57 protein-coding genes (1 of these 57 only partly in view) are annotated in these 56,463 nt (G+C 57.2%); 22 read left to right on the top strand and 35 right to left on the bottom strand.

The genetic code is table 11. The features are described 5' to 3' along the window. From QZ517_RS02990 to QZ517_RS03000, 3 genes are all read left to right on the top strand, one after another. Window positions 1-2,757, top strand: a 2,757-nt coding sequence (locus QZ517_RS02990; RefSeq protein ID WP_294221860.1) for a molybdopterin oxidoreductase family protein, incomplete at its 5' end; no start/stop codon positions are given. Between the two features lie 70 nt (window positions 2,758-2,827). Further along, the gene (locus QZ517_RS02995; protein ID WP_294221862.1) at window positions 2,828-3,589 is read left to right on the top strand and encodes a 4Fe-4S dicluster domain-containing protein; all 762 of its coding nucleotides are present in this window, start codon (window positions 2,828-2,830) and stop codon (window positions 3,587-3,589) included. After that, complete coding sequence (locus tag QZ517_RS03000) at window positions 3,589-4,461, top strand: DmsC/YnfH family molybdoenzyme membrane anchor subunit (protein WP_294221864.1); 873 nt, start codon at window positions 3,589-3,591, stop codon at window positions 4,459-4,461. Before QZ517_RS02995 ends, QZ517_RS03000 begins: the two co-directional genes overlap by 1 nt. Here QZ517_RS03000 and QZ517_RS03005 read toward each other — a convergent pair whose 3' ends face one another. The 12 genes from QZ517_RS03005 to QZ517_RS03060 form a co-directional block, all read right to left on the bottom strand. After that, the gene (locus QZ517_RS03005; RefSeq protein ID WP_294221867.1) at window positions 4,462-5,112 is read right to left on the bottom strand and encodes a DUF1523 family protein; all 651 of its coding nucleotides are present in this window, start codon (window positions 5,110-5,112) and stop codon (window positions 4,462-4,464) included. Between the two features lie 12 nt (window positions 5,113-5,124). Beyond that, window positions 5,125-5,391, bottom strand: coding sequence for a hypothetical protein (locus QZ517_RS03010; protein WP_294221870.1), 267 nt, complete (start codon window positions 5,389-5,391; stop codon window positions 5,125-5,127). 11 nt (window positions 5,392-5,402) lie between these two features. Then, window positions 5,403-6,758 carry a DUF6638 family protein gene (locus QZ517_RS03015; RefSeq protein ID WP_294221873.1) on the bottom strand — a complete coding sequence of 452 codons (1,356 nt, stop codon included), beginning with the start codon at window positions 6,756-6,758 and terminating at the stop codon, window positions 5,403-5,405. Next, a complete protein-coding gene (locus tag QZ517_RS03020) occupies window positions 6,746-7,108 on the bottom strand; it encodes a hypothetical protein (protein WP_294221876.1) in 363 nt (120 codons plus the stop codon). The genes QZ517_RS03015 and QZ517_RS03020 overlap by 13 nt, the downstream gene beginning before the upstream one ends. Window positions 7,109-7,183: 75 nt before the next feature. Next, a complete protein-coding gene (locus QZ517_RS03025; protein ID WP_294221879.1) occupies window positions 7,184-7,441 on the bottom strand; it encodes a hypothetical protein in 258 nt (85 codons plus the stop codon). 2 nt (window positions 7,442-7,443) lie between these two features. Beyond that, window positions 7,444-7,824: a hypothetical protein gene (locus tag QZ517_RS03030; protein WP_294221881.1), complete on the bottom strand. Its 381-nt coding sequence runs from the start codon at window positions 7,822-7,824 to the stop codon at window positions 7,444-7,446. Then, complete coding sequence (locus QZ517_RS03035) at window positions 7,824-9,761, bottom strand: ATP-binding protein (RefSeq protein ID WP_294221884.1); 1,938 nt, start codon at window positions 9,759-9,761, stop codon at window positions 7,824-7,826. Before QZ517_RS03035 ends, QZ517_RS03030 begins: the two co-directional genes overlap by 1 nt. 19 nt (window positions 9,762-9,780) lie before the next feature. Next, window positions 9,781-10,650: a DUF5655 domain-containing protein gene (locus QZ517_RS03040; RefSeq protein WP_294221886.1), complete on the bottom strand. Its 870-nt coding sequence runs from the start codon at window positions 10,648-10,650 to the stop codon at window positions 9,781-9,783. 53 nt (window positions 10,651-10,703) lie between these two features. After that, window positions 10,704-11,825 (bottom strand): hypothetical protein, encoded by a 1,122-nt coding sequence (locus QZ517_RS03045; RefSeq protein WP_294221889.1) that lies wholly within the window; start codon window positions 11,823-11,825, stop codon window positions 10,704-10,706. A gap of 171 nt (window positions 11,826-11,996) precedes the next feature. Then, window positions 11,997-12,308 carry a hypothetical protein gene (locus QZ517_RS03050; protein WP_294221892.1) on the bottom strand — a complete coding sequence of 104 codons (312 nt, stop codon included), beginning with the start codon at window positions 12,306-12,308 and terminating at the stop codon, window positions 11,997-11,999. A 15-nt stretch (window positions 12,309-12,323) separates the two neighbouring features. Then, window positions 12,324-13,400, bottom strand: a complete 1,077-nt coding sequence (locus QZ517_RS03055) for a hypothetical protein (protein WP_294221894.1) — start codon at window positions 13,398-13,400, stop codon at window positions 12,324-12,326. Between the two features lie 197 nt (window positions 13,401-13,597). Continuing rightward, window positions 13,598-14,806 (bottom strand): M24 family metallopeptidase, encoded by a 1,209-nt coding sequence (locus tag QZ517_RS03060; protein ID WP_294221897.1) that lies wholly within the window; start codon window positions 14,804-14,806, stop codon window positions 13,598-13,600. A 210-nt stretch (window positions 14,807-15,016) separates the two neighbouring features. Between QZ517_RS03060 and QZ517_RS03065 the strand changes: the two genes are divergently transcribed. Further along, window positions 15,017-15,988 (top strand): P1 family peptidase, encoded by a 972-nt coding sequence (locus tag QZ517_RS03065; protein ID WP_294221900.1) that lies wholly within the window; start codon window positions 15,017-15,019, stop codon window positions 15,986-15,988. On the opposite strand, the gene QZ517_RS03070 is transcribed toward QZ517_RS03065, so the two are convergent. The 8 genes from QZ517_RS03070 to QZ517_RS03105 all read right to left on the bottom strand — a co-directional run bounded on the left by QZ517_RS03070 (window position 15,985) and on the right by QZ517_RS03105 (window position 24,495). After that, on the bottom strand, window positions 15,985-16,764 hold the full coding sequence (locus QZ517_RS03070) for an alpha/beta hydrolase (RefSeq protein WP_294221903.1): 780 nt from the start codon (window positions 16,762-16,764) through the stop codon (window positions 15,985-15,987). The two genes, QZ517_RS03065 and QZ517_RS03070, sit on opposite strands and share 4 nt — an antisense overlap. A gap of 133 nt (window positions 16,765-16,897) precedes the next feature. After that, window positions 16,898-18,100, bottom strand: a complete 1,203-nt coding sequence (locus QZ517_RS03075) for an MFS transporter (RefSeq protein WP_294221904.1) — start codon at window positions 18,098-18,100, stop codon at window positions 16,898-16,900. 140 nt (window positions 18,101-18,240) lie between these two features. Beyond that, window positions 18,241-18,714: an Hsp20 family protein gene (locus QZ517_RS03080; RefSeq protein WP_294221905.1), complete on the bottom strand. Its 474-nt coding sequence runs from the start codon at window positions 18,712-18,714 to the stop codon at window positions 18,241-18,243. A 133-nt stretch (window positions 18,715-18,847) separates the two neighbouring features. Continuing rightward, complete coding sequence (locus QZ517_RS03085) at window positions 18,848-19,666, bottom strand: trypsin-like peptidase domain-containing protein (RefSeq protein WP_294221908.1); 819 nt, start codon at window positions 19,664-19,666, stop codon at window positions 18,848-18,850. 20 nt (window positions 19,667-19,686) lie between these two features. After that, window positions 19,687-20,478, bottom strand: coding sequence for a trypsin-like serine protease (locus QZ517_RS03090; protein WP_294221910.1), 792 nt, complete (start codon window positions 20,476-20,478; stop codon window positions 19,687-19,689). Window positions 20,479-20,580: 102 nt separating this feature from the next. After that, window positions 20,581-21,903, bottom strand: coding sequence for a glycolate oxidase subunit GlcF (glcF, locus tag QZ517_RS03095; protein ID WP_294221913.1), 1,323 nt, complete (start codon window positions 21,901-21,903; stop codon window positions 20,581-20,583). A gap of 4 nt (window positions 21,904-21,907) precedes the next feature. Beyond that, complete coding sequence (locus QZ517_RS03100; RefSeq protein ID WP_294222047.1) at window positions 21,908-23,044, bottom strand: FAD-binding protein; 1,137 nt, start codon at window positions 23,042-23,044, stop codon at window positions 21,908-21,910. 11 nt (window positions 23,045-23,055) lie between these two features. Beyond that, the gene (locus QZ517_RS03105; protein ID WP_294221915.1) at window positions 23,056-24,495 is read right to left on the bottom strand and encodes an FAD-linked oxidase C-terminal domain-containing protein; all 1,440 of its coding nucleotides are present in this window, start codon (window positions 24,493-24,495) and stop codon (window positions 23,056-23,058) included. Between the two features lie 84 nt (window positions 24,496-24,579). Between QZ517_RS03105 and QZ517_RS03110 the strand changes: the two genes are divergently transcribed. Then, the gene (locus QZ517_RS03110; protein WP_294221920.1) at window positions 24,580-25,278 is read left to right on the top strand and encodes a DUF599 domain-containing protein; all 699 of its coding nucleotides are present in this window, start codon (window positions 24,580-24,582) and stop codon (window positions 25,276-25,278) included. 108 nt (window positions 25,279-25,386) lie between these two features. Here QZ517_RS03110 and rlmH read toward each other — a convergent pair whose 3' ends face one another. Both rlmH and rsfS read right to left on the bottom strand, forming a co-directional pair. Continuing rightward, the gene (gene rlmH / locus QZ517_RS03115) at window positions 25,387-25,863 is read right to left on the bottom strand and encodes a 23S rRNA (pseudouridine(1915)-N(3))-methyltransferase RlmH (RefSeq protein ID WP_294221923.1); all 477 of its coding nucleotides are present in this window, start codon (window positions 25,861-25,863) and stop codon (window positions 25,387-25,389) included. A 45-nt stretch (window positions 25,864-25,908) separates the two neighbouring features. Next, on the bottom strand, window positions 25,909-26,292 hold the full coding sequence (gene rsfS / locus QZ517_RS03120; RefSeq protein WP_294222050.1) for a ribosome silencing factor: 384 nt from the start codon (window positions 26,290-26,292) through the stop codon (window positions 25,909-25,911). Window positions 26,293-26,499: 207 nt separating this feature from the next. Between rsfS and QZ517_RS03125 the strand changes: the two genes are divergently transcribed. Further along, a complete protein-coding gene (locus QZ517_RS03125; protein WP_294221925.1) occupies window positions 26,500-26,874 on the top strand; it encodes a hypothetical protein in 375 nt (124 codons plus the stop codon). Here QZ517_RS03125 and QZ517_RS03130 read toward each other — a convergent pair. Then, window positions 26,861-28,303: a mechanosensitive ion channel domain-containing protein gene (locus QZ517_RS03130; RefSeq protein ID WP_294221928.1), complete on the bottom strand. Its 1,443-nt coding sequence runs from the start codon at window positions 28,301-28,303 to the stop codon at window positions 26,861-26,863. The genes QZ517_RS03125 and QZ517_RS03130 overlap by 14 nt on opposite strands. Before the next feature lie 261 nt (window positions 28,304-28,564). Here QZ517_RS03130 and leuC point away from each other — a divergent pair, with 261 nt between their 5' ends. From leuC to QZ517_RS03150, 4 genes are all read left to right on the top strand, one after another. After that, a complete protein-coding gene (leuC, locus tag QZ517_RS03135; protein ID WP_294221931.1) occupies window positions 28,565-29,971 on the top strand; it encodes a 3-isopropylmalate dehydratase large subunit in 1,407 nt (468 codons plus the stop codon). Continuing rightward, a complete protein-coding gene (gene leuD, locus QZ517_RS03140) occupies window positions 29,971-30,576 on the top strand; it encodes a 3-isopropylmalate dehydratase small subunit (RefSeq protein ID WP_294221934.1) in 606 nt (201 codons plus the stop codon). The genes leuC and leuD overlap by 1 nt, the downstream gene beginning before the upstream one ends. Before the next feature lie 76 nt (window positions 30,577-30,652). Next, complete coding sequence (locus QZ517_RS03145) at window positions 30,653-30,970, top strand: hypothetical protein (RefSeq protein ID WP_294221937.1); 318 nt, start codon at window positions 30,653-30,655, stop codon at window positions 30,968-30,970. Then, on the top strand, window positions 30,967-31,536 hold the full coding sequence (locus QZ517_RS03150) for a GNAT family N-acetyltransferase (protein WP_294221940.1): 570 nt from the start codon (window positions 30,967-30,969) through the stop codon (window positions 31,534-31,536). The genes QZ517_RS03145 and QZ517_RS03150 overlap by 4 nt, the downstream gene beginning before the upstream one ends. Window positions 31,537-31,572: 36 nt before the next feature. On the opposite strand, the gene QZ517_RS03155 is transcribed toward QZ517_RS03150, so the two are convergent. After that, entirely contained in the window at window positions 31,573-32,787 is a 1,215-nt protein-coding gene (locus QZ517_RS03155) for a hypothetical protein (protein WP_294221942.1), read from the bottom strand. Between the two features lie 430 nt (window positions 32,788-33,217). On the opposite strand from QZ517_RS03155, the gene QZ517_RS03160 reads away from it, so the two are divergent. Beyond that, window positions 33,218-34,063 (top strand): hypothetical protein, encoded by an 846-nt coding sequence (locus QZ517_RS03160; RefSeq protein WP_294221946.1) that lies wholly within the window; start codon window positions 33,218-33,220, stop codon window positions 34,061-34,063. Between the two features lie 47 nt (window positions 34,064-34,110). Then, window positions 34,111-35,076 (top strand): endonuclease/exonuclease/phosphatase family protein, encoded by a 966-nt coding sequence (locus tag QZ517_RS03165; RefSeq protein ID WP_294221949.1) that lies wholly within the window; start codon window positions 34,111-34,113, stop codon window positions 35,074-35,076. Here the strand turns inward: QZ517_RS03165 and QZ517_RS03170 are convergent. Further along, entirely contained in the window at window positions 35,046-35,942 is an 897-nt protein-coding gene (locus QZ517_RS03170; protein ID WP_294221952.1) for a sugar nucleotide-binding protein, read from the bottom strand. The two genes, QZ517_RS03165 and QZ517_RS03170, sit on opposite strands and share 31 nt — an antisense overlap. Window positions 35,943-36,039: 97 nt before the next feature. Between QZ517_RS03170 and QZ517_RS03175 the strand changes: the two genes are divergently transcribed. From QZ517_RS03175 to QZ517_RS03190, 4 genes are all read left to right on the top strand, one after another. After that, window positions 36,040-36,936: a LysR family transcriptional regulator gene (locus tag QZ517_RS03175; RefSeq protein ID WP_294221959.1), complete on the top strand. Its 897-nt coding sequence runs from the start codon at window positions 36,040-36,042 to the stop codon at window positions 36,934-36,936. A 58-nt stretch (window positions 36,937-36,994) separates the two neighbouring features. Next, window positions 36,995-38,098: a 3-isopropylmalate dehydrogenase gene (gene leuB / locus QZ517_RS03180; protein WP_294221963.1), complete on the top strand. Its 1,104-nt coding sequence runs from the start codon at window positions 36,995-36,997 to the stop codon at window positions 38,096-38,098. Window positions 38,099-38,223: 125 nt separating this feature from the next. After that, window positions 38,224-38,862 (top strand): PEBP family protein, encoded by a 639-nt coding sequence (locus QZ517_RS03185; protein WP_294221966.1) that lies wholly within the window; start codon window positions 38,224-38,226, stop codon window positions 38,860-38,862. Between the two features lie 121 nt (window positions 38,863-38,983). Further along, window positions 38,984-39,877, top strand: coding sequence for a DUF2167 domain-containing protein (locus QZ517_RS03190; protein ID WP_294221969.1), 894 nt, complete (start codon window positions 38,984-38,986; stop codon window positions 39,875-39,877). A 22-nt stretch (window positions 39,878-39,899) separates the two neighbouring features. On the opposite strand, the gene QZ517_RS03195 is transcribed toward QZ517_RS03190, so the two are convergent. The 5 genes from QZ517_RS03195 to QZ517_RS03215 form a co-directional block, all read right to left on the bottom strand. Continuing rightward, on the bottom strand, window positions 39,900-40,562 hold the full coding sequence (locus tag QZ517_RS03195) for an ABC-type transport auxiliary lipoprotein family protein (RefSeq protein ID WP_294221972.1): 663 nt from the start codon (window positions 40,560-40,562) through the stop codon (window positions 39,900-39,902). Continuing rightward, window positions 40,559-42,673 carry an MlaD family protein gene (locus tag QZ517_RS03200; RefSeq protein ID WP_294221974.1) on the bottom strand — a complete coding sequence of 705 codons (2,115 nt, stop codon included), beginning with the start codon at window positions 42,671-42,673 and terminating at the stop codon, window positions 40,559-40,561. Before QZ517_RS03200 ends, QZ517_RS03195 begins: the two co-directional genes overlap by 4 nt. Window positions 42,674-42,676: 3 nt before the next feature. Continuing rightward, entirely contained in the window at window positions 42,677-43,480 is an 804-nt protein-coding gene (locus QZ517_RS03205) for an ATP-binding cassette domain-containing protein (RefSeq protein WP_294221977.1), read from the bottom strand. A gap of 2 nt (window positions 43,481-43,482) precedes the next feature. Then, complete coding sequence (locus QZ517_RS03210) at window positions 43,483-44,613, bottom strand: MlaE family lipid ABC transporter permease subunit (RefSeq protein ID WP_294221980.1); 1,131 nt, start codon at window positions 44,611-44,613, stop codon at window positions 43,483-43,485. 86 nt (window positions 44,614-44,699) lie between these two features. Then, a complete protein-coding gene (locus tag QZ517_RS03215) occupies window positions 44,700-45,488 on the bottom strand; it encodes a PaaX family transcriptional regulator C-terminal domain-containing protein (protein WP_294221983.1) in 789 nt (262 codons plus the stop codon). A gap of 135 nt (window positions 45,489-45,623) precedes the next feature. On the opposite strand from QZ517_RS03215, the gene QZ517_RS03220 reads away from it, so the two are divergent. The 6 genes from QZ517_RS03220 (at window position 45,624) to QZ517_RS03245 (ending at window position 53,421) form a co-directional block, all read left to right on the top strand. Next, window positions 45,624-47,243, top strand: a complete 1,620-nt coding sequence (locus QZ517_RS03220) for a carboxyl transferase domain-containing protein (RefSeq protein ID WP_294221986.1) — start codon at window positions 45,624-45,626, stop codon at window positions 47,241-47,243. A gap of 2 nt (window positions 47,244-47,245) precedes the next feature. Then, window positions 47,246-49,201 carry an acetyl-CoA carboxylase biotin carboxylase subunit gene (locus QZ517_RS03225; RefSeq protein WP_294221989.1) on the top strand — a complete coding sequence of 652 codons (1,956 nt, stop codon included), beginning with the start codon at window positions 47,246-47,248 and terminating at the stop codon, window positions 49,199-49,201. Then, on the top strand, window positions 49,198-49,998 hold the full coding sequence (locus QZ517_RS03230) for a TIGR03084 family metal-binding protein (protein ID WP_294221992.1): 801 nt from the start codon (window positions 49,198-49,200) through the stop codon (window positions 49,996-49,998). The genes QZ517_RS03225 and QZ517_RS03230 overlap by 4 nt, the downstream gene beginning before the upstream one ends. Before the next feature lies 1 nt (window position 49,999). After that, window positions 50,000-50,866: a 3-keto-5-aminohexanoate cleavage protein gene (locus tag QZ517_RS03235; RefSeq protein ID WP_294221995.1), complete on the top strand. Its 867-nt coding sequence runs from the start codon at window positions 50,000-50,002 to the stop codon at window positions 50,864-50,866. Window positions 50,867-50,896: 30 nt separating this feature from the next. Further along, the gene (locus tag QZ517_RS03240) at window positions 50,897-51,646 is read left to right on the top strand and encodes a sulfite exporter TauE/SafE family protein (RefSeq protein WP_294221998.1); all 750 of its coding nucleotides are present in this window, start codon (window positions 50,897-50,899) and stop codon (window positions 51,644-51,646) included. Between the two features lie 119 nt (window positions 51,647-51,765). Continuing rightward, window positions 51,766-53,421: a U32 family peptidase gene (locus tag QZ517_RS03245; RefSeq protein WP_294222000.1), complete on the top strand. Its 1,656-nt coding sequence runs from the start codon at window positions 51,766-51,768 to the stop codon at window positions 53,419-53,421. A 32-nt stretch (window positions 53,422-53,453) separates the two neighbouring features. Here QZ517_RS03245 and QZ517_RS03250 read toward each other — a convergent pair whose 3' ends face one another. The 5 genes in view from QZ517_RS03250 to QZ517_RS03270 are tightly spaced (each overlapping or abutting the next) and all read right to left on the bottom strand, a layout consistent with a single transcriptional unit that may run on beyond the window. Continuing rightward, window positions 53,454-53,930, bottom strand: a complete 477-nt coding sequence (locus QZ517_RS03250) for a class I SAM-dependent methyltransferase (protein WP_294222005.1) — start codon at window positions 53,928-53,930, stop codon at window positions 53,454-53,456. Next, complete coding sequence (locus tag QZ517_RS03255; RefSeq protein WP_294222008.1) at window positions 53,927-54,682, bottom strand: polysaccharide deacetylase family protein; 756 nt, start codon at window positions 54,680-54,682, stop codon at window positions 53,927-53,929. The genes QZ517_RS03250 and QZ517_RS03255 overlap by 4 nt, the downstream gene beginning before the upstream one ends. Next, complete coding sequence (locus QZ517_RS03260) at window positions 54,679-55,821, bottom strand: glycosyltransferase (RefSeq protein ID WP_294222010.1); 1,143 nt, start codon at window positions 55,819-55,821, stop codon at window positions 54,679-54,681. The genes QZ517_RS03255 and QZ517_RS03260 overlap by 4 nt, the downstream gene beginning before the upstream one ends. Next, window positions 55,818-56,405 (bottom strand): histidine phosphatase family protein, encoded by a 588-nt coding sequence (locus QZ517_RS03265; protein WP_294222013.1) that lies wholly within the window; start codon window positions 56,403-56,405, stop codon window positions 55,818-55,820. Before QZ517_RS03265 ends, QZ517_RS03260 begins: the two co-directional genes overlap by 4 nt. After that, on the bottom strand, window positions 56,402-56,463 hold the end of the coding sequence (locus tag QZ517_RS03270) for a glycosyltransferase family 4 protein (protein ID WP_294222015.1). It continues 1,018 nt past the right edge of the window; the window shows 62 of its 1,080 coding nt (coding positions 1,019-1,080); its start codon lies off the right edge, out of view — the gene reads right to left on this strand; the stop codon is at window positions 56,402-56,404. The genes QZ517_RS03265 and QZ517_RS03270 overlap by 4 nt, the downstream gene beginning before the upstream one ends.

The raw sequence follows: 56,463 nt of genomic DNA on the forward strand, positions 1-56,463 counted from the left end.
CGCAAGACCACCTGCTACATGTGCGCCTGCCGCTGCGGCATCAACGTGCACATGAAAGACGGCAAAGTGGCGTACATCGAGGGCAATCGCGACCACCCGGTCAACAAAGGGGTGCTCTGTGCCAAAGGCTCCGCTGGCATCATGCAGGTCAACGCGCCGTCACGACTCAAAAAACCGCTCAAACGGGTCGGCCCGCGTGGCTCGGGGGAATATGAGGAAATCAGCTGGGAAGAGGCAATCAGCACCGCCGTGGGCTGGCTCACCGAGTTGCACGAAACCGCGCCACACAAATTGGCCTTCTTCACCGGCCGCGACCAATCCCAAAGTTTCACCAGCTTCTGGGCGCAACACTTCGGCACGCCAAACTATGCCGCGCACGGTGGCTTCTGCTCGGTCAACATGGCCGCCGCAGGCATCTACACCATGGGCGGCGCTTTTTGGGAATTTGGCCAACCGGATTGGGATCACACCAAACTCTTCATGATCTTTGGTGTGGCTGAAGATCACGACAGCAACCCGATCAAAGCGGGCATTGGAAAAATCAAAGCCAATGGGGCAAAAGTCATCGGCGTGAACCCCGTCCGCTCAGGCTACAACGCTGTGGCCGATGAATGGGTTGGCATCACGCCGGGCACCGATGGGCTCTTCATCCTCGCGCTGATCCACGAGTTGATGAAGGCAGGCAAGATCGACCTGCACTACCTCGCGCAGTACACCAATGCCGCCGTGTTGGTGGACGCCAAAACCGGCCTCCTGCTGCGCGACGACGATGGCAAACAGCTGGTGATTGACCGCAAGACCGGTAAGCCCGCGCCGTTTGACCAAAAAGGCGTGCGCCCAGATCTCTCCGCCACCCACCGCCAGGCTGGCACAACCCACCGCACCGTGATGCACCTGATGGCCGAGAAATATCTCGATCCACAATACGCGCCGGAAAACGTCGCAGAGAAAACCGGCATCTCCGCGCAGAAAATCAAAACCATCGCCGCAGAGCTCGCCCGCGTCGCCTTTGACGAAGCCTTTGAGCTGGATCAGGAATGGACCGATTTCCGCGGCGAAACCCACAAAACCATGACAGGCCGCCCGGTCAGCTTCCACGCAATGCGTGGCATCTCCGCCCACTCCAACGGCTTCCAGACCTGCCGCGCCCTACATGTGCTGCAAATCCTGCTGGGCACGGTCGAAGTCCCCGGCGGCTTCCGGTTTAAGCCGCCCTACCCCAAGCCGGTTGAGGCACATCCAACGCCACACGGCGTCGGTCGCCCCGGCAAACCGCTTGCCGGTCCGCACCTCGGTTTCCCCCGAGGCCCCGAAGACCTGCAAATTGCCGAAGATGGCACCGCCTGTCGCATCGACAAAGCTTTCACATGGGAAAATCCCATGTCCGTGCACGGCCTGATGCATATGGTGATCTCCAACGCTCACGCCCAAGATCCGTACCCCATCGACACGCTGTTCATGTACATGGCCAACATGTCCTGGAACTCCAGCATGAACACCTCCGGTGTGATCAAGATGCTGACCGACCGCAATGACGAAGGCGGCTACCGCATCCCGCGCATCATCTACTCCGATGCCTACAGCTCAGAAATGGTGGCCTACGCCGACCTTATTCTGCCGGACACCACCTATCTGGAGCGCCACGACTGTATCTCTCTGCTGGATCGTCCAATCTGCGAAGCTGACGGTGCCGCGGATGCCATCCGCTGGCCCGTGGTGGAGCCAGATCGCGACGTGCGCGGCTTTCAATCGGTGCTGATTGAGCTTGGCGCCCGCATTGGCCTGCCCGGTTTTCTTAACGAGGACGGCACGCCAAAATGGAAAGATTACGCTGACTACATCGTGAACCACGAACGCCGCCCCGGCGTCGGCCCCCTGGCAGGGTTCCGCGGGGAAGATGGCGACCAATTTGGACGTGGCACGGTGAACCCGGAACAATTGGACAAATACATCGAGAACGGCGGCTTCGCGATTGAACACGTGCCAGACGCCGCGCGCTACATGAAGCCTTGGAACCAAGATTACCAAGACTGGGCGGTGAAAATCGGCCTGTTTGATGCGCCGCAGCCTTTCTTGTTCCAACTCTATGTAGAACCCATGCGCAAATTCCAGCGCGCCGCCGAAGGTCACGGAGATATCCAACCGCCGGATCATTTGCGCGACCGCCTCAAGCAGGTCATGGACCCGCTGCCCATCTGGTATGCGCCGCTGGAAGACAGCAGTGTCGATCCGGATGAGTTTGACGTGCACGCCCTCACCCAACGGCCGATGGCGATGTATCACAGCTGGGGCACCCAAAATGCCTGGCTGCGTCAGCTGCACGGTGAGAACCCGCTTTATCTCCCAACCAAGCTTTGGGAAAAACACGGCTTCACCGAAGGCGACTGGGCGCGTGTGACGTCAGTTCATGGCGAGATCACTGTGCCAGTGGCCCATCAGGCCGCGCTCAACGAGAACACCGTCTGGACCTGGAACGCCATTGGCAAACGCAAAGGCGCTTGGGCTTTGTCCGAAGACGCGCCGGAGAGCAACAAAGGCTTCCTGCTCAATCACCTGATCCATGAGCTGCTACCGCCCAAAGGCGACGGCCTTCGTTGGGCCAATTCAGACCCGATCACGGGGCAAGCCGCATGGTTTGATCTGCGCGTGAAGATCGAGAAGGCCGAGGCCCAAAGCGAAAGCCAACCAGCCCTTGATCCCATCAAGTCACCGGTCCCTCAGGGTCCGGATCATCTGGAATGGAAGGTGGGTAAATGAGACACCAAAACCTCAAAATACGCACCTCCGCGATACAGTCGCAATACAGACGCAATACCGACGGGGCAAAATGACCGATTTACCCACCAAAACCGACCGCACCCTCGGCCTTGTGATTGATCTGGACACCTGCGTCGGCTGCCACGCCTGTGTGATCTCCTGCAAAGGCTGGAACACCGAAAACTACGGTGCGCCTCTGTCAGATCAACGTCCCTATGGCACCGAGCCCATGGGCACGTTTTTGAACCGCGTACACAGCTATGAGGTCCAGCCAGAGCAAGGTAATGCGCAAACCGTGCACTTTCCAAAGTCTTGTTTGCATTGCGAAAATGCCCCCTGCGTCACAGTTTGCCCCACTGGTGCAAGTTACAAGCGTGTTGAAGACGGGATTGTGCTGGTCAACGAAGACCACTGCATCGGCTGCGGCCTCTGCGCCTGGGCCTGCCCTTATGGTGCCCGCGAGTTGGACCAGGCCGAAGGCGTGATGAAGAAATGCACCCTCTGTGTGGACCGTATCTACAACGAAAACCTGCCCAAAGAGGACCAGATCCCCTCCTGCGTCCGCACCTGCCCCGCCGGCGCCAGACACTTTGGCGACCTGTCTGATCCAAATTCAGATGTCAGCCAACTTGTTGAATCCAGAGGCGGATTTGACCTCATGCCAGAAATGGGCACACTTCCTGTGAACAAATACCTCCCACCGCGTCTCAAAGATTCTTGGGATGATCAGAGCCTTCTGGCCCCGCTTCTGGAACCCGTCGCTGAGGAACCAAAAGGCTTCCTTGGCTGGCTCGATAACGCCCTCGACAAACTGCCCGGAGGGACCGCCTGATGCATCCAGCCCCATCTGTCATCGTCTTCTCGACCCTCTCAGGCCTCGGTTTCGGTCTGCTGTTCTGGCTTGGCATAGATGCCAATCCCCCAACCGGTCTTGCAGCTTTCATATTCTTTGCAATCGCTTTCGCGCTTGCAGTGGGTGGATTGCTTTCGTCCACCTTTCACCTAGGCCACCCCGAACGCGCCTGGCGCGCCCTCAGTCAATGGCGCAGCAGTTGGCTGTCCCGCGAAGGCGTCAGTGCCATCCTCGCCCTGCTCTGCATGGGCATCTACGCAATTGATCTTATCTTCCTGCAGATACACGCAACCGCCTTGGGCTTGATCGGCGCTGCTTTGTCGCTGTTCACGGTCTTCACAACTTCGATGATCTATGCCCAACTCGACACCGTGCCACGCTGGAAAACCCCTTTGACACCAGCACTTTACCTGAGCTTTTCTTTGGCTGGTGGTGCGCTACTTTCAGGTCGTGTAAACTTTGCAATCCTACTGTTGGTGATCGCCGCCATTTGCCAGTTTATCTGGTGGCAGCGCGGCGACGTGGCCCTGTCTGACAGCGGCACCGATCTCGGCACTGCCACTGGCTTGGGCGAGCGCGGCACCGTGCGCTCCATGGCGCATCCCCACACCGCACCGAACTATCTGGTGAAAGAGTTCATCTTCGTCATTGGCCGAAAACACGCACAAAAACTGCGCCGGATTGCCTTTGGCCTCACCTTTGTGCTGCCCATCATCTGCCTTCTGCTGCCGTTCAGCCACGTCTTGGCAATCATCGCAGTGTTCAGCCACATTGCAGGGGTTGCAACCTCGCGCTGGCTGTTCTTTGCAGAGGCCGAGCACGTCGTCGGCCTCTACTATGGTGCGCGCTGATTACCGCGCCTTCCCGCGCCAGGTGTCCAGCCAGGCGCGGAACCGCCCCCGCTTTTCTGCCAGATTGTCCCCGGCGGCTTCAAAGCTGTCGCCCATGTCCTCAAGCACCGGATCAATCCGTGCCTGACGGAACCGGCGCCAACGCACGTAAACCGCCCAAACAATTGCGAAAAACACCGTCAGGATCAGGATGTTCAACCACGGAATGAAACTTGCATCCGGGCTATCCACAGCTTTCACACCCACGGCATTTGGGTAAATCGACAGGAACTCGTTGCGCCAGCCATAGTGCTTCACCGCCACCCATTTCGGCGCATCCGAACTTGATTTCAAGTCACCTGCTTCAGCCTGAAGGTTGGCAGTATCAAACTTGAAATACGGCGGCCAACCTGCGCTGGTATCCTCGTTGCGATAGACCATCACGCGATCATTGGGCATCTTCGTCTCGATAAAGAACACGTCACGATTGACAGTTGTCTCGGCATTGCCCGCGTCGGATTTGGCCCAGAAAATCGAGTTCTCACCAAAATCGATCCGCTTTTCATAGGTATCTGTAACCCGCACCACATCATGCTGCGGCAGCGTGTAGTGAAAGAACGCCGCCACAAAAAGCCAGAACAGCGTCCAGAAACCCCATTTCACATAGACCATTCTTCGGTCCCCCTAGTGGAAATTCATAAAGTAGATCAAGGCGATCACGATGGTCACAGGGATGATATAGACACCCCAAATCAATTTGCGACGCAAAGAGCCGTCATAGTCCTGCAAACCATGTTCAATAAAGGCATCTCGATCGCCGGTCATGCCTTCGCGATCCCATTCTGCTTCCAGCTTGTCGCGGCGTTTGGAGCGCGAATACAGCGACAGACAAACATAGACAATGGTGAGCACCACAAAGCCCACAACCGACAATCTCGCCAATGCAAACATAGCCTACCTCCTCACCGTCCCGATTTGACTGCGCCCCATGGCCCAACCCGCGATATCATATCCTCAGATACCTTGCGCGTCACACGCGGCATCTCCAGCGGCGCGTCAAAGCCAAACAACGCCTCACGCGCGCCCGCTTTGTCGACCTGATACTCCCGCTCCAAGAAATCCGCCACAAAGCTCTTTTTGGTCTCCGACCAGCCTTGATAGAGATGATAGAACACCTCCTTGTGGCAAATAAACAGCTGCCGGATGTCCTTTGGCGCCAGTTCCGACAACAACATGTTCACCAGATCGCGCTGGTCCGTGTCTGTAGCCCGCAACGTGTAAAAATAAGCCGGATGATCGCTGGTGATCTTCGGCCACTTGCCGTCGCTCTCGGCCCAATCCACCATTTTGCGCAACTCATGGTATTCAGGCGGCAGCTGCTCCGCATGGTTTCGTGCCAAACGACGAATGTCACTGCGTGTAGCGCCTGTTAGATCGACACCCGCCTCTTGCGCGGCATCCACAACGATAAAATCCATTTTCTGGCGCAATATTGCTGTACCGTCCACGCCGCGCGCTTTCACAATTGGCTCTACCAGGTCGTTGTAGTCCAGAAACTTCGCAATCTGGTTTCGGTCCTTAAAATCAAACATGTATTTGATCGGCAACTTGCCCAGCTCGGCTTTGTCCCCCGCCGTGATCACGGCTGGATGTGACAGGCCACGGAACAGGTACACCCCACCAAAATGCGCCGTCCAATAATCCTGCTGATCGAACTCCATGTGCTTGAGCGTCACCGGATTGCGCGTCACATCGCCGGTGCGTTTGGCCAGGGTGATCATGTCGGCAATCAGCACATCATCAAACCAGCCGTCTTCTTCCTGCTTGAACCGATCCGCCAGTTGGCCGAGCTTTGCCGCATCGCGCAACGTGCCCTCAGTGGTGTCCGCCTCAATCGTGACCTTGCGAATGTCCATCAGCTTGCTTGGCTGGCTCACCGAAAACACCGAGTTCACCATTTCGCCCGCCACCGCATCCCGCGCAGTCAGGGCAAAGAGCTGTGGCTCGTTTTCCTCAATGAAATGCCGCAGAATATCGCGACTGGTGGAGAACTTGATGTTCAAAAGCGGTGCGGATTTCTGATCTGTGGTCAGCAGGATGAACTGCCGGTTGCAGCCCCCGTGGTTGAGGTAGAGATGATCGTTCAGCTCATCGCCGATCTCAGGGCTGTAGCCCGAAATATCGATGTGAAAATCGGTGAGAGTGGTGGTCTTACCGGTCAAATGTTTGAGCGCACGATTGTAGCGCTCCACCAGCACCGGCGAGGCCACCTCAATCAGATTGCCAAACATCAAGCCGCGTTGGATCAATCTATGCATTTTTCATCCTCGTCTAACCGTTTTTGTCTTCCCAATGCCAAAGCCAAGATTAGCGCTGGAACAAAGAAAACCGATATCATCTTCATCTGAAAAAGCGCGTACTTCCAAAATTGATGGACATCTGCGTAACCATCAAAGGTGTCAGTCAACGACGCAAAGCACAACGCAAGCACGATTCCGACTGCAAGAACAAGGACAGCTCCAACGCCAAGTTGCTTAAGCGCAGCGGGAAGAAATGACGTGTTCGATTTCATTGTCCGTCTAGAAGCTTCTTGCGCGTTACCACACATCGCGAACGCCAACGCAACACCTAAGAACAAAGGTAAAAACAAGGCGATCAGTCCGATCATAGGACACCTTCATTCAGCAATCTCATCCTCAACGCGGCCTTAAGCCGGGCCGCGCCCCGCTGCACCGACAGGTTCTCAAGCATCATCTTTACGCCGCCCCATAACCCGGCGACAAAACTGTACCGCGTCGCCCGTGATGGTCTTCACAACCGGAAAACTCAGCTTCAGCCACATCGCGCAAAACATTAAGACAACAACGATTGGCTCCGGTGTATGCCCCATGACCTTGTCCGCAAACACCAGCAATAGGCAGAGCAAGATGAGGCTTAAGACGGCGTCCAGAAAAAGCGTTCTGAGCCGAGTGCCAATCCCTTTGGAATACTGAGACGACATCCTCACCGCTCCCCCGCCGCAATATCCTGCCCCCGCCGCGCTTCCACGCCCTGCGCATGACCAAACCACACCAACCCCAAAATCGGCACCCAGACAATTGTTGTCATCGCGGCCAATCTCAGGTGCATTTGAAGCGGCGGTCCGGTGCGCCCGTCACTGCCAAACGCCAAGGCATGGGCGCCGCGCAAGTGAACAAGCAGCACCGACAGACAGCAGGCAACAGCAAACAGAACCAAAGCTGACAGCAAAATGCCCATAGCAACTTTGCCATGCGATCGTGTCTCCCGATCGACCAGCACACGCGGCAACAGCATCGCCAGAATAGCCAGAACCGCCAGCGGCGCACCCGTATTCCAAAACCCAACGCTGTCGATCACAAACACTAGGCTTTGCCCTCCAAATAGCGTCGCTTCGCCGCCTCGGACCGCTGCATGTCACGCACCATATTGGAGATCGCGACCTCATCGGATTTGTCGGCATAGCGGAACTCGCTGTCCGCATAGCGGTTGATTTCCTGCACCACCATGTCCGTGGTGATCGGCACCCGCAGCTCGCCAATCATTGCGGCCTTTGTGTCGTAGTCTTTCTGCAAGAACAGTTCCGGCTGCTCCATCCATTCATCTGGAAGTTCAAAATCCATCGCCCGCACCTTTACGGCGTCCGTGATGTTCTTGATCGCCCGTCCCGTGAAACGCGGATCGGCCTCTTGGATGGCCTTCAAATAGGTGCCCATCTTGGCAATGTTGTCCAGCTCGCCAACCTGTCCATGCACCTTATCAAAGACGTTAAGCAACCCCGGCTCATGGGGCCGCGAGTGGCTCTCAAAACTCGCCGCCACAGCTTTCTGAATGGCCTGCGCCTCAAACAGCGTGTGATCTCCCAACGCAATGTCGTGGTTCTTGCCCATCAACAGCGCAAGGATGTCGATGTAATCCTCTTGCGTTTGCGGCCCGTCCACCAGGAAACGGGCACCGGCCCGCTGGCGCAGCGCATCGTCTACGTTTTCCGGGTAATTGGAAAACATACCAAAGGTACAGTTCCCACGCACCACGGTATTGGCGCCCGCAAAGGCCTCCATAAAGACAGCCGTGACCTCTTGTTGGCCCGCCGAACTTTGTCGATCGCCACGTTTGCCGGCTATCTGATCGATGTCGTCAATCGTGCCAAAGCCAATCACTTGCGGATCAAGCACGTTTTGCACAAACGCCTTGGCGTTCTGCCCCGACTTGCCCTGATAGCTGTCGATATTATCGATGCCAAAGTTCTGATAGCGGAAGGCATAGCCCGCCACCTGACAATAGTCGTTGATCAGACCCGCCATCATCTGAATAAGCGTGGTTTTCCCGGTGCCCGGCGCGCCGTCGCCCATGAAGGTAAAGATAAACCCGCCCAGCTCCGCAAACGGATTGAGCCGCCGGTTAAAGTCATAAGCCATCAGCATCTTGGCCAGCTTCATCGCCTGATATTTGGCGATGTGGTTGCCCACAACTTCGTTGGGTTTTTTGAATTGCATGGTCAGCGTGCTGCCTTTGGCCGCCCGCGCAGGTGTAAACCCGTTGATGGTCAGCTCATCCGCTTCCACCTTCCAACTTGCGCCCACAAAGGCCCCCAGGTGCGGCGCGTTCTGTGCCCGCAACGTGACCTTCTCCATCAACTGCTCGGCAAAAGCACAGACACAGGCAACCAGCCGGTCCTCATCCGAAACCAGCGCAGCAATGTCCTGATCCAGCTCCCACAACGCGCCATGCAAAGCCAGCGACGCATTGTCGGTCAAAATCTCTTCTACTTCACCAACCTCAACCTGCGTCTCACCCAACAAGGGCGCCAATAGAAACGACGTCGCATTGGCAAAGACATAAGCAACTGCCAAAGCCTCCGCCGCCAAAAGCTCGGAAAACGTTGTTTTCTTATCTGCGCCCAGCGCGCCCGCCAAATTATCCCGCTTCAAATCCGCCAAACCGGACGCTTCGGCGAAGTTCTCTCCGACCGCCAAAGCAATCGCCAAGGCCCGCCGCATCCCGTGCAACACATTGGCCTGCACCGGCGACACCAGCGGGTCTTCCCCGCCCGCGCCTTCAATGCGCTCCACCAGATGCACACCTTCGGGCCGCGCGGTCGAGCGTGTCACCAACCCCGGCGTGGTGCTGCGAAACCGTCGCCGCGTGCCAATTCCACTGGAACGTTCTGGTGCCGCCACAGGGTCTTTCCCCTTGGCAATCCGCGGCGTGTGATCAAAGCCATCCAGCATTCCCACAGCCGCGTCATAATGCTTGCGAATATCCTCTTCGCGCAGCTCCATCTGATCACTTGTCAAGCTCATCTTAAAGTCCTCGCCAACACTATGAATTTCTCCGCTCAAAGGCGGCGCGATAGAGAATTTCCAACGCGTCGGTTTGTTCAATCAAATCACTGGGCTGAAGGGACAAACGATAAACTTGCCATTTTGAGTTATACTCAAGGGTATCAAAACCAGCCTCATCAACGAGTTCGTCAAACTCGTCGCTTCTCGGAAGCTTTATCTCCAAATTGAAACGCTGCTTCTTGGGTCTAAAGGTCACAAAATTGAAAGCCTGATTGTTTTTAACTAAGCCGATGTAGTGCTTGTTGAAATTCAACTGAAGCGAAGGCTCGAGCTTCTGAAGTTCCGACAGAACCTTATCGGCCAGCTTGACAATTTGGGGGGCCGACTTCTTTTCCCAATATTGGCGATCCGTAGGTGCCGAAAGTGCGTCCTCGTCGTCGTCAATCGGGCCCCTGGAAACAGCGACCAACACTTTCGTAAACAATAGCGAAATCTCGCCATCTATTTCAAAAGCAGACACTTGGATGGCTATTAATGGAATGGTTCCATTGAAAAGCGAGATCACGTTCAAAAACCGGCTGGTAACCTCTTCTGCGACGATCACGGCACAATGTTCAAATTGTGGATATCGTTTCCGCTCAATATCCCAGTACTCCACGGTTCTAATGATATGAGATTCATCTGTGGAACCGAGCTGGAGCTCTACCTCGTAACGTTGAGACCGTTCTCTATCTTCAAGCAGCAAGTCCAACCGACCTGCCCGCGGCTGTCGCCTTTCGCGATCTCGCACGGTCACTTCGCCTAGGCCCAATATGGCCGGATCATTAGCAATGATTTCTTGGAGCCATTGTTCTGAAAACTCAGGGTGATTTCTTAAATTCAATTTTTTTAAAGGTCGATATTTCATTTTTGTTTCCACACTAAAACACTGTTACCGTTGGCTTGGCTTGAAAGACCAAATCAATACCTCAGCACCCGCCCCTGCGGGCTCACCACATATTTCGTCACGCTGCCAAACCCCGGTGGGTTCAATTCCTCAAGCGCCTGAAACGGCCGTTGCGGCAGGATGATTGCGCGCTCCATGCTGGTCGCGCCGGTGTCGACACCTCGGCCAGAAAACGGATCCAGTGCAAACACCTCACGTTCCACCGTACCAAACCAGCCAGAGCGTTCATCCTGCACACGCTCGCTCACCAAATCCTCGGTGGTCCAGGCCAGTGTCCAATCCTCGCCGTCCGGCGCCCGTGCGGCCTCCAGAACTTCGCGGATGGGCCCGGTCTGCTTTGTGTAAGCGCTCGAATACATCGGACCGACATGAATGCGCCGCAAACGCTTGGGGTGCAGGTCGTCAAAACTCTCATCAAAGCCTTTGGCGATCGTCACCAGTTTCAGGCCCCCAACCGCCTGCCCCATCAGATGCGCTTGCACCTCCGGCCAGCGCCGCTCATCTTTGGGCAGCGCCCGTCGCCCGGTGTCCTCAAGATCCATGAGGTAGATCGTCGGCAAGTTCACTTGGCTGTCATACACCGCCCAATGCAGCAGATATTTGCGCCGCCGCTCCGACAGATTGCCCTGCCAGCGCACCTCTGGATGGTTCTGCGCCCAGAACAGCTCTCCCTTCAGCAACTCCTCATAATAAAGCCGCTGGCTCAGCGCGAATTGCAACTTGGTCGGGATCTCCTGATCGCCAATAATACCGCGCAGCATGTCATCCTTGAGCTGCTCTGCACTTGGCATATTGCGCAAATGGCTTTCGGCCTGCTGCGCATCATTGGCCATGACCAACAACTCGTTGAACACCGGAAAGCCACTCTCCACCGCGTCCATAGAAAGACTGCCAAAGAACTGCCCAGTTTGGCGGCCCACCAGCAGGTATTTCATGCTCAGCGCTTTGAACGTATAGCCAATCGACGCCAGATAGCGCGTGAGGATTTCCACCTCATTTTGTCCAATTGCACCTTCAGCCGCCCGCGCCGCCGCCACCTGCGTCAGATGCTCGGTGATGCGTTCAAATTTTTGGAAATACCGCCGCGACGCGCGAGTCTCCATCAGAGCGGTGTGGTCTTTGGTTGTGTCGTTCATTTTCCTCCTCCGGGACACGCAATGTCACGGGTCGCGCCCGACTCCGCCCCCCAGGGTGGGCGTGATTTTGCAAAGTCAGCCACGCTTCCACCCCGCAGGAATTGGGTCAATGGCTGCGCCAGCTCGACAGCCGCCCTCGTGCTCGGGCGCGCTCCAACGGTTTTAAGAATCTCAGCTTTCACCAGAACTCTTCCCTCGCTTCAAAATCCACCGCCTCACAAGACTGCTCACAAAAATTATCGCAACCGCAGCTCCGGCAAAAACGCCCCAACCGAGCATGTCATGCTCATACTCCGGGAAGCTTTGTGTTGGCTCGGCCAACCGCCACACCAGAAATCCGGCAAGAAACAGTACGGTGGCACTCGCTGTCCAGAGTTTGTCCGCGCGGCCCAAAAACAACGCCGCAATAGCATCCGCAACACACAGCGCAGATTTGCCTGCTGCGCGGGCAAAATTTCCTAGGTAGCTCTGCGACCGCTTCATCAACTCAAAGAGGCATCACGCCCCATAAAGGTTCTTATCGTGCTTCTCGACAATCTTCTGGAACCGGCGCGCAAAGCGTTCATCCGCCTTGGCCTTCGCCTCAAGCACATCGCGGGCAAACACCATGTGTTCCTCATGAGCTTCCATCATGTCAGCCATCTTTTGATTGGTCGCCGTGCCAATCGCCGCCATTGACGCCTGCGCTTCTTTGTCTGTCTCCACACCAATTTCGTTGATGCGGTGGGCCACATCCTGCTGCTGCGCGGTCTTCAAAGATTTGGTCAGCGCATCATAGAGCACCACGCGCTGCTTGGTGTCTGTTTGCAGCTTGTTGATCAGCACCATCTGCGTCGCCGCCTGATTTTGCAGCGAGTCGACCCAGGTCTTGCCCTTCTCGATATAGCGCTCAAGCGTCTGGCTCTGGGCAAGTTTCACCTGCTCCTGCTGCACCAGCTCGTTATAGGATTTGTTCAAATCCGCCAGCTCGGTTTCCAGCTTGGTGCGCGCCGCCGCGTCCTGCTCCACAGCAATCTTGTTCTCGACTTCGATGATCTTGGGATCCATGCCCATGATCTCAGCGCGCAGACTCTCCAGCTCGCCAACTGTGAACTCACGCTCATCTAGCGTCTCTGTCAGGTTTTGCTCGACTTTGACCTTTTGCTCTTCGAGCACGGACAATTGGCTTTCCAAAAGTTTGGTGATCACATCTGATTTGGCAATCAGGTCCTGCAGTTTGTCGTCAATATTGGCAGTTTTGATCCGCTCGGCCCGCATGGAGTCAGACTTGCCGCGACTAAACACACCTACAAAGCTCTCCCAGCCGGTCTTGTCCCGCATCTGGTCAAAGTCTTTGGAGAAGGCGGATGTCACGTCATCCAGCCCCATAATCAGCTCAGCTATGTTGGAGTTCATCACGTCTGTATGCGCGTGCACATCGTCCAGCGTTGCGTTCTCGATATCGATTGCAATGTCGTCGCCGGTTTTCATCTTCGCCCGTGCCGCATCAATGCGCCCGGTCAGCTCGGCAATCTTATTTTGTGCTTCGGCCACCTGCGCTTGAGACTCACGCACTTGGGTTTCAAAATTTGCCATAAAACACTCCCTCTTTCCAATACCTTGAGCCTGATATGGGGAATGTTACTTCCATTTACATCGGACTCGGATTCAATTTGGGCAGAGTGTTGCAAATGTGCATGGCAAAAGAAAGGGGTCGTAGACACGCACCCGCAATTCGCGAGGTTTTGGCCGCTTATTCACGCGGCCAAAACCAAGTGTGGTCTTACGCCGGCTTAGCCAACGACGTTAAACTCCGGTCCATAAGGGTAGCCGGTGATGTTCTCATTGCCATCCTCGTTGATCACCAGGATGTCATGCTCGCGATATCCGCCGGCCCCTGGTTGCCCGTCCGCGATGGTCAACATAGGCTCCATGGAAATCACCATGCCCGGTTCCAGCACCGTAGGAATGTCTTCGCGCAGCTCCAGCCCGGCTTCACGGCCATAATAGTGGCTTAGCACACCAAAGCTGTGGCCGTATCCAAAGGTGCGATATTGCAGCAGATCGCGCTCTGCAAAGAAGTCATTGATCTGCTCCGTCACCTCCGCACAGCTCGCGCCAGGTTTCAGCAGCGAAATCCCCAACTCATGCGCGCCAACGTTGGCTTCCCAAATCTTCAGGCTTGCGTCATCCACTTCACCCACAAACAAGGTGCGCTCCAATGCCGTGTAGTAGCCGGAGATCATCGGGAACGTGTTCAGCGACAGGATATCTCCACGCTGCAACTTGCGGGATGTCACCGGGTTATGCGCCCCATCGGTGTTGATGCCGGATTGGAACCAGACCCATGTGTCGCGATATTCGGCGTCCGGAAACCGCTTCGCAATCTCCAACTCCATCGCATCGCGGCCCGCCATAGCCACATCAATCTCACGCACACCTTCTTTGATGGCATCGCGGATCGCATAACCGCCCACATCCGCCACTGCCGCGCCCGCGCGGATCATCTCGATCTCCGCCGTACTCTTGTGCATACGCTGATGCATCGTGGCTTCATACAGGTCCACCACGCTGGAGGGCGACAGGAAGCTCTGCAACTTGCCTTGCTGCATCAAAGTCAAGTGATCGCTCTCAATACCAATCACCGCGCTGCCACCAGTGATCGACTTAATTGCCCGCCAGTAATTGTCGCGCTGCCAATCTGTGTAGGTGATGTTGTCACCGTAACACCGGCGCCACGGCTGCCCGGCGTCGATGCCCGCCGAAATGGTCACACATTCGGTTGGTGTCACCACAACAGCATAGGGTCGACCAAAGGAGCAGTAGGTGAAACCCGAGTAGTAGGACACATTGTGCATCGACGTGAACACAGCGGCATCCACGCCACGCTCTGACATAATTTTGCGCAATCCCGTAACACGGTTGGCATACTCTGCCTCCGCAAATTGCAAAGGGGCTTTCTCGCCATTGTGGAAACGGTAAAACTCTGGACGTGATGTCATGTTGACCTCCGATAAAAGAGGTCCCGGCGTTCAGGACTGGAAAGATAAGTGCGCATTCCCAGCAGGAATGTGGCGACGCCATCGCCAGTGCTGTGGCCATTCTGTCAAAACTTCCGACGTAGCGACACACGGAATCCGACACAGATGTCTCAACCGCGACCTTGCGCGCAAAAATTGCACGCCTACTGTGGCCTCAATAGGAGGCACTCAATGCAAACCGGACCCAAAAACCTGATCACCGACGTAGCTGGCTTGCGGGTCGGAAACGCGCAAAATGACCATGTCAAATCCGGCACCACCGTGCTGATCAGCGATGCGCCGTTCACCTGCGGTGTGTCCGTTATGGGAGGTGCCCCCGGCACCCGTGAAACCGATCTTTTGGCGCCCGACAAAACCGTGCAACAAGTGGACGCCCTCACCTTGTCCGGTGGCTCTGCTTTTGGATTGGACGCCCCGTCTGGCGTCGCAGATGCCCTCCGCACCCGGGGCCGGGGATTTCCCGTCGGGGATCAAACAGTCCCAATAGTGCCCGGCGCAATCTTGTTTGACCTCCTAAATGGGGGAGACAAAAACTGGGATGAAAACCCCTACAAAGCCCTTGGCGCAATGGCGCTGTCTGAGGCCGGAGAGGATTTTGAACTAGGCTCCGTTGGCGCAGGCACCGGTGGAACCCTCGCAACCCACAAAGGGGGACTAGGCTCCGCCTCCATGCTCCTGCCATCTGGCCACACCGTTGGCGCACTGGTCGCTGTAAACGCGCTTGGCGATGCTTCACCGGATGGAGAACACTTCTGGGCCGCCCCTTGGGAAGTTGGCACCGAATTTGGCGGCAAAGGGTTCCTGCCGTCGGCTCCCAGCAACTTACCAAACACCAAGCTTTCGAGCCACAACACCACCATTGCCATTGTCGCCACAGACGCCAACCTGACCCAAGCGCAATGCACACGTTTGGCCACCGCCGCCCACGACGGCATGGCCCGCGCACTTGTGCCGTCGCACACGCCAATGGATGGCGATCTCATCTTTGGCGTCAGCACTGGCGCCATGCCACTCAAGGAGGACATCGCCGACACCCTCTGGCTGGGCCACGCCGCCGCAACCTGCCTTGCCCGTGCGATCGCACGCGGCGTCTGGCACGCCGCACCAAAAGAAGGTGACACTCACCCCTGTTTTCGATCTTAGGAAAACAACATCCGCGCCATGTCACTGTCCGGATCAGAGAAGGCATCAATCACATCAAAGTGGTGCTTTCCACCTGCCACGACCATGTCGCAATCCCAGGCTTCTGACAGCCAGCGCGCCTGATCCAAGAATACGGGTCGTTCTTTGGCTCCAACCAAAACGGTCACATCCACACCCTCACGCGGCGTCTGCAATACCGGACTTTCGGCTGCACATTCCGCTTCATCAAGTTTGAGGTCGTTGTTCATCGACGTGTTCATCATCGGGCGCAAATCTGCTACTGGCGAGATTGGCACCACACGTGAGATCCGCGCCGCCACATCCTCAGGCAACACCCCGTCACACGCCATACGCGCCACGAGGTGCCCGCCAGCGGAATGGCCAGCCAACATAATCGGGCCCGCCACATGTTCAGCGGCCTTAGTGACTGCCGCTGCAACCTGCTCCGTGATTTCTGAAATCCGCACCGAAGGCGCGAGATCATACGACGGTAAAGCAACGGCCCAACCCCGCGAAACCGCTGCCCGTGCAAAATGGCTCCAGTAAGACTTGTCAAAGAGTAGCCAATAGCCACCGTGCACAAACACCAGCAACCCTTTGACCGCCCCTTCAGGTCGGATCAGGTCAAGTTTGAGACGATCTCCTTCGCCATATGGGACATCTTCCTCCATTGCAGACGTGGCCCGGTAGGCCGCTGCATCTCGCTCCCAGCGTGACGGAAACTCTTCCGCCCCCTCAATATAGGCGCCGTTTGAATATGCGTCGTCCCAATCCATGTGATTCCTCCCCAGATACTCTCCGCACTCTGAGCGAAACTATTTCAAACCTCAAACATCTTTTACCCATGAGATCTCCGCCATAAAGGCATCCCCAGTCAAAAAGGCATGCGAAGTGTTCATCGCTTCAAGCTTAAGCCCTGAACCGCACCATAAGTAGATAAACAGCCACGCCCAGTGCCGCCAAACTTCCAGTCCACACCAACGCAGTCTGATATCCTAGCCAATCCGCCAATAACCCCATCGCGCCTGCGCCCAGCGCCGAGCCGCCAGCAGCAATCACCGCCCACAAGCTCATCACCCGGCCGCGCATATCATCCTCCAGATCAAGCTGAATGGCTGTTTGCGTGGAAATCGCTGTGACCGTCGTAACAAAGGACATGCCTGCCGCCAAAACCAATGCCAGTTCCCATGTTGATGCCAGCCCAAGGGTCGCAACCAACATCAACCCAAAAACAATCGCCAAACGCGTGGTCAACGGCAGACGCCCCGGCACTTGCGGCGGCAAAACCGCTTGTGAGAGCCCGCCTAGGATCGCCCCAAATCCCGTCACACTCATCAAAACCCCAAGCCCTTCCGCGCCGCGGCCAAAAACGCCGTCGGCCAAGGGCGGCAAAACCTCCAGCGCCCCACGTGCCACCAACGCAAGTACACCCGCAATGAGCATCGCCTCCCGCACTGTTTCAGAACGCCAAACATATTGGACGCCAGCCCCCAATGCGCGGAAAAACGGCTCTTGCGCACTGCCGGACTCACGCCGAGGGCGCAGCGACAGTCGCGTGACCGCAAAGAGGTAAGGTGCAAACAGCACGGTCTGCACAAACAAGGTTTCAGCCACACCTATTGTCGCGATCAAAACCCCACCCAACGCCGGTCCAACCATGCGGGCGATGTTAAAATTGATTGCCACAATTGTGACCACCGAGCCCACTTGATGACGCCGCACAAGCCGTGGTGTCAGCGCCATACGCACCGGATGATTGGCGGCAATCACCATACCGATCGAAAGCGTGATCAGGGCAATAACCAACGGTGTTGCCCAACCCAACGCGACCATCGCCCAAAGTACAGCACTCAGCATCGCGTTAATGCTTTGCAGAACCAGCAAGGTCTGCTTCACACGCCACCGGTCCACCCAAACGCCAAACAACGGCGACAACACAATTGAAGGTGCAAACAACAAAAACGCCACCGCGCCCACAAAGCTGGCGGAGCCCGTCATGTCCCAAGCCAACCAGCCGATCGTGACGCGCTGCATCCAGATCCCCAACAAGCCAAAGGCAGAGCCAAAGACATAGGTGCGGAAATTAGCCGACTTCAAAGCGCCCAGATTCACGCGCCTCTCCCGATGTTGGAAAACTTGCCGGCACCATGCCCTTCACAGGTTAAGAACACAACCAAACAAAAACGCGCGCTCCGTGTGGAACGCGCGCCTGACAACAAGGGAAGAATTGTTAGGTCAGTTTTGGTTGGAGGTTAGTTGACAGCTTTGGCGTCAACCACTTCCTGCTTCACCGCTTTGGATGAACCGCTGGAAATCTCAATCCGACGCGGTTTCAGCGCTTCGGGGATTTCGCGTTCCAATTCAATGTGCAGCATACCGTCTTCGTGGCTCGCGCCGGTCACGCGTACATGGTCCGCCAAATGAAAGCGGCGCTCAAACGCACGCGTGGCGATGCCACGGTGCAAATACGTTTTATCCGCAGTCTCGTCGCCTTTTTTGGCGGTCACAACCAAAGCGTTCTGCTTGACTTCGATGTTCAGGTCATCAGCCGAGAAACCGGCAACGGCCAACGAGATGCGATAGGCATCATCAGCGGTTTTTTCGATGTTGTATGGTGGGTAGCTTGGCTGGGCGACATCGTTGGACAAAACGCGGTCCATCATGTTTGCCAATTGGTCAAAACCTACGGTCGACCGGTAAAGCGGAGCGAGATCAAAAGTGCGCATGGGTTATCCTCCATTGAGCGACAACGATATGTGGTGCCTTCCATTTGGACAGGCGATGAATGTGTGAGACCCGATCATCGGCGCCTCACGCATACTGACCTATGTTGGCAAAATAGAGTTTCAACCCCGCGAGTTAAGGACGCACAAATTTTGCGCCACCGCCGCTGCGGGTGCCAACTTGTATGCGGGTCACCCCCGTCGCCGTCTTAACTGCTGGCCGATCTCCCACGCGCATGCGCCTTTTCAATTCGGCGACAACGTCTGGCAACTCCATACCAAAAGACACACTCTCGCCCTGACCATTCTTTCCAATCGCCGAAACCACCGACAGGATCCGCACCCTATTGCCATACCGCACAAACACTGGCGCGCCGGACGAGCCAAAGGTGACGTTGCAGTCAAAGGTCAACACGCCCCAGCCACGTTGCAAAATTGAACAATCGCGCTGCCAGGACAGGTGCTCACTGCGCCCACGCCCGTAGCTCAAAACAGACACTTTCTCCCCTTCCTGAGGATCAACGTGAATGGCAAACGGATCCGCTTCACCAGTGGAAATCGGCGAGTCCAAACGCAGCAGGGCCACATCGTGAGGGATCATTTTACCACTGATTTTACCGTCCGCGTTATCTTGGTAATCGACGGCCACCACCACGCGATTGACCTGCCTTTCGGCCAAAGCATCACCAGAGACATATCCGGCCCGAAATGTGATTTGTTCCGGCGGAATTGGCGTGCCATTTTTGTCAAAAACACAATGCGCCGCGGTCAGCACCTGGTCCGGCGCAATCAAAGCCGCTGAACAAAATCCAGCGCCGCGCATATCCAATCGCCCCAAGGCCTCCCAGCCCAAAAGATCACCGCGGCTTGTCAGCGGCTGAAGCCGTTCGCCCGCAGTCACCGGCAATGCAGACAAACACACGATCAACGCGCTCAAGATCATTGAAACCCGCATACTCATCACTCCTAAATCACCTACGGACGCACAAATTTGGCACCTGTGCTGTTGCGCTTCTGTAAAGACATCAATCCGCCTGCCGTCGCCGACGACTTGCCGTGCTCTGCAAATAACTCAGGCAATGTGTGGTCCAGCGCCGCGCCCAGGGCCACCTTGGTGCCTTTCACTTCTGCCTTTGCTGCAACCACAGAGGCGATCCGCACTTTGCCGTCTTCAAAAACAAACACCGGTGCGCCGCTGCTGCCAAAATCGATATTGCAGGACAGGACGTAAACGCCGCGCTGACGCCCCATCACCTGACATACCTCTTGAAAGGAAGGCGCTTCTTCACGGCCAACAGCATAAGACACAACGCCAATTTGGGATCCTTTTCTCAGCCCAGTCGCAGTTTCAAACGGCGCAACTGTGGTATTTCGAATGGGATGATGCAGCTCCAAAAGCGCCAGGTCATTTTGCACATTTTCAATTTTGGCTTCAGAACTGTAGGCGTATTTTGGGTGCACCACGGCGCGACGCACGGTCCGATAAGCTTCCGCACGGCCGTTTCGCCACCCAGCACGGAATTCAATCTGCCGCACATCATAGGCCGCACCACTGGACTTCTCATAAAGACAATGCGCCGCGGTCAGCACCAAATCCGGCGCAACCAATGCGCCTGTGCAAAAGCCCCGACCGTCAATCTCAAGCCGCCCGACGCCCCCCCAATCACGGCTGTCCTCCCCCGTATCCAATCGCTGAAGTGTGGTGTCTTGTGCGGCGACCAATCCACCCCAAAAAATCACGCTTAGAATTGTCAGTAGCCGAACCACGTTGGGCCTCCACGCTCAGGTTTCCTCTGATCTACTGCCCCCCTGCGGCGGAAATAGGGCGCGACCTTGTCACGCCTCTGATTAAAAGAACAAGCGGGAAGGTTAACGCAAATTGGGAATCTCGGGAACCTGCTTACCTGGCTCCGTAAGCGCACGTGGCTGAGGCCCGCCGGTTGCCCAATCCAGCAGCTCCACAGTGTGCACGATTGGCACCTCGGTGGCACTGCCGATCTGCATCATGCAACCGATATTGCCTGCCGCAATTATGTCTGGTTTTTTGGCTTCAAGAGTACGCACTTTGCGTGTCTTGAGTTGCCCAGAAATCTCCGGCTGCATCAGGTTGTACGTGCCCGCAGACCCGCAACACAGATGACTGTCCGCAGGCTCCACAACCGTGAAACCGGCCCTTTTCAACAAGTCCTTCGGATATGTCTTAATCTGTTGTCCATGCTGCAAGGAACACGCGGCATGATAGGCTACGACAGCGTCCTGATCCGCACCGCTTGGCAGATCAAGCTTCATCAACACTTCAGACACATCCATCGCAATGCCACTTACCCGCGCCGCATCTTTTGCCAAGGCCTCATTGCGGAACATATGCCCGTAATCCTTCACCGTAGTGCCGCACCCCGACGTGTTGATCACAATGGCATCCAATCCGTCGCCATCTATCTCCGCACACCAAGCTTTGATGTTTTTGGCAGCCGTTGCATGGCTCTCTCTGGTCTTGCCCATGTGATGCGTCAGTGCCCCACAACAGCCAGCGCCCTCGGCCACCACAACTTCGCACCCCAAGCGCGTGAGCAAACGGATAGTCGCGTCATTGATATCTGTGTTGAGAGCCTTTTGCGCACAGCCTGTCATAAGGGCCACGCGCATTTTCTGCTTTGCTTGAGGTGCAAAACTCTGTGGTTCGTCATTGCGGCTCACTGGTGGGATCGACTTAGGCGCCATGTCCAGCATCGCCCGCAACCGCGCATCCGGCATCAAAAAGCGAAACGGCCTGCCCAGCTTGGCCCCTATCAATGCCCAACGAAACCGCATCGGATAGGGCAAGATTTGCGCCAAAACCCAGCGCAGCATGCGATCTGTAAAGGGCCGCTTGTAGTTGTCTTCAATGTACTCCCGGGCATGGTCCACCAGATGCATGTAGTGCACACCACTAGGGCACGTGGTCATACAGGCCAGACAACTCAGACAGCGATCAATATGTTTGACGGTCTTTTCATCCGGCACACGCTCGTTTTCCAGCATGTCTTTGATCTGATAAATCCGCCCGCGTGGGCTGTCGAGCTCATCCCCCAGTATTTGATATGTTGGGCAGGTGGCTGTGCAAAACCCGCAATGCACGCAGGCGCGCAAAATTTCGTTGGCCTGTTGAATGCCGGGGGCTTTGAGCTGGTCTTTGGTGAATGTTGTTTGCATTTTCCTAGTCCATCAACCCAGAGTTCAAGATCCCGCGGGGATCAAATTGTGACCGCAATCCCTTCGACAAAGCGGCCAATGGTAATGGCTCAGGCTGAAAAACCGGGATGGTGGCCCGGGTTTTCTTTGAACCACGGATCAACGTCGCATGCCCTGTAAACGAGACCGACCGCACGTCCGTGCCTTGTGGTACTTGCACCCAAACAAGCCCACCGCCCCAATCATAAAGTACAAGCATATCAGGGTGTTCCGCTCGCAATTGCGCGACCAAGCCTGGCCCGTCGCTTGGCTTCACGGACACCCTCCAAACACTCCCAGTTTGCCCCTGCATCAAGGCCACATCCCGCACCCAAGCCCAGCCTGCCGCGACTTTCGCCGGATCACGCTCGACAAGCACCGCGCCACCAAATTTTGCCAACAGGTCTGTCAACTTGGCAGCCCGATAAGCCACAGATGCCTCCAACCCTTCGATCCGGATCATCGTGACTGGATGACCATCCACACCAGCCGGCGCATGTGCTGCACCGCTCACATCATAGGGAGACCCTAGTGCCGCGCTCATCGCCGCCACGGCATCCACATCCGAAAGCCCATTCACAAGCACGCAGCCCACCGCTTCAGGCATCGCCTGTACCTTCAGGCTGACCTCAGTCAAAACGCCGAGGGTGCCCCAGCTCCCCGCCATCAGCTTCACCAAATCGTAGCCGGTGACGTTCTTCATCACACGCCCGCCATTCTTCAAAACACGCCCCATGCCATCGACAAATCGCACCCCCAGCAGACTGTCCCGACAGGCGCCCACCTGAATCCGGCGTGGTCCACTGACATTGGCAGCCACTACGCCACCAATTGTCGATGCCCCTTTGGTGCCCAACATTCCACGATAGTCCATCGGCTCGAATGCCAACCGCTGCCCATGTGCCGCCAAGGTCGCTTCAACTTCCGCCAACGGCGTACCGGCCCCAGCAACCAGAGTCAGCGCCCCCGGCTCATAAAGTGACACGCCCGACAAGCCAGTGGTTGATAGAACCGCGCCCTGTATCGGCGCGCCAATCGCTCGCGTGCCGCCGCCTTGAATGTGTAGAGGTCCATCGGCGCTCGCGACCAGCTTTGCCAATTCGGCTTCGTTGGAAGGTTTCATCATCTTCTGCCTCACTCTGCCACCGTGCGCCGTGCTTCACTTGCCGCCAAAGGAAACACCTTTGCCGGGTTGAGCAACCATTTGGGATCAAACACATCTTTCACAGCCATCTGAATGTCGAGATCCTCTGGCAGGTATTGATCCACCATCAAATCGCGCTTCTCGATACCCACACCGTGCTCCCCGGTCAGACAGCCGCCAACCTCGACACAAAGCCGCAGAATATCCGCCCCAAAGGCCTCACACTTTTCCAGATCACCGGGTTTATTCGCGTCAAACAGGATCAACGGATGCATATTCCCGTCGCCGGCATGGAACACATTGCCGACATCCAAGCCATAGTCTTTGCTCAACTCGCCAATCCGACGCAGCACATACGGCAACTGGCTCACCGGAATAGTGCCGTCCAAACACATATAGTCATTGATCTGCCCCATCGCGCCAAAGGCAGATTTGCGACCCAACCAAATCCGCGCGCTTTCATCGGCGCTGGTACTTTCACGCAATTCCACCGGATTATGCGTCCGCGCAATCGCCAAAATACGCTCCAGTTGCGCGTCGATTTCTTCGTCTGAGCCTTCGACTTCGACAATCAACAAAGCCTCACAATCGGGATAGCCCGCTCCCGCAAAAGCCTCTGTGGCGCGAATGCAGGGTCGATCCATAAACTCAATGGCCACCGGCAGAATGCCCGATTTGATAATGTCAGATACGCATTGCCCAGCGACCTCATTGCTATCAAACCCCATCAGCACTGGCCGTGCACCTTCCGGTTTGTGCAAAATACGCAATGTGGCTTCAGTCACGACGCCCAGCTGCCCCTCACTGCCACAAATCACACCAAGCAAGTCCAACCCGCCAGCGTCCAGATATGCGCCTCCAATCTCAACAACTTCGCCATCCATGGTGACCATCGTCACACCCATCAGATTGTTGGTAGTCACCCCGTATTTCAAGCAATGCGCGCCGCCCGAGTTCATGGCGATGTTGCCGGCAATTGCACAGGCCAATTGGCTGGAAGGGTCCGGCGCATAGAAGAATCCATTCTCCTCCACGGCACCGGACACGCTGAGATTGGTGCGACCGGTCTGCACACGGATGAAGCGGTTTTCATAATCCGTTTCAAGCACTTCGGTCATGCGGGCCACCCCAAGGATCACCGAATCTGCTGTGGGCATTGAGCCGCCTGCCAAAGACGTCCCTGCGCCGCGCGGGACCACCGGAACGTTCTCCGCATGGCACACTTTTAGAACCGCCGCGACCTCTTCCGTTGAGGCCGGAAGAACCGCAGCGAGCGGCGGGCATCGGTAAGCCGTCAGCGCGTCACACTCATAAGCCCGCACTTCGACCTCATCTGAGATCACCGCATCAGCGGGCAGAACCGCCTTCAAGCGCGCAACAATATGCGCCTTTTTGGCAAGCACCTCAGGGTTTGGGGTTGGCATGTCCATGGCTGGCCTCCATTGTAATTGGTAAACTAATATAACCAATAATGCAGACTGGCAAGAGAGACCAACTCACGTTAGGGTGCCTCCATGACTCCAAACATGCTTCTTGCCCAGTTTTCCACCCTCGATTTTGTCGCTGTTGTTGCCATCATCTCGGCCTGGATATTGGCCACGCATCTAATTGAAAATCCTCCGAAAAACAGACCTTCTGTGTCGCGTCTGATGGCGTTTTATCGGCAGGAATGGATGGTGCATTATGTGCACCGAGAAACGCGGGTTTTTGATGCACAGATCATGGGGAATTTGCGCCAAAGCACGGCGTTTTTTGCCTCATCCTCGATGATTGCCATTGGCGGTTTGGTGGCATTGATCGGGAATACGGACCAAATTGCCGGAGTCACCAAAGACCTGACCCAGAATTCGGAACCAGCCTCTGTGCTGGAGCTCAAATTGGTTCTGGTGCTCTTGTTTATTGGCAACGCATTTCTGAAATTTGTGTGGTCTCACAGGCTCTTCGGCTATTGCTCGGTGCTAATGGCCGCCGTGCCCAATGACGCCACCGACCCCACCGCACTGTCACGGGCGAAGAAAGCCGGGACCATCAACATCACCGCCTCGCGCAGCTTTAACCGGGGGATTCGGGCGATCTATTTTGGCCTGGCGGCCGCCGCCTGGATATTGGGGCCTGTGATGTTGATTCTGGGGGTTTTGGTAACCGTCATTGTCCTCGGACGGCGGGAGTTTGCCTCCCAATCACGCGCCGCTTTGCTGCAGGAACCGCGCTGAATTAACCCCCCAAAATCCACGTCGGTATCGCATCAGTATCACGGTTGTTTTGCGGAGGTGCACTTTCGCAAACCTCCCGCACGTTAACTTTTAAAGATTAAGAGAAATTTAGACGCGGTGGTAAGGTGCACCGGCCAAAATGCTGGCCGCGCGATAGAGTTGCTCGCTGAGCATCACCCGCGCCAGCATGTGTGGCCAAACCATTTTACCAAAACTCAGCTTGGCATCGGCCCGCGCCCGCAAGCTTGGGTCAATGCCGTCCGCCCCACCAATCACAAACGCCAGATCGCCACGCCCATCGTCGCGCCAGCCGCCCAGCATAGTGGCAAAGTCAGGACTGCTCATCAGTTTGCCACGCTCATCAAGCGCACAGATCACAGCACCTTTGGGAATGACACCATCCAGCAATCCCGCCTCAGCCGCCATGCCGCCGCCTTTGCGATCCTCAACCTCATGCACCGCAACCGGACCAAGGCCCAAGGCCCGTCCGGTGCGATCAAATCGTGTCAGGTAGTCGTCAAGAAGGTCACGTTCGGGACCAGACCGCAGCCGCCCAACGGCGCAGATGTGCACCTTGAGTGCCATGTCATGCCCTCCGGACCTGCGATGCAACGCAGGTCACCCAAATGCTTATGCGGCGCCGCCGGGGACCCACATTTTTTCGAGCTGGTAGAACTCGCGCACTTCCGGACGGAAGATGTGCAAGATCACGTCACCAGTGTCCACAAGAACCCAGTCGCCTGTTTCCTTGCCTTCAACTTTGGCGCCGCGCCCAAACTCAGCCTTCAGCCGTTCAATCAGCTTCTCAGCAATCGCGGTCACCTGACGCGAGGAGCGCCCGGTGCAGATCACCATATAGTCGCCAATAGACGTTTTGCCGCGCAGATCGATCTGCACCACATCTTCGGCTTTGTCTTCATCCAGAGAGGTGAGGATACGGGCAAGCAGTGCCTCGCTTGTCGCATCTGATGAGTCCGACGTTACAATCGAACCAGTGTCAGTAGCATTGGCCACGTCGTTGTTCAGAGACAGAAGTCTGTCCTCCTTAAATCGCACCCGTTTGCCCCGGTGCCGAGCATAATTTTAAGATAGCACCGGTTGGCGCTTTTCTCAACGAAAGGCAAGGGGGATTCGCCGATAAAGCAATCAAACCTTGTGATTTCGCCCATTCATTCTAGTCTGCCCAAGGTTAACTCTATGCCAATTTGTTGAGGTGCTTTGATGCGTTGCCTGAAAGCCGTTCCGTTTATTTTGACCCTTTCCGCGCTGCCCGCGTATGCCGACGACAGCTGTGTCGCAAAAATCTCAAGCAATCACGCCAATTCCACCGCTCACATGGTCATTGAGCTGGATGATTTGGGAGAGTGGACCGAAAACGCCTTTCAGGTGAGCGCTATGGCTGCCGTTCGATTTATCGAAAAAATGGGGTGCAAGAGCAGCGATCTAATAATCGCCCCCAAACGAAATGAGGGAAGCTGCGTGCATCTGGTAAAGAACACACCAGCCACCTGCCTGTTTCTGAGCAACCTGGGTGTGTTCAGTACACAGGAAACCTATGACTCTTTGATCAACGTGGTTTGGTTCAATCTGGACTAGGCGTCGTTGACGCTGTTGGAATAGGGTCCCCCTCTTCCAACACACGCACTTCGCGCTGCGGGAACGGCAAGGAAATGCCGTGTTCATGGAACGCATCCCACAGCGCCAGGTACACATTGCCGCGAATGTTGGTCAGTCCGCCGGTGGGGTCCTCGATCCAGAAGCGCAGAATATAATCCACGCTGCTATCGCCAAATCCAACGATATGGCAGACAGGCGTGTTGGGATAGTGCAGCACGCGAGTTACCGATTTTGCCGCCTCAATCGCCACCTTGCGCACCACATGCGGGTCGTCGCCGTAAGCCGTGCCAAAGAAGATATCGAGCCGCACGTAGCTGTCGGAATGCGACCAGTTCACCACCTGATTGGTGATCAGATCTTCGTTGGGGATCAGGAACTCTTTGCCGTCCCGTGTGACCACAGAGATGTAGCGCGCGCCCAAGGAATTTATCCAGCCAAAGGTTTCCCCAAGCGAGATCACGTCACCAGGCTTGATCGACTTGTCCATCACAATGATCAGGCCGGACACCAAATTGGACACCACTTTCTGCAGGCCAAAGCCAAGACCCACACCAATAAACCCGGTCAGGAAGGCAAGGCCCTTGAGGTCAAAGCCAATGATGCGCAGCCCAACAAAGAAGGCAGCGGTGTAAAGGAACACCTGCAGCAGCTTGCCAAACAGCACCCGCATGGAGGGTGAGATGTCTTCGCTGCGCTTGAGCCGCGCGTCCGCTTGGCGTGACAGCAAGCGGGTGATGGCAAAGGTCAAACCTAACAGCACAACCGCCTGCGCGATCATCCAGAGGGACAGGCGGGATTCGCCAAACACCAAGGCCATGCTGTCCATCAGCTGCACCGCGTCGTCACGCAATCCGGTCAACACCAGCGTGACCCAAATCCACGCGCCGTAGCGCAAAAAAGTCCGCAGCGTTGTGTTTTGTACCACCCGCAACACCGCCACAACCACCAGCCAGGCCAAGGCGAGATTTGCCAACCCCACCAGCAGATATGACCGGCTGGGCCATGTAACCGCCTGCATCATCCAAACGGTAAACCAAATCAAAAAGTTAAACAGGAACAACGGCATGCGCCGATGCACCATCATTGCGTAGCGGTAGCGCAGCTTGGACCAGCCCTCGCGGGATTTGAGCCAGGCGTAAAACCGGGGTTTGATCAGTTTGGTCAGCGCAAGGGACACGGCAAGCAATCCCAGCGCAATCAAAACTTGGTAAAATGCCCACGGGCGCAGCAGGCTTTCACCAAACGCCACCACCTGCTCCCAAATGCCCAAAGCAATTTCTGTGGTTTCCGTGGTGGTTTCCGACTCCGGTGTCGACGTGACTTCCCGTTCGGCACCGGCGATGCGGTCCAACTCGGATTCCTGCGTATCGCCAACGCCTTGCGTCTCTGCGGTGTTCTCCTCACTCATGGATGTACCCTTGCACGTCCGATCCCCCTGCGGCAACGCAGCTGTCACGGATTGTGCGCTTCTGCTTGAAGGAATCTGCGCGACCCTGTAGGGGGGGAGACATGAAACGCATCTATGACATTGCTGACCACGCCTTTTTGCCTTGGCGCTTCTTTGGTCAGAGCAAATCCGTCATCGCCGCGCTATGAGCTTTTGGCGCAGCTGAGCTGTGCCCGTTAGTCAGCCATAACTTCAGCTATCCAAACAGAATGGAGAGGACCTATGTCCCCCAAAACGCTCTATGATAAGATCTGGGATGCCCATGTTGCGCATGAAGCCGACGATGGCACCTGCCTTTTGTATATTGACCGTCACCTTGTACACGAAGTGACCAGCCCGCAGGCTTTTGAAGGTCTGCGCATGGCGGGCCGCAAAGTGCGCGCGCCGGAGAGAACCATCGCCGTGCCGGACCACAACGTGCCCACCACCGAAGGCCGGGACGATCCGTCCCAGATGACCGAAGAAAGCCGCATTCAGGTGGCTGCGCTGGACACCAACGCCCGCGAGTTTGGCGTGCACTACTATCCGGTGTCTGACGTGCGTCAGGGCATTGTGCACATTGTGGGCCCAGAGCAGGGCTGGACCCTGCCCGGCATGACCGTGGTCTGTGGTGACAGCCACACCGCCACCCACGGTGCGTTTGGCGCATTGGCGCATGGTATTGGCACCTCCGAGGTGGAGCACGTGCTTGCCACGCAGACGCTGATCCAGAAGAAGTCCAAAAACATGAAGGTGGAGATCACAGGCAAGCTTATGCCGGGTGTGACTGCCAAAGACATCACACTGGCGGTAATTGGTGAAACCGGCACCGGTGGCGGTACTGGGTATGTCATCGAATATTGCGGTGAAGCGATCCGTGATCTGTCGATGGAAGGCCGCATGACCGTGTGTAACATGGCGATCGAAGGCGGAGCCCGTGCGGGTTTGATTGCGCCGGATGAGACCACGTTTAACTACGTCAAAGGCCGCCCACATGCACCAAAGGCCGGTGCATTTGAGCAGGCACTTGAGTATTGGAAAACGCTCTTCACCGACGAAGGTGCGCATTTCGACAAAGTGGTCACGTTAAAAGGCGAAGACATTCAGCCGGTTGTGACGTGGGGCACCAGCCCTGAGGACGTGCTGCCGATCACTGGCGTTGTGCCACACCCTGAAGACTTCCAGGGCGGCAAAGTCGACGCGGCCCGTCGCTCGATCGAATACATGGGTCTGACGCCAGGTCAGAAACTGACCGACATCGAAATCGACACCGTGTTCATTGGCTCCTGCACCAACGGCCGGATCGAAGACTTCCGCGCCGTGGCCGAGGTGGTCAAAGGCAAGAAGATCAAAGACGGCATGCGGGCAATGATTGTACCGGGCTCCGGCCTTGTGCGCGCGCAAGCCGAAGAAGAAGGTCTGGCGGATATCTTCCGTGAGGCGGGCTTTGAATGGCGTCTGGCTGGGTGCTCGATGTGTCTGGCGATGAACCCTGATCAGTTGTCTGAAGGCGAGCGTTGCGCCGCAACGTCGAACCGCAACTTCGAAGGTCGTCAAGGCTATAAGGGCCGCACACACCTTGTGTCCCCTGCCATGGCTGCCGCAGCCGCCCTCACCGGCAAACTCACCGACATTCGGGAGATGATGTAATGGAAAAGTTTGAAAAACTGCAGGGTATCGCAGCCCCCATGCCTCTGGTGAATATCGACACCGACATGATCATCCCAAAGGTGTTCTTGAAATCCATTGCCCGCACCGGCTTTGGCGCCAACCTGTTTGACGAGATGCGATTTAACCGTGACGGCACTGAGATCGCTGATTTTGTGCTGAACAAACCGCAGTACCGTGAGGCGCAGATCCTTGTGGCGGGTGACAACTTTGGTTGTGGCTCGTCGCGTGAGCACGCGCCTTGGGCGATTGCAGACTTTGGCATCAAATGTGTGATCTCCACATCCTTTGCTGACATCTTTTTCAACAACTGCTTCAAAAACGGCATCCTGCCCATTGTTTTGCCGCAGGAGCAGGTCGACCTGTTGATGAAAGACGCGGAAAAAGGCGCCAACGCGCGTATGACCGTGGATCTGGAAGCGCAGGAAATCACCTCGTCGGATGGCGATGTGGTCAAATTTGACGTCGATGCGTTCAAAAAGCACTGCCTGCTGAACGGTCTGGACGACATTGGTCTGACCATGGAGAAAGAAGCCTCCATCGACGCCTATGAAGCCAAAGCGGGCGCGTCGCGTCCTTGGGTGTAAGCGCACAATCGTTTGATTGACATAACCCCGCACAACCGCTCAGGTTGTGTGGGGTTTTCTTTTTGAGTTGATGTGCATGTTTAAAGAATTGTTCAGGCGAAAAAACCGGGTTGAACGTATCCACGGCGAATTAAAGGTGTTGATCGGGCTGTTAGAGAGTTCCGAAGGACGGGAGTTTTGGGCCAACCAGCTGCGCAGCCTGATGAAGGTCACAAACGAAACCCAGCTGTGTCATGGCATCCAGACAATGTACGGCGGCATGGGGTCATTCAATGACATTGTGTTCGACAAATTGAATGGAGATACGGGCACCGAAGAGGAGCTGAACGTTTTGAATGTACGGTTTTGTCACCACAGGAGTCGGCTATATGGCTTTACCCAGAGGCGTACATGATTAGAGAAGGATCATGTGACCCATTCGAGCCGTTCGATAGGTTAAAAGATACCTTCGTTAAAACCGAGCGCTTGCTGGTCCGCGCCTGCAAGCTTGAAGACACCCATGCGCTCACCGCGCTGATGACTCCAACAATCAGCCAATGGGTTGCCGTTTGGCCTTCACCACTATCGGTGCAAGACGCTCAAGATATACTCCGCAACAATATCGAAGCCATGCAGCAAGGCAAAGTTTTTGCCGCCGTGGTTGTTTCAAAGGCCTCCAGTGAGATTATCGGTTGGTGCAAACTCGACATCTCTGACGACTGCGCAGAGCTGGGTTATTGGATTGGTGAGACCTCCCAGCGCAAAGGCTTTGCGATGGAGCTGTCACAAGCCGCGATTGGATTTTGTTTTGATGAGCTCGACATAACCTCTGTCAGAGCTGGTGCTCAGGTCGAAAATACGGCCTCCTTGGCCCTGCTCAAGAAACTTGGGATGTCACGAGAAAGCGTTGAGGCTGTTTGGGCCCCTGCCCGCCAGCGATTTGAAGACTGTGAGTTCTGGCGTTTGGACCGGGACAGGTAAGGCAGCGCAACACGGTCGCGCTGCCTCAGTTGACCCTCACTCCGCAGGCACCGCCACCTGACGAACTGAGCCGCCCATGTGTTTGGCGTTGAGCTTCAGCACCAGCCAGATCATCGACACTTGCAAGGCAATCGCCACGGCCGAAATCGCCAGGTAGGCCAGTGAAAATTTGTCCACCAAGCCGTTGGCCACCAGCCCTTTATTGAGCCAGAAGTGCAGCATCACAGAGAGTGCAACACCGGGACAGACCAGCGCGTAAGATCCTGCGGATTTCGCAGGCCCGGTCACAAATTTGGACACATAGCCAAAGCCTCGCAGCACGGTCAGGCCAAGGGCCAGAACAGCCAACTGGATCATGAGCAGAGGCGTCAGCATCGCCAGCGCGTCACCGGCACCACCGTGCACATCAAAATGCACATGCAGCCCGTGGTTCTGGCGCATCCAGGCGATGGTGATCACAGTGATCAGCGGCACAATGATCAAAAGCGTTGGGGCGGTTTCCTCATTGGCACCGTTTTCCATCATTGACCGCAGGCCAAGGATTACATTGGCAACCGCCAACAAGATCGCCACCACAATGAAGAAACTCGAGAGGATAAACGAAAGACCGGCAATCATGGCGGAACCACTCATCGCTGACGGGGCTGCGAGACCAACGCCCACCATGGCAAAGGCAAACGCCGGAAGCACCTGCGCAAAGCTGTTGTTTTTGGCACAGTCAAAGCCACCCTTGGTCATCACACGACCAAAGAAATCGCGCATGATCAACAACCCGTATCCGCCAATCAACACAAAGGCGATCATCGCAAGCGGGAAGAGGTATTCGACGACATTCCAGAGGCCCGGCACAAAAACCAAACCCACAATGAAACCGCCATTCACCACCATCGCCAGCGCAAGCGGAATCGCCATCAATTGGGTTTCTGCGTTGGAGCTGCGCAACGCCGCATAGGCGTCAGTAGTTTTGAAGGCAGACAGGCCACGCAGGTTCCAGATCAGCGATTTGATCAGCAAAAAGGTCAGCCCGGCGATGCCACCCATGGCCGCGACAATGGAGACTTGGAGCGGCAGGTTGCCACTGGCAAAGGCGGACATGATATCTTCGAAAATTGGCACTGGGCGGCCGGGATGTGGCACCCAGAACATCAGAAACATAAAGAAGGTGACCATCAGGCCACCGGCGCCAAGCGTGGCGAGAAAGTAGAGGGGAGAGTATGGTGGGCGCATCTGCGCCGCAGAGGGGGATGACATGGCATTTCCTTTCATATTCGAATTTCAGCATATGTAGGAAATTGGAGAGTACATTGACATAAATCAATACGCATTCAATTTTCGGAATGTTATGAAATCAAATAAGGCGGAAATGTGGCGCCACCGGGTGCGCAGCGCCGTTCCCTCCGCTGTCGCCTTGTAGCGACAAAGAAGACCACCACTAGATTTGGTATCACCCTGAAAAAATGGGCTTTTTTGCAGGTGGAAATTGATGCAATCGCGCACCAGTCCCGGACCTCGCTGGGCAATCACGACCAATTTCCAAACAAAACCTTGAGGCCAGCCAGCATCCAATGCCACAATAAGGCATAAATGAGGCACCTCGTCGCAAAGACGGGATCAAGTTGGAACAAGATCGCACGGCCAAAGAGCCACAAAACGCGACATCCGGTTTGAAGGGACACGAGCTGTGATAGGCAGAATCATTGGCGCGGCAACGCGCGCGGGACTGGTGGCATTGCTGTTTGCCTTGCCAGCCATCATCTTGCCGTCGGTGAGCGAGGATGTGGTGCATATTGTGCTGCTGTTTGCGATCTTCTCTTCCCTGTTGGTGTTCATCGAATATGTGACCACCGCGCCGTCGTTCATCGAATTCCGTCACGCCCCACCGTTCAACCGGCTGCGGTTTTTGGCCATCTTTTTCACCGTCTTTGCGCTCTCGGTGATTGCCCGTGGCGAAGTGGCACCCAACGCCTTCACCGCCTTCCTGCACGCGCTTGGCATCATTGTGGGCGACGCAATTGATTTCCCCTACTCGCCGGTGCGTCTGATGGTGATCATGCTGCCAGAAAACGCCACAGCGGAGTTGATCACCGAGGTGCGCACCGCATCTGGCCTCAGCTATCTGATCTCACTGATGACGCTGGCGGTGTTCTACTTCTTTGTGCGTGTGCTGGAATGGCCGGCGCGCAATGGGGCGTTTAACGTCTGGATCAACCTACCGCTGTTTGACCCAACCGCAGGAGGCGATGTGTTGCCGCGCCTGCAACGGGATGGGCGTCTTAACATTGCGTTAGGATTTCTTATGCCATTCTTAATCCCGGCGATCATTCAGATGATGTCGGACCTGATTGATCCGATCTACTTAAGCGATCCGATGACAATGATTTGGACCATCAGCGCATGGGCATTCATTCCCGCCAGCATGATCATGCGCGGCATCGCAATGACACGCGTCGCCAACATGATCGACGAAAACCGCCGTCGCGCTTATGCCGCGTCGCGTGGCGTACATCCGGTGTCCTCTGCCGCCTGATTGGCTTTCTGTCTTTTGTGAGTATTGCCCACGCGGAGACAATCCGCGTGGCGACTTATGATGTGGAGCTGACCCGCAAGGGGCCTGGCATCATGCTGCGCGACATCACGCGGGATGATCCGCAGGTGGTGGCGATCACCCAGGTGGTGACACATCTCGCGCCAGACGTGCTGTTTTTGCAAGGCGTGGATTATGACGCCGATCTGCTGGGCGCCAAAGCGCTGCGCGATCGGTTTGCCCAAAGCGGCTTGGAGTATCCGCATGTCTTTGCGCTGACACCCAACACCGGCATTCCCACTGGGCTGGACATGAACGGCGACGGGCGGTTGCACACACCGGCGGATGCACAGGGCTATGGCAAATTTCGTGGGGCCGGTGGCATGGTGGTGCTGTCGCGCTGGCCCTTTGGCGAGGCGACGGATTTCTCGTCGCTGCTGTGGCGGGATCTGCCAGAAGCGACGCTTCCCGAGGTTGATGGGGTGCCGTTCCCGTCCGAGGAGGCCCAAGCGATCCAGCGGTTGTCGTCCAATGGCCATTGGGTTGTGTCGGTTCTGCATCCCAATGGCCCGGTGACGCTTCTGCTGTTTGCCGCGGGGCCGCCAGTGTTTGACGGGCTGGAGGATCAAAACGGGTTGCGCAACGCCGATGAACTCCGGCTTTGGGGCCACTTGCTTAACGGCAAGCTTGGAAACGCACCAAAGCCGCCATTTATACTGATGGGCGGGGCAAACCTTGATCCCACGAAAGGCGAAGGGCGGCACACGGCCATCCAGGCACTTCTGAATGATCCGCGCCTGCAAGACCCGCTGGCAAAAGCAGGCCCCACTGTGGATTGGCGTGAGCCGACGCCGGGGGATTTGCGAGTCGATTATGTTTTGCCCAGCGCCGATCTAAAGGTAATCGCCGCTGGAGTGTTTTGGCCCAAACCCGACGCACCGGGCCACGAGCTGCTGTCGGTGAAAGACATCAAGGCCAGCCGCCATCATATGGTTTGGGTCGACATTGCTTTCTGAGGCACCGCTGTTTCTGGCAACGCAGTGGCCAAGGCTTTGTGCAATTCGGTTGGTTCAAACTCCGGTAGTAACTCATCAAACCGCGCACCGTCCAAATGATGCGGTGTGTTCCACAGGTAGCGCATCTCCAGCAGGTGTGGTGCCAGCTTCCACACCGGCGAGGCCAGTTGAATCGCCCACCACGCCATGGATTTGACTTTCAACGTGCGCCCTAGAACCTGCTCCAAAGCCTGCGCCAACGCGTTGCCGGTCAATGTGTAACCCGGGAACGGCACGTCCTCAAAACGGTTCAATTGATCGCGCTTCTCCGCCAACATCACGGCGGCACGGCAGAGGTCTGGCAAATAGGCCCACGCATGGTCCACGTCTCGCTTGCCCGGATAGGTCAGCACGCCTCGCCCAATCTTGGGTGTCATGATCATGTCAAACCAATTGCCCGAGGCTTCGGTGTCGATGAAATCCCCGGCCCGCAGAATGATGGTGCGCACCTCGCTAAAGCGATAAGCCCGCTCCATCTCGCGCCGAATTTGACCAAGAGGGTTCGTCGCTTGATGCGGGGTGGTCACACCCCATGGGCTTGGCGTGTCTTTGCCGTAAACATAGACGTTGCCCGGCACAATCACCGTGGCATCCACCATCTTGGCGGCGGCAATCACCTCGTCGTGCAGTTTTGGTACCTGCGTGGCCCAGTCGAAATATTGCGGGTTCCAGGCGTTCACGATCACCTGCACCCCATGCACCGCTTCGCGCAGCCGGTCTTTGCTGCGATCAAAGCTGCGTACATCCCACCCGGCCTTGGCAAACGCCTGCGCTGCGTTGCGGCCAAAGCGACCATTTGCGCCAAGTATCAAAACCGTCTTTGCCATGATCTGTCTCCTGCTGTCTGGCGTCCTGAAGCAAACATGCGGCATACGGTGGCAGATAGGTATTGGCGAAATTCGCAGCCGTGCTATTCATAAATGAATGGACAAAACGCTCTCAAATCTCGACTGGTCATTGATTCAGTCCTTCCTGGCTGTGGCGGAAACCGGTTCGCTGTCTGGCGCGGCGCGACAGCTTAACGCCTCCCAGCCAACATTGGGGCGCCACATCAAAACGCTAGAAGACACGCTGAAGGTCGAGGTCTTCCACCGCCATGCGCGTGGCTTTGAGTTGACCGAAACCGGACAGGCGTTGCTCGCCCCGGCCCAGCGTATGGCCACCGCGATGGCCGATCTGTCACTTGTGGCAGCCGGGGACGAAACCGATCTGGCGGGCACCGTGCGCATCGCCACGTCTGTTTTCATGGCGCACCACGTGATGCCCGCAATCCTTGCTGATCTGCGCCAACAGGAACCACTCATTCAGATCGAGTTGGTGCCATCTGATGACTCCCAAAACCTTCTGTTCCGCGAAGCTGACATTGCGGTCCGCATGTACCGACCCGAACAGCTCGACATGATCACCAAACATTTGGGCGACATCACGCTTGGCATGTTTGCCGCCGAGAGCTACATCGCACGCAAAGGTCGACCGACCGGAGCCGAGGATCTGCCGCATCATGACATCGTGGGCTATGACGCCAATGACGACATCATCCGTGAAATGCGCGCCATGGGCATTCCCGCCAGCCGGGATTGGTTTGCCGTGCGCTGTGACAACCAGACTGCCTATTGGGAGCTTGTGTGTGCGGGCTGTGGCATTGGTTTTTGCCAGTCCAAAATTGCCCGCCAAACACCCGGAATCGAAGAGGTTCCCCTTGGCTTTCCACTGCCCCAATTGCCGGTCTGGCTGACTGCCCATGAAAGCCTGCGCCACACCCCGCGTATTTCCCGCGTCTGGAGCCTGCTGGAGAGCGCATTAAAGCCCTTTGTTTCTTGATCTTTCACCCGCCACTCGGTAACCCGTAGCGAACCTATTTGATCAAGGACGTACCGCAATGAGCACCCCTTCGCTTCTCATCCTCGCCGGCGACGGCATCGGCCCCGAAGTCATGACCCAAGTCCAGCGTATTATTGGCTGGTTTGGCGACAAGCGTGGCCTAAAATTTGACGTGAGCGAAGACCTTGTTGGCGGCGCAGCTTATGACAAACACGGCGTGCCGCTGCACGACGACACCATGGCGAAAGCCCAAGAAGTGGACGCGGTTCTGCTCGGTGCCGTGGGTGGTCCAAAATACGACGATCTGGACTTCTCCGTGAAGCCAGAGCGCGGCCTGTTGCGCCTGCGCAAAGAGATGGATCTGTATGCCAACCTGCGCCCGGCACAGTGCTTTGACGCGCTGGCGGATTTCTCCTCGCTCAAGACCGACATCGTCTCTGGTCTCGACATCATGATCGTGCGCGAGCTGACCTCTGGCGTCTACTTCGGCGAGCCACGCGGCATCTTTGAAGAAGGCAACGAGCGTGTCGGTGTGAACACCCAGCGCTACACCGAAAGCGAAATTGAACGTGGCGCCCGCGCGGCGTTTGAACTGGCGATGAAACGCGACAAACGTCTGTGCTCCATGGAAAAAGCCAACGTGATGGAAAGCGGCATCCTGTGGCGTGATGTGGTGACCGAGGTCTCCAAAGACTACCCCGAGGTCGAGCTTTCGCACATGTATGCGGACAACGGCGCAATGCAATTGGTGCGCGCACCGAAGCAGTTTGACGTGATCTACACCGACAACCTGTTTGGCGATATCCTGTCCGACTGTGCCGCAATGCTAACCGGTTCGCTGGGCATGCTGCCATCGGCCTCCCTTGGCGCACCAATGGACAACGGCCGCCCCAAAGCCATGTATGAGCCTGTACACGGCTCCGCACCGGACATCTCGGGTCAGGGCAAAGCCAACCCATGTGCCTGCGTGCTCTCCTTTGCGATGGCGCTGCGCTACTCCTTCAACGAAGGCGACGAGGCGGATCGTTTGGAAGCGGCTGTGGAAAAGGTTCTGGCCGATGGCGTACGCACCGCAGACCTGATGCAGGCAGACGGCGGCACCCCGGTGTCCACATCTGAAATGGGCGATGCCCTGCTGGCTGCGCTGGACGCCAGCCTGTAAGCCCAAGCGCTTCTAATAAAATTTGCAAAGGCGTCCTTAGGGGCGCCTTTACCTTTTTGGCAATTTGTTTTCCGAGAGGGCTTTCAAGCTGCTACCACTAAGACAGGCAAGTTTTGGAGGTCGACATGAAGCATGTCCTCGGGGGCGCCCTCACGCTGGTTCTTAGTGCTGCCGCAACCGCAGAAACCTTCAAGGCAGACGTCTGGGCCGACAATTGGTTTGCCCTTTATGCCCATGGCGCACTGGTCGGGCAGGACCGGATTTCCATTGCCACCGAGAAGTCATTCAATGCGGAGAGTTTCACCTTCACGGCAGAGCGCCCTTTCATGTTGGCGTTGATCGCCAAAGACTTCAAAGAGAACGACACCGGGCTGGAATACATCGGCACCAACCGTCAGCAAATGGGCGACGGTGGCGTGATCCTGCAGATCAAAGATGCCGCTGGAAAGCTTGTGGCGGTGTCGGACAAAGACTGGCGCTGCAAGGTGATCCATGAGGCGCCGCTGAACAAATCCTGCGCCAAGGAGCGCAACCCACGGGTTGGCGAAGGGCCATGTGGGTTTGAAGCCAGCACCCCGCCCCGCGGCTGGACAGCAGAGTATTTTGACGATTCAGATTGGCCTCGCGCCACGGAATACAAAAAACGGCACGTGCGGCCCAAAGACGGCTACGACAGGATCAAATGGCACCGCCGCGCGGAGTTCATCTGGGGGCCAGACTTGGAGACCAACAACACGTTGATCTGTCGGCTGAAGGTTAACTGATCCGTCTCTTTTCAAGTCGCCCGCACCCACCTTATTGGGGTGTGACCTGCGTAAATGCTATTTATGGTTGATTTATTGCCTTAGCCTGATATCCAAAATCAAACTGGATTAAGGCATTGCTATGAAACGTATACTTTCGGCTATTGTGCTGAGTTGCCTGGCCCAAACGGGCCTGGCGAAACCCTTTGAAACGGTTTTTCCCGATGTCGCGTTTCAAGACAAATCCGATCCGATTTTCGCAATTCTATCCTCCATGGACTACCAACAGGGGCGGATAGACCTGCCCGGCGGACAGGCCTATCTGGATGTGCCAGACGACTATTATTATTTGTCCCCAGCCGACACAAATACCGTTTTGGTGGATCTTTGGGGCAACCCCAACGGCGACAGCCTGGGCATGATTTTCCCCGTCAGCTACACGCCACTTGACGAAAACGCTTGGGGCGCGATTTTGAGCTGGGACGATATCGGTTATGTGTCTGACAAAGACGCCGCCACCATCGATTATGACGACCTCCTGCGCACTATGCAGAGAGACACTTTGGCAGAAAACGATTGGCGGGTATCCAACGGCTACGAGAAAATCACTCTGGAGGGCTGGGCCGAGGCGCCCAAATATGACGTCGCCGTGCGCAAACTACACTGGGCGCAAGAACTGGCCTTTGACGGCGCGCCGGTGAATACCCTCAACTACAACCTGCGCGCGCTTGGCCGAAAAGGGGTGTTACAGCTGAATTTTGTGGCCGGCATGTATCAGTTAGAAGAGGTCAAGGCAGCGCTGCCTTCTGTGGCCAAGATGACCGCATTTCAGGAAGGCGCGCGCTATGCTGATTTTGACCCCTCTATCGATCAGGTGGCCGCCATTGGCATTGGTGGATTGATCGCCGGCAAAGTGGCCGCCAAAACCGGGCTAATTGCCGTGGCCTTGATCTTCTTGAAAAAATTCTGGTTTTTAGCCCTGTTGCCAATTGCCTGGCTGCGCAGCTGGGTCTCAAAACGCAAAGAAGACGCCTGACGCAGCTAGCGGCAAGGCTTCCCTAGCGCAAGGCGGGGCGCGGATTGCGTTGGCCGTGGCTGTAGATGGTTTTTACGCTCCATTCCACCGCGCGCCGCATGGTTTTGCCCAAAGCGTCATCAAAGGCCACCACTACGTCGCTCATCTCGTCACTGGGCGACATCATGACCTTTTGAAAGGATTGCGAGCCAATGATGTGATCATCATAAGCATCCACAATTTTGAGGTTAATGCGCACATGTATTTCCAGTGCACCATTTTCGGTTTCCACCGCTGGCAGGCGTGCCTGAAACTCTCGCAAGTCTGACACAATCAGGAAGTCCGGGCGCAACGCCACGGAGGAACGCCCAACGGCGGCCACCTTGCCACTGTTCTCAAAACTCTCGATCAACAGCGTTTGCACAATCACTGGCGCCCGGTCGACCCAACGCGCCACCGGCAGATATTCAAACTGATACGGCGTCGGCTGCACTGCAATCTGGTCTGTGTCCACCGCGGCGTGGGCGGTGGGCTCTTCGATCACAATTTGATGGGCGAGCCGCGGCAGGCCTGAGGAAAATGTGCTTTTGGGCGTGAGCGTATAAAGGTCCGTTGGCGCCGCCGCCCGGTTTAATGTGCCCAGCCCGCTGCATCCAGAAAGCGCCAATGTTGCGGCCAAAACGCTGGCCCATCCCCATCGTGTCATCGGCTAAACTCCGATCCTTGCGTGCCGAGAAGAAACCGTGCCGGGTCACGTTTGATCCGCGCCACCAGCCGGTCAAGGTTGCCCACCAAATAGCGAGATTCTTCTACAAATTTAACAGTTTGCGGCAAGCCTAGCCGCAGGAATTCAGACACTTGCCGCTCGTTGCGTTGCACAATACCATCCACTGTGCCCAACAGATTTGAAGCTGACTTGGACGCCGCCAAAACTTCATCAGACGCCTTGCTGATGTCATCAGACACGCCAGTGACGGTGCCCGAAACCGCAGCCACCGCGCCGCTGATATCAGTCATGATCTGATCCACATCTTCGTCCAATATGCGGTTCACGCCGCTAAAGGTATCGCCCGCAGTATTCAGAGTAGCGTCAGCTGTTTCCATCGCCTGATAGATCGCTTCCAAGGTCCGATTGGAACGCTCAAATGTGTCAATCGCGGTCGTCAAAGCGTCACTGGCCTGGGGCGAGAGCGTTGCCAGTTGCCCCGTCGCATCCACAGCCAGCGTGTCGATGCTGGCAATCATGGTGTTGGCGGCTTGGGCTGCCTCGGAGATGTTTTCCACCACATCAGGCAGGCGCTCATCCACCGTCACCCGAATGGCATCAAGCGCTGTGCGGGCGCTGGCCGCTGCCTCGCGCGCATCTTCGACCATGTCTGTTGCGCCGCCCCGCACCAGCGTGTTCACCGCGTCGGCCGTGTCATCGAGCGAGCGCAACATTTCATCCGAAAGTTCCAACGCCTCGTTGAAATTCGCCAAGGTTGTGCGCGCCTCAACCAACCGCGCAGTTGCTGTTTCCAGCATCACCGCACCTTGATCCGTGATCTCCTGCACACCGGTCTCAATTGCCGCCAGGGTTTCATTGGTTTGATCAATCAGCGGCGACACTTTGGTATTCGCCAAATCGCGCACAGTAGTTAGGGCAGCCGTTGCCTCATCAGCGAGTGGCTGTAGGTCTGTGTTCATCACAGTGGTGGCCGTGTCAGATGCCACGCGCACGGAGTTGAGCGTATCCGTGGCGGCATTGGTGGCCGTTTCAAAGGCCGATATGGCTGTCTGCGTCTGCTCGACACGGGCCTGCACGCTGGTGCCCACCTCTTCATAGCGCGTCATCAGGCTGGACGCATCGGTGCCAACTTGCGCAATCTGGGTTTCCATCACCGCCGCCGTGTCCTGCACCTGTTGCACCAAGGCGGGCAGGCGCTCGTCAATCAAGGCCTGTGCTGATTGCATCGCGGAAATCGCAGACGGCTCCAAAACCGCAACTACATTTTCCAAAGCGGCCGCCGCATCCGCGCCACGCTGGATGAAGTCTTTGAGGTCGTCTTTCATCAGGCCATCTGCCGTGGCAAAGGCGCTTTCAGCATTTTCCAATGTGCCTTTGGTAAGCTCCGCTGCGTCTTTGATCGAACCCAGCGCGCCGGTCGCCTCGACCAGCGTTTCCTCCGCCGTGTCCGACAATGTCTCAAGCCGTGTGGTGAACGCCGCAATTTCCCGCGCCGCGCTGCCCACGTCTTCCGACAGCTCTTCAAACTCCGCCAAAGTGCGATCCAGCCGCCCTGATGCACTGGCCAAATTGCCCAGCAGCTCACTCACTGCTGCGGTGTTTTCGTCACTCACCACGGTTTGCAGATTTTCCAAAAGGCCAATCGCCTTTTCCATCAACTGCGGCGCGCCTTCGACCACCGATTGCAGGGCGCTCTTTTCCGTGGTGATTTCACTATATTGCGGCAAGGCGGCGGCCTCAAGTGTGCCACCGGACAGCGCCACAAAGCTCACGCCCGTCACGCCCTGTCCCTGCAGTTTGGCAATTGTGTCGACCTTCACCGGCGTGTCGGCCCCAACCTCAATGCGCACCCGCACCAGCGAGGGGTTCTCGTCATCCAGCTCCAGCATCACAACCTGCCCCACCGGCAAGCCATTGTAGCGCACGCTGCCCGCCATACCGAGGCCGCCGACGTTTTCAAACAGCACATCGTAATAAGCGTATTGCTTCTCCAGATCGATCTTCGCGAGCCACAGCACAAACAGGAACGAGCCGATCAGGCCGACCAGCGCGAACACCCCAATCAGGAGGTAGTTTGCCCGTGTCTCCATGCCTTAAGTGCCCCCAGTCCCGTTGCCCGTGCCTTTGACCTGCGCCGCCCGCGCGCGTGGGCCGGTGAAATACTCCTGCACCCACGGATGATCGACATCGGTCATTGTTTCTATTGGACCTTCTACCAGAACACGCTTCTCGGCAAGCACCGCAATGCGATCACAAATCGCATATAGGCTGTCCAGATCATGCGTGACCATAAACACGGTGATGCCAAGACTGCGCTGCAACTCGCCAATCAAGTCGTCATAGGCCGCCGCGCCCACCGGATCGAGGCCCGCCGTGGGCTCATCCAGAAACACAATCTGCGGGTCCAGTGCGAGCGCGCGTGCCAAGGCGGCCCGTTTGCGCATCCCGCCGGACAGCTCGCTGGGCAACTTGTCACAGGCCAATTGCGGCAAGCCGACAAGGCTAATTTTGAGCGCGCCCAGTTCTTTCATCAGAGTGGGCGACAGCTTCAAATGCTCCCGCATCGGCGCCATCACGTTTTGCAAAACCGTCAGTGAGGAAAACAGCGCCCCATCTTGAAAGGCCACACCCCAACGGGTTTCGACCTTGCGCCGTTCTTCCTCCGGCGCGGTGAGCACATTGGTGCCCAGCACCTCAATGGTGCCCGCCGCCGGTTTATTCAGGCCAACAATGGTGCGCAATAGCACCGATTTGCCGGTCCCGGACCCACCAACAATGCCCAGCACCTCGCCGCGCCAGACGTCCAAATCCAGCTTGTCATGCACCACCTGCGGCCCAAACTGATTGCGCAACCCGCGGACCTTGATGATGGCATCGCGTTGTGGCGTGTCACTCATGCTCACACCCCCAACTGCGCAAAGAAGATCGAGAACAGCGCATCTAGCGCGATCACCAAAAAGATGCCCTGCACCACGCTTGAGGTGGTGCGACGTCCCACACTGGTGGAGCTGCCCTGCACCTGAAACGCCTGCCAACAAGCCACAACGCCAATCACCAAGGCAAAAAACGGCGCTTTCACCATGCCCACCAGCAGATGTTTCACCGCGATGTTGTCATGCAGCCGGGTGATGAACATGCCGGGGTTCACATCCAGACTGACCCAGCTCATCAACGCACCGCCAAACAGGCCAAACAAATTGGCGACAAAGCCCAAAAGCGGCAGCATGATCAAAAGCCCCAACACCCGCGGCACCACCAGCACCCGCACCGGATCAAGGCCCAGCGTCTGCATCGCGTCGATTTCCTGCTGCACCTTCATCGAGCCCACCGAGGCGGTGAAAGCTGACCCAGAGCGCCCCGCAACAATGATGGCCGTTAGCAAAATGCCCAACTCGCGCAGCACCGAAATGCCAATCAGCTCAACCACAAACACCTCTGCGCCAAACTGCTGCAATTGGCTTGCACCCTGAAAGCCCAAGACCACGCCAATCAAAAACCCCATCAAGGCGATGATCGGCACCGCGTTGAATCCCACGTCCTGCATATGCGTGACCAAACTGGCCCAGCGCACCTTGTGTGGCCGCACAAATATATCCGCCAAACCGACAAGCGTTTGGCCAAGAAAACTCACCAGAGACAGCGCATCCTGCCAACCGAACACCAGATTGCGGCCGATGTTGGCCACCCACTGCAAGCGCCCGTGTTCTGGCAGCTCGTGCGGGGTTTCTTCCGGCGTGGCCGTTGTGACAGTCTCAAGCAACGCGAGGTGATCCACAGCTCCTGCGATCTGCACCTCGGCGCCCCCTTGCTGCAACCGCCTACGCAGTTGCGCCACCAGCCAGGCGCCGCCAGTGTCAAAGGCCGACAAAGCGGTCAAATCAATCTGCACGTGCTTTTCGGTTGGTGAGGTTTGCGCAAAGACCCCCTCGATTTCGGCCAAATAGGCTGTCAGCAATGCCCCGGAGAGCTGCACCACGGCGCAGCCGTTTTGCGCTTCCACCCGCAGAACAGGCGCGACCATAACGGTCATGCGCTAAGCACCCCGCCGTCCCTCATGTCCGTCAGAAACCGGATCATCCTGCCCAAATCTGTTGCCTCAAACCATTTTATGGAAGCCTAGCCCAGCGCCACTTGCCGCTCAAGCTCTGCCACATCAGGCCGCTCCAACCGCGTCAACGCTTGCATCACCAACCGTTGCGCCCGTGCCCCTGGCCAATCGGAGGGCAACACCGCGTCTTGCACGTCGCCATGGCGCAACCGCAGCCGCCGCCAGTGATGCAAAATCACCAAGCGCAAAGCTGCCCGATCCAAAATTCCCTCAGGTGTGGTATGGGCCAGGACGTGTTCCACCGTCGTTGACAGGGCGTTGTATTCTGCTGCCATCTGATCGGGCACCAATGCGGCCCCCGCCCAGCCCGGCAATCGCTCCGGTGCAAAGCGACTGAGCAAAATATCCTCACTGGACCGCACCGCACCAGCCACCAAAGCGCTGCGTGCGGACAGGGACACAGCCTGCGCTGGCAACATTTCTAGAAACTCCGCCGCCGTCAAATTTGGTCCGCCAATCGCCAGCCAGACAACCTCTGTGGTCTCTGCGAACCCATATATCTGCGCCCGCACCGCCTCGGTTTCTTCCCAACCTTTTGTGGTCAGTTGATGTGCCGACAATCGCCCGCGCTTTTCCGAAATGATCCAGCCATCACGACGCAGCCGGTGTACCGCCACCCGCAGCGCCTGATTGTTGATGCCCAGCCGACCAACCAAAGCGTCCAGCACCGGCCCAGACAGCCAAGCCTCCTGGCTCTGAAGCAAGTCACCCAAAATAGTAACCACAACCGACCAGACCTTAAGCGGGCCACAGCCGGAAACGGCATTGATATCTTCTTGCAGATCAACAGTTTGCATGGTGCCAATCTTACGCCTCTCCGGCTGCAACAACAAGCATAGGCCGCAGCGTCACATTCACACTCTCTTGATGCGCCCGCGCCTCCGGCTCACAGTGGCCTCGAAATTCGGGACCGCTCAGGAGGAGGAGCCCCCATGTCGTTTGAGACACAAATCACGCCAAATGCGCCTGCGTTTGGGCAAAACCGCGATGCCATGCTCACCGCTGTAGCGGAGTTACGGGCGCTGGAAAATCGCGCCGCAGAGAAATCCGAACAACGCCGGGACCGCTTTGCCGCACGGGGCCAGATCACGCCGCGCGAACGCCTCGCCCGCTTGCTGGATCCTGGCCTGCCGTTCCTGCGCCTGCACAGCCTTGCAGGGTATTTGCAAGACAGCGACGACCCGGAGAAATCCCTGCCGGGCAGCACGTTCTTGATGGGCATCGGATTTGTATCTGGTGTGCGCTGCATGATTTTGGTGGATGACAGTGGCATCAACGCTGGGGCGCTCTCGCCGATGTCCTTGCAGGCCATGTTGTCCGCCCAAGAGATCGCCCTGCGCCAGAAGCTGCCGTTTGTGCATCTGGTGGAAAGCGCAGGCGCCAACCTGATGAACTACCGCGTGGAAGACTGGGCCTTGGGCGGCGGTGTGTTCCGCAACCTCGCGCGGCTCTCGGCGGCAGGCTTGCCAACGATTGCGGTTTTGCACGGTCCCTCCACCGCCGGCGGTGCCTATATGCCGGGCCTGTCGGACTACGTGATCGGCGTGAAGAAAAATGGCATGGCGGCACTTGCGGGCGCCGCACTGGTCCATGCCGCGACTGGCGAAGTGGCCAAAGACGCTGATCTTGGTGGCGCGGAAATGCATGCGACCACCTCCGGTCTGGTGGAATATCTTGCCGAAGACGATGTACACGCCATCGCACTGGCCCGCCGCGTGATGACGCGTTTGGATTGGAACCGCGACATGGCCAAACCAGCGGCGCGCAGTTTTGACGCGCCGAGATTTGACACGGAGGAAATCGCCGGCGTGGTGCCTGCTGACTGGTCCACACCTTATGATGCGCGCGAACTCATTGCCCGCCTTGTCGACGGCTCCGATTTTGACGAATTTAAGCCAGATTTTGGCCCTGCCACGCTTTGCACTCAGGCGCGGATCCACGGGCACACCGTGGGCATCCTTGCCAACAACGGCCCGATTGATCCGGCAGGCGCCAACAAGGCCACGCATTTCATTCAGGCCTGTGATCAGGCTGGCACGCCGCTTGTGTTTCTCAACAACACCACCGGCTACATGGTGGGCACAGCTTATGAGCAGGCCGGGATGATCAAACACGGCTCCAAGATGATCCAGGCCGTGTCCAACGCCCGTGTGCCCAAGATCACGCTCTACTGTGGGGCCAGCTTTGGCGCGGGCAACTACGGCATGTGCGGCATCGCTTATCAGCCGGATTTCCTGTTTGCCTGGCCCACCTCCCGCTCCGGCGTGATGGGCGGCGCACAGGCTGCCAAAACCATGAGCCATGTCGCCCGTACAGGCGCCGCCCGTAAAGGCGTCGATGTAGATGAAGCCCGCATGGCCAAACAGGAAGCCGCCATTCAAGGATTGTTTGACGCACAGTCCTCGCCGTTCTTCACCTCCGGCAAAATACTTGACCACGGCGTGATCGATCCGCGCGACAGCCGCAAGGTGATTGCTTTCTGCCTTGGCACCGTGGCCGAAGCGCGCCGTCGCGACCTCAACCCCAACAGCTTTGGCGTCGCGAGGATGTGAATATGAGTACGTTTGACACAATCCTGATTGCCAATCGTGGCGAAATTGCTTGTCGCATCATCCGCACCGCCCGAGACCTCGGCCTGCGTACTGTCGCGGTGTATTCAGATGCCGACGCAGATGCGCTGCATGTGTCTATGGCGGATGAGGCGCATCCCATTGGCCCCGCCCCTGCCGCAGAAAGCTACCTCAACATCGACGCCATTTTGGCCGCCGCGAAAGTCTCGCGCACGGGGGCGATCCACCCTGGTTACGGCTTTTTGTCCGAGAACGCTGACTTTGCCCGCGCGGTTGAACGCGCAGGTCTTGTTTTTGTAGGGCCCTCACCAGAGGCCATCGAGATCATGGGCGACAAGGCCATCGCCAAGGCGCATATGCTGGATGCCGGGGTGCCCTGCGTGCCCGGCTATCAAGGCGCAGACCAGGCTGACGCGACACTGCTGTCTCACGCACAAGACATCGGTGTTCCACTTATGGTCAAAGCCGCAGCAGGCGGTGGCGGCAAAGGCATGCGGCTGGTCACAGACATGAATGATCTGTCAGAGGCTCTTTCGCTGGCACGCTCTGAGGCCAGCGCCGCCTTTGGCAACGACACCCTGATCCTGGAACGCGCGGTGCAAAATGCCCGCCATATCGAAATTCAGATCTTTGCGGATCACGCAGGCCAAACCATCGCCTTGGGTGAGCGGGACTGCTCTGTGCAGCGCCGCCATCAAAAGGTGATTGAGGAAGCCCCCGCCCCCGGCATGGCGCAAACCCTACGCAAACGTATGGAAGAAGCTGCCATCGCGGCGGCGCGATCAGTAGGCTACGTCGGCGCAGGCACGGTGGAGTTTTTGCTCGATGCAAACGGCGAAGATTTCTATTTCCTTGAGATGAACACCCGGCTTCAGGTCGAACATCCGGTCACCGAAATGATCACTGGTCTCGATCTTGTGGCATTGCAAATTGCCGTTGCCCAAGGCGCGTCTCTGCCCCTCTCTCAAGAGGATGTCACGCTCACAGGACACGCCGTCGAGGTGCGGCTTTATGCCGAAGACCCCGCCAATGGCTTCCTACCATCAATTGGAAAAATTCATAAATTTGAAACAGATAATACCCTTCGGATCGACACTGGGGTGCGCAGTGGCGACGAAGTCACCCCACATTATGACCCGATGCTGGCCAAGTTCATTGCCTACGGGAATACCCGCGACGAGGCGCTGCGCAAGCTGACACAGGGGCTCGACAACACCGCGATTCTGGGTGTGACCACCAACCTGCCCTTCTCGCGTGATCTGCTGGATCACCCGGAAGTGCAAAACGGCACTGCCAGCACCACATTTCTGGATGACATCCACCCTGAGGGACCACCGTCGCCAGAGATTACGCCGCAAACAATTGCCCTCGCCGCAACACTTTTGCTGCGCAGCAAAAATAAGGCTGCGCAGGCGCAAAGCCTGCTGTCGGACATCTCCTTGTCAGGGTTTTCCAGCGATGGCGGCTTGCCCATTCCGTTGGACCTCTCGCTTGACGATGAAACGTATCCGCTCACCGCAACGGGCGTCGGCACGCTTCACATCGCGGTTTCTGGTGACGGCTGGGCTCACACAGTCGGTCCCGATCTTCGCATCGATGGCCTGCGCAGTCATGCGCATCACACGCCCGACGGAACGGGTGGCCTCTACTTGCAAACCGAAGGCCACCACCTGCACATCTCCCGTGCACAGCCCTGGGCCACAACCGACGCTGCCGTAACCGGCGCGCTCACCGCGCCGATGCCCGGCCTGCTGGTGGCGCTCAACGTGGCCGCCGGAGACACCGTCCAAAAAGGCGACACGCTGGCCGTACTTGAAGCCATGAAAATGCAACATCAATTGACCGCCGCCGCAGATGGCGTTGTCGCTGCGCGCCACGTTGAGGCGGGACAACAGCTGAGCAAAGGCGCGCTGATCCTGACCATGGAAGACCCAACATGACACTCCCCCAAGCTGACGATTTTCTGACCGAATCCGAAGTCCTGTATGAGGCCCTCGTTGATCTGTCTGATGAAGACATGCGCGCACGGACCCAGTTCAAAGGCTGGACCATCGAAGATGTATTGGTGCACCTACATTTCTGGAACACCGGCGCGGACCTTTCCGCCAGCGATGTGACCACGTTCAAAAACCGCATGGGTGCGGCGCTGGCATCCCTGAAAAAGACCGGTTCGTTGCGCGGCTTCGAAGATCAAACCGTCGCGCAGCGTGGGACAGAGCTGCGTGATCTCTGGATCCACACGGCCCGCGACATCGCCACGCGCTGGCGCGACAAAGACCCCAAAACCCGCCTGCCATGGGTTGGCCCGTCCATGTCTGCACGCTCCTCCATGACAGCCCGGCAAATGGAGACCTGGGCCCATGGGTTTGAAGTTTACGACACGCTTGGCAAAAGTCGGGCTGAGAGCGACCGGGTCAAAAACATTGTGGTACTTGGCATAAACACCTTTGGCTGGTCCCATCAGGTGCACGGCCTGTCGGTGCCAGAAGTGATGCCCAAACTCACGCTGACGTCCCCCTCAGGTGAGGTGTGGGCGTTTGGCGAAGACGACAATTGCACCATCACCGGCTCCGCGTTGGATTTCGCCGCTGTGGTCACACAAACCCGCGCTCTGAGTGACACCAACCTCATGGTGCACGGCGACGCCGCGCAAACCTGGATGACCAACGCCCAATGTTTTGCCGGCCCAGCCGAAACACCACCCGCAGCGGGCAGCCGCCACAAGCAAGAGCGCTGAAATGGACAAAGCCATCCTGACATGTGCGCTCAACGGCGTTTTGACCGACCCCAAACGACACCCTGTGCCGGTCACGCCCGCGCAATGTGCCGCTTCCGCGCGCGAAGCCATGGACGCGGGCGCCGCAGTGATCCACATCCATTTCCGCCAGCAGGAAGAGGGCAAAGGCCACCTGCCAAGCTGGGACCCCAAGGTGGCTGCCGAGATCGTTGGCGCCATCCGCGACGCCTGTCCCGACATCCTGATCAACGCCACCACCGGTGTGGTTGGGCCGGATTACTCTGGTGCGCTTAACTGCATCCGTGCGCTCAAACCTGAGATCGCCGCCTGCAACGCGGGATCGCTCAACTACCTCAAGCTGCGCAGCAATGGGGAGTGGGCCTGGCCACCGATGCTGTTTGAAAACCAGCCATCCAAAATCCAAGACCATCTCGATGTGATGGCCGAGACCAACACAATTCCAGAGTTCGAGTGCTTTGACACCGGTATTGTGCGCTCGGTGGCAATGTATGTGCAAAACGGCATGACCGCGCAGGCACAGTATAATTTGGTGATGGGCGTGGCCTCTGGCATGCCCGTGGACCCGGCGCTTCTGGAATTCCTGATGCCATATCTGCTGAAAGACAGTTTCTGGCAGGCCACGCTGATTGGACGTAGCGAAATTTGGCAGACCCATCAAAAAGCCGCCGAGCTTGGCGGCATGTTGCGCACTGGCGTGGAGGATACGTTTTACCTGCCCAATGGTAACAAAACCCGCTCCAACGGCCCGTTGATCGAAGCGCTTGCCACCTGTGCCACAAACGCCGGACGGGGCATTGCCAGCCCGGCAGAAGCGCGGGAGATGTTGGGGATCAGGCGAAAGGCTTGATCCTCCGAACAATCACCGCATAGTGGCGCCATGATAGACTTACTCCCGCCTGACCTGTCCCAAGCACATGCACTTTTCCTGTTGGCGGTGAGCTTCGCCACTTCGCTGATGACCGCCGCGTTGGGCATCGGTGGCGGCGCGGTCTTCCTGGCTGTGGCCGCAGTGATCCTGCCCCCTGCGGCGCTGATCCCGGTGCATGGCGTGGTGCAGCTAGGCTCCAACGCCGTACGTGCCACGATGTTTCGCACACATATCCTGCGCAGCGCATTGCCCGCCTTCACCATCGGCGCATTGATCGGCGTGGCGATTGGCGGCAGCGTCGCGGTGAGCCTGCCTCCCGCCACCGTGCAAATAGGCATTGGCCTGTTCCTGCTGTGGGTGGTGCTCGGCAAAACCCCCGCCTGGATTGGCAAATGGCCGATTGGCGCAGGGGCATTTTCGTCGTTCCTGACCATGTTCTTTGGCGCAACAGGTCCGTTTGTGGCCGCTTACGTAAAAACCATGAAGTTGGATCGCCACACACATGTGGCCACGCACGCCGCGCTGATGACCGTGCAGCACGGCCTCAAGGTGGCGATGTTTGCAGCGCTTGGATTTGGGTTTGCCCCTTGGGTGTTGTTCATCGCCGGGCTGATCATCTGTGGTGCGGCGGGCACCTGGGTGGGCAAACATGTGCTGGGCCGGATGAGTGATCACGGATTTCACAAAGTGCTGAACGTGCTCTTGATCCTGATTGCGCTGCGCCTGTTGTGGGCAGGTGCGTCTGACTTTTTGCCGTAAATCCACACCTTCGCAATACAGACGCGATACCGACGCATTGCAGATGTGGCACCTAGCCCCCATTTGCCCCAAACGAGGGATCGGTGTATGACGCCCCTCTGATCAGGAAAGCGCGTGCGATGACCCAACACAGATCCGAACTTTTGATGCCAGCTGGCAACCTCCGCAAACTCAAGATGGCGGTGCTCTACGGCGCTGATGCTGTTTATCTCGGCACGCCCGACATGAGCCTGCGCACCAAGTCAGAGTTCTCTTTGGCCGATGTGATCGAAGGCGTAAAGTTCTGCCATGAACATGGCCGTCGCGCCTATCTGACGTTGAATTTATTCAGCCATAACAAAGACATTCCCAAGCTCGATGAGTACATCGACACCGTGCGTCAGGTGAACCCGGATGGGTTGATCATCTCTGACCCTGGCGTGTTCCAATACGTAAAAGAGCGCGCCCCGGAGATCCCGCTGCATGTCTCCACACAGGCCAATATCGCCAGTTGGTTGACCACGCAGTTTTGGCAATCCCAAGGCGCCGACCTAGTGGTTCTGGCCCGTGAAGTGAGCTTCCCGGAGCTTGAAGAGATTCGCGAGAAATGCCCGGACATCAAGCTTGAGGCCTTTGTGCACGGCGCCATGTGTATGACCTACTCCGGCCGCTGCCTGCTGTCGAATTTCATGGCTGAGCGTGGCGCCAATCAGGGCAACTGCGCCAACTCTTGCCGCTGGAACTACAAGTTCCACATGCGTCTGAAAGACGGGACTGTGCAGGAGCTGATTGTCGATGAAGACAACCTGCAGATGTTTGAATTCCTGCTTGAGGAAGGTGTGCGCCCCGGCGAATTCCTTCCGATCCAGGAAGACGAACGTGGAAGTTATATCCTCAATTCCAAAGACTTGTGCCTGATGCCCAAGCTTGATGATTACCTGCGCATTGGCGTGGACAGCCTTAAGGTCGAAGGCCGCGGCAAGTCGGAGTACTACGCCGCTGTGGTGGCCCGCGCCTATCGCATGGCAATTGATGACTACTACGCCGACCCTGAAAACTGGAACGCGGCGGACTACATGGAAGAATTGGGCACCGTCGGCAACCGCGGCTACACGCTGGCCTTCCACAAGGGCCGTTTGACCAATTTGGCGCACGGGTACGAGCAAACTCAGGCAATTGCCCAATGGGAATATGCCGGCTTTGTTGCCGATGTTGCTGACGATGCGTTCCTTGTTGAAGTGAAGAACAAGCTGGAGCCCGGCGACGTGCTCGAAATTGTGTCGCCAGTGGCCCGCAACACCATTCTTTTGCGCGCGTATGACTACGAAGTGGCTGAAACCGGTGAGAAAAAAGAGGTTGTGCACGGCTCGACCAAAACCATAATCCGCCTGCCGTTCTCGCTATTTGAACACGAAAACATCACCGATCTGCGTAGCAACTTCCCGCCAATGACCGTGATCCGCAAAGAGCGCGCGCTGACCGAAGAGCAGTGGAAACGCTTGCAACTCGACAAAACCACGCTGGCGATGGAAGTCAAAGACAGCACAGGTGAAACGGCTTACAAACGTCGTCGTGACGCGCTGGTGGAGGCGATTGAAGCTGACACCAACACAAAACGGTTCAAGACCAACCGCAAAGGCACCGAAGGCTGCTGTGGCAAAGGGTGCAATGGCTGTCTGATCTTCTGGGAAGACCCGATGTATGCCAAGGCGCGGGACGTGCTCAAGGAACGCAAAATGGGCTCGATGCTCAGCCGCGCGGAAGCTGCCGAATTTAAACTGCCTGCTGCCGAATAATAGAAACGCCCGGTCATTGACCGGGCGCTTCTTTATGTTCTGTAGAAATAATACCGCTCTGGCGCCACGGTTGTGGGCCCGCGCACCTGCTCAAAGCCAACCAAGGGTTGCCCAGAGACAAGCACGCCTCCCGGCAGCATGATCTCCTTGATCATGGTTGACAAACGCGCCGCTTCGGCCACGTCTTTGGCCTTATCCCCAAAGCCAAAATCGTAGTGCGCCATGGCCACTTTGGTGCCATCCACTGCCATTTTCTTGAGCATGTCTTCCGCTTCACCTTGCAGGAAATCCTGCTCTGGTGGCACACAGGAAGGATGGCAATTGAGCGCGCGGTCCATCACCCAAATCCGGCGATTGGGCGCAATTTCGCGGATGTGGTCATAGGTGCGGCCGTTGCCCAGCCCCATGTCCAGAAAATCCCCTTGAAGGCTGTCCACCATCGTGGTGCCCCATTCCAGCCCCTCGGCCTGTGCCGCAAGGCGGCGCATCATGCTGTTCAAACGGCTCATGAAATGCCCTTTCCGTCGTGGCGATAGAGCCGCACCGGCCCCCCGCAAATTTCCAGCAAAAACTGCCGCGAAAACTCCCAGATATCGGCGTCATGCACAAGGTGGTGCGTGAGATATCCCAAGGGTTCTTGAGTGTCTGTGAGGCCTGCGCGACGGTCTTGCAACAGCGTCACGATCTGAGACACCAATGTCTCTGCATCCACCAAGCCTCTGTGGCCCCGCCAAAAAATTGGATCAATGTGGGTGTTGATCTGAGCCACACCTGGTGCGGCCAGCGCGGATTTCCGTGGGTTGTACGTCGACACTGCATTAAACCCAACTTCGGCCAATCCAGCGACAACTTCCGGCGATATCCGATTCCACGGCGGCACAAACATCGGCGCAAGCCTGTCACCAAACAGGAACTGCAATCGCGCGATACCCTTTGCAGCATCGTCCAGCGCATCACTTGCGGGACGCCCGGTGCCAAATTCCGCATTTTTTACACCATCAGGTGTATGGCTGAGATGCGCCCAGCCATGCACAACCGGCACAAAGCACTCAGCAATGTCTTTTGCCAGCGCGTCGGTTGCGTCCTTGGGAATAATCGCCAAGTGTACAGGCACGCCAGTCTCTTCGCTCAGCGACGTAAGCGTATCAAGGGCTGCCGTCGGTGCGATAGCGTCATCATCCCGCCACCAGAATGGCAGCTCCAAGCCGTCAGCGCGCCACTGCGCCAGCTCCGCCTGCAAAGGCGACCAGTCGATCCTCACCCGCGCAACTCCGCCAACATCGCCTGCGCGATGCGCACACTTTCCGCCGCGCCGTTCATCCGTAGCCCAGAGGGGCTGCGTCGGTCTTTGGACGCCACACGTTTGATCTCTGCCATCAGGCTTTGCGGGGTCAGATCGGTGGCGCTCAGCACCTCGATGCCCGGCTGAACTGACAACGCCCGCGCCCTCAGAGTTTGCTCAACTTCACCGCCATCATCAAACGGCACAAACACCGCTTGCACCCCGGTTTGCAGCACATCCAGTGCGGTGTTGTAGCCGCACATGCTGACCGACGCGGTCACATGGTGCAACATCTGCCGGAAATCGGAGCGCACCGGCTCAATCTTGATGGTGGCATCATCAGCCAGCGTTTTTAATGCGGTAATCCGCGTCTCCGCATTGCGCCCACCAACCAGCAAGCGCCATCGCAACGGGCTGCGTCTGGCAGCGGTAATCGCACATTCAAACAGGGACTGCCCTACCGCACCGCCGCCAGCACTTACCAAAATCTCACCCGCACCAACACCGTCAGGATGCTGTTGCGGCGCAGGCGGAGCAACATAACCCGTATAGCGCAACATCGCGGTCACATCGCTGGTCAGGGGCCAGCTCAAGTCCAGCTTGGTCAAGTCGGGATCGGCGTGCACCAAAATGCCATCGTAAAACTGTTTGATCACCTCACGTGCCCGAACGGCTTTGGAGGCCTTGGACGGCGGCGCCAGAATGTCGCGTACCGAGGCCAACACCAACGCGCGCTGCGGCAAAGCATGTGCCGCCTCCAGCAACGCTTCGAACTCCGCGGATAGGCTGCGCCGGCCAAAAGGAAACAGCTCTGTGATCACCACATCCGGCGCCATGTCTTCCACAGCTTTCACCATCATCACCTGGCGCTTTGCCCGATAGGCGGCATCCGCCTCCACGCCCAACTCGGTCAGCAGTTTGGTGAAATCCACACCATCTGAGGCCAGTGGTGGCAACTGCACCAGCGCAACGCCATCTTTGCCCAAATGGGGGGCAGGCATACCGCCCGAGAGCACCACAGCCTCATGGCCGTCGCGCGTAAAGGCGCGGGCAAGGGTCAGGGCACGGGACAAATGCCCGGTGCCCAAAAGATGAGTGACAGCGATCAAAACCTTCATGCGCTGCGCCTTTCCAACCGCACAATATCAGGGTGTGCGACTGTAACCGTATCGCCCTCAATTTCCACCACAAACAGCCGTTTGCGCTTCACCGCAAACGGGGCGGGGCCGTCAAAATCCCAGCCGTGTGCCTTGGCCAAAATCATCCGCATGATGCCAATGTGACAGACCGCAATGCAATCACGCTGTAAGCCAAACAGCCAGGGTGCCAAGCGATCCCAAACCATTTGAGGGCTTTCTCCACCGGGCGGCTGATAGTCCCAGCCCCACTGCTCGATATCGCGAAACCCATTGGCAGGATCAGCCTTCAGCTCCACGCCTTTTTTGCCTTCCCAGTTGCCCCAGTCCATCTCGATCAGGGCGTCTATGACATCCGGCTTGCGCCCGGTGACAATCTCGCCAGTCTCTTGAGCGCGCAGCAGCGGGCTGGCCACCAGATCGGTGCCTTCCCAACCTGTGGGCAGTTTAAATTCTGCCAATCCTTCACGCGCCTCATCGTCCAAAGGAATGTCCGTGCGCCCCTGAATTTGTCCGGCGCGGTTCCAATGGGTGTGTCCGTGCCGCAGCATGGCCAATCGGATCATAATGTCTCTTTCATCAATGGGTTCAGCACATCCCACACGGTCTGCCGGGCCGCCGCAA

Source organism: uncultured Shimia sp. (genome assembly GCF_913054185.1).
In the GTDB taxonomy this organism is placed as follows: domain Bacteria; phylum Pseudomonadota; class Alphaproteobacteria; order Rhodobacterales; family Rhodobacteraceae; genus Shimia.

Excerpts from the sequence above, each read along its gene's own strand:
- QZ517_RS03225 (WP_294221989.1), top strand. The coding sequence starts at position 47,246 with ATGAGTACGTTTGACACAATCCTGATTGCCAATCGTGGCGAAATTGCT.
- QZ517_RS03260 (WP_294222010.1), bottom strand. The coding sequence starts at position 55,821 with ATGAAGGTTTTGATCGCTGTCACTCATCTTTTGGGCACCGGGCATTTG.
- QZ517_RS03155 (WP_294221942.1), bottom strand. The coding sequence starts at position 32,787 with ATGTCATCCCCCTCTGCGGCGCAGATGCGCCCACCATACTCTCCCCTC.
- QZ517_RS03235 (WP_294221995.1), top strand. The coding sequence starts at position 50,000 with ATGGACAAAGCCATCCTGACATGTGCGCTCAACGGCGTTTTGACCGAC.
- QZ517_RS03265 (WP_294222013.1), bottom strand. The coding sequence starts at position 56,405 with ATGATCCGATTGGCCATGCTGCGGCACGGACACACCCATTGGAACCGC.
- QZ517_RS03175 (WP_294221959.1), top strand. The coding sequence starts at position 36,040 with ATGGACAAAACGCTCTCAAATCTCGACTGGTCATTGATTCAGTCCTTC.
- QZ517_RS03035 (WP_294221884.1), bottom strand. The coding sequence starts at position 9,761 with ATGAGCTTGACAAGTGATCAGATGGAGCTGCGCGAAGAGGATATTCGC.
- glcF (WP_294221913.1), bottom strand. The coding sequence starts at position 21,903 with ATGCAAACAACATTCACCAAAGACCAGCTCAAAGCCCCCGGCATTCAA.
- QZ517_RS03060 (WP_294221897.1), bottom strand. The coding sequence starts at position 14,806 with ATGACATCACGTCCAGAGTTTTACCGTTTCCACAATGGCGAGAAAGCC.
- QZ517_RS03050 (WP_294221892.1), bottom strand. The coding sequence starts at position 12,308 with ATGAAGCGGTCGCAGAGCTACCTAGGAAATTTTGCCCGCGCAGCAGGC.
- QZ517_RS03065 (WP_294221900.1), top strand. The coding sequence starts at position 15,017 with ATGCAAACCGGACCCAAAAACCTGATCACCGACGTAGCTGGCTTGCGG.
- QZ517_RS03110 (WP_294221920.1), top strand. The coding sequence starts at position 24,580 with ATGACTCCAAACATGCTTCTTGCCCAGTTTTCCACCCTCGATTTTGTC.
- leuD (WP_294221934.1), top strand. The coding sequence starts at position 29,971 with ATGGAAAAGTTTGAAAAACTGCAGGGTATCGCAGCCCCCATGCCTCTG.
- QZ517_RS03170 (WP_294221952.1), bottom strand. The coding sequence starts at position 35,942 with ATGGCAAAGACGGTTTTGATACTTGGCGCAAATGGTCGCTTTGGCCGC.
- QZ517_RS03100 (WP_294222047.1), bottom strand. The coding sequence starts at position 23,044 with ATGAAACCTTCCAACGAAGCCGAATTGGCAAAGCTGGTCGCGAGCGCC.
- QZ517_RS03000 (WP_294221864.1), top strand. The coding sequence starts at position 3,589 with ATGCATCCAGCCCCATCTGTCATCGTCTTCTCGACCCTCTCAGGCCTC.
- QZ517_RS03210 (WP_294221980.1), bottom strand. The coding sequence starts at position 44,613 with ATGACCGTTATGGTCGCGCCTGTTCTGCGGGTGGAAGCGCAAAACGGC.
- QZ517_RS03010 (WP_294221870.1), bottom strand. The coding sequence starts at position 5,391 with ATGTTTGCATTGGCGAGATTGTCGGTTGTGGGCTTTGTGGTGCTCACC.
- QZ517_RS03205 (WP_294221977.1), bottom strand. The coding sequence starts at position 43,480 with ATGAGTGACACGCCACAACGCGATGCCATCATCAAGGTCCGCGGGTTG.
- QZ517_RS02995 (WP_294221862.1), top strand. The coding sequence starts at position 2,828 with ATGACCGATTTACCCACCAAAACCGACCGCACCCTCGGCCTTGTGATT.
- QZ517_RS03240 (WP_294221998.1), top strand. The coding sequence starts at position 50,897 with ATGATAGACTTACTCCCGCCTGACCTGTCCCAAGCACATGCACTTTTC.
- QZ517_RS03015 (WP_294221873.1), bottom strand. The coding sequence starts at position 6,758 with ATGCATAGATTGATCCAACGCGGCTTGATGTTTGGCAATCTGATTGAG.
- QZ517_RS03220 (WP_294221986.1), top strand. The coding sequence starts at position 45,624 with ATGTCGTTTGAGACACAAATCACGCCAAATGCGCCTGCGTTTGGGCAA.
- QZ517_RS03185 (WP_294221966.1), top strand. The coding sequence starts at position 38,224 with ATGAAGCATGTCCTCGGGGGCGCCCTCACGCTGGTTCTTAGTGCTGCC.
- QZ517_RS03190 (WP_294221969.1), top strand. The coding sequence starts at position 38,984 with ATGAAACGTATACTTTCGGCTATTGTGCTGAGTTGCCTGGCCCAAACG.
- QZ517_RS03150 (WP_294221940.1), top strand. The coding sequence starts at position 30,967 with ATGATTAGAGAAGGATCATGTGACCCATTCGAGCCGTTCGATAGGTTA.
- QZ517_RS03195 (WP_294221972.1), bottom strand. The coding sequence starts at position 40,562 with ATGACACGATGGGGATGGGCCAGCGTTTTGGCCGCAACATTGGCGCTT.
- QZ517_RS03130 (WP_294221928.1), bottom strand. The coding sequence starts at position 28,303 with ATGAGTGAGGAGAACACCGCAGAGACGCAAGGCGTTGGCGATACGCAG.
- QZ517_RS03085 (WP_294221908.1), bottom strand. The coding sequence starts at position 19,666 with ATGCGGGTTTCAATGATCTTGAGCGCGTTGATCGTGTGTTTGTCTGCA.
- leuC (WP_294221931.1), top strand. The coding sequence starts at position 28,565 with ATGTCCCCCAAAACGCTCTATGATAAGATCTGGGATGCCCATGTTGCG.
- QZ517_RS03200 (WP_294221974.1), bottom strand. The coding sequence starts at position 42,673 with ATGGAGACACGGGCAAACTACCTCCTGATTGGGGTGTTCGCGCTGGTC.
- QZ517_RS03045 (WP_294221889.1), bottom strand. The coding sequence starts at position 11,825 with ATGAACGACACAACCAAAGACCACACCGCTCTGATGGAGACTCGCGCG.
- QZ517_RS03005 (WP_294221867.1), bottom strand. The coding sequence starts at position 5,112 with ATGGTCTATGTGAAATGGGGTTTCTGGACGCTGTTCTGGCTTTTTGTG.
- QZ517_RS03070 (WP_294221903.1), bottom strand. The coding sequence starts at position 16,764 with ATGGATTGGGACGACGCATATTCAAACGGCGCCTATATTGAGGGGGCG.
- QZ517_RS03025 (WP_294221879.1), bottom strand. The coding sequence starts at position 7,441 with ATGTCGTCTCAGTATTCCAAAGGGATTGGCACTCGGCTCAGAACGCTT.
- QZ517_RS03105 (WP_294221915.1), bottom strand. The coding sequence starts at position 24,495 with ATGGACATGCCAACCCCAAACCCTGAGGTGCTTGCCAAAAAGGCGCAT.
- QZ517_RS03245 (WP_294222000.1), top strand. The coding sequence starts at position 51,766 with ATGACCCAACACAGATCCGAACTTTTGATGCCAGCTGGCAACCTCCGC.
- rlmH (WP_294221923.1), bottom strand. The coding sequence starts at position 25,863 with ATGGCACTCAAGGTGCACATCTGCGCCGTTGGGCGGCTGCGGTCTGGT.
- QZ517_RS03055 (WP_294221894.1), bottom strand. The coding sequence starts at position 13,400 with ATGGCAAATTTTGAAACCCAAGTGCGTGAGTCTCAAGCGCAGGTGGCC.
- QZ517_RS03250 (WP_294222005.1), bottom strand. The coding sequence starts at position 53,930 with ATGAGCCGTTTGAACAGCATGATGCGCCGCCTTGCGGCACAGGCCGAG.
- QZ517_RS03215 (WP_294221983.1), bottom strand. The coding sequence starts at position 45,488 with ATGCAAACTGTTGATCTGCAAGAAGATATCAATGCCGTTTCCGGCTGT.
- QZ517_RS03230 (WP_294221992.1), top strand. The coding sequence starts at position 49,198 with ATGACACTCCCCCAAGCTGACGATTTTCTGACCGAATCCGAAGTCCTG.
- QZ517_RS03020 (WP_294221876.1), bottom strand. The coding sequence starts at position 7,108 with ATGATCGGACTGATCGCCTTGTTTTTACCTTTGTTCTTAGGTGTTGCG.
- leuB (WP_294221963.1), top strand. The coding sequence starts at position 36,995 with ATGAGCACCCCTTCGCTTCTCATCCTCGCCGGCGACGGCATCGGCCCC.
- QZ517_RS03145 (WP_294221937.1), top strand. The coding sequence starts at position 30,653 with ATGTTTAAAGAATTGTTCAGGCGAAAAAACCGGGTTGAACGTATCCAC.
- QZ517_RS03125 (WP_294221925.1), top strand. The coding sequence starts at position 26,500 with ATGCGTTGCCTGAAAGCCGTTCCGTTTATTTTGACCCTTTCCGCGCTG.
- QZ517_RS03080 (WP_294221905.1), bottom strand. The coding sequence starts at position 18,714 with ATGCGCACTTTTGATCTCGCTCCGCTTTACCGGTCGACCGTAGGTTTT.
- QZ517_RS03040 (WP_294221886.1), bottom strand. The coding sequence starts at position 10,650 with ATGAAATATCGACCTTTAAAAAAATTGAATTTAAGAAATCACCCTGAG.